Source organism: Lentilactobacillus kisonensis DSM 19906 = JCM 15041, assembly GCF_001434135.1.
In the GTDB taxonomy this organism is placed as follows: Bacteria; Bacillota; Bacilli; order Lactobacillales; family Lactobacillaceae; genus Lentilactobacillus; species Lentilactobacillus kisonensis.
In genome coordinates, this window is record NZ_AZEB01000017.1 from 1 (window position 1) to 57,671 (window position 57,671).

Consider the following 57,671-nt stretch of genomic DNA (forward strand, 5'->3'; position numbering starts at 1 on the left):
TTATTCTACCACTGAACTACGGAGCAAAAATGATTTCTATAATTACGACATATATATTTATATCATATTTACCAAATCGATGCAACTAAATTTTAATTAACCAATATGATTTTCTTTCAAAATAATCTCAACTTCCTTTTGCATCTCAGGGGTTTTCTTCCATTCTTCGAAATGATCCATATTCTCATCCGGCATCGTAAAATTCTCATTTATATACTGTTCGTATTTCGCAACGTGGGGTGAATGTGGGATATTCAACTGTAGTATCCGAACCTGCTTAATAAATCCCCTGTCTGCCGCTAATTCAGCCCGACCATTTTGTACCATATTACTAATTTCAGTATACTTAGAACCATCATTTCTTGTGATCTCTTCAATTAACGTTAAAACCTCATGACTTTTCAATCCAATCTCCTCCTCCAACTCATTACAATATTATACATAAAAAAACTGACAGTTTAAAGACCGCCAGTTTTTAAGAGAGAAAGAGAATTGATTAGAAGGTATTTATTTAGTACCCGTACATAATATACTCAATTTTGGAAGCGCTGTCAACAACGTTCAAAAAATAAGTGCGGCTTTTTTTAATCTAAAAAGCAACACCCATACAACGAGTAGAAAACAACATCATACCTTATTTAACCCCTGGCAAATGAAGTACATGGGAGGGATGCATGATAACCGAAGGCTCGCTTAAAACGTGCCCAACTGAGTATCCAGAAACGTTTACCAGACAGAAGAAGACAACGACAATGAGTACCGCCCAAGTGAGAATTTGATTCCATACAGACATTTTTTCACTAATGACAGATCCATAAAAAAGTTTATGAACTTTGGCGGGCACATTTTTATCACTCGGTGATTCCTTTTGCATTTGCTCAGTGACCTTTTTTTGGTAATTTTCAATATTAAAATTCTTCTGAACACTCTTTCGTTTACTTTCGAACGCATGCTTTTCTTTCTTACTCAGCTTTTTGAACCATTGCGTAAATTCACGGTATTTACCAGTTACTTCTTTAGTTTCACCAACCATCTTCAACTCGCCATAGTTGATCCAAGCAACTTTATCACAGAGCATCTGAATCTGCTTAAGGGAGTGACTAACGAAAATAATCGTCTTGCCCTCTTCCTTAAATTCGGTTATTTTATCGACACACTTTTGGTAGAACGTATCGTCCCCCACGGATAACGCTTCATCAATGATCAAAATATCAGGATTAATGTGAACCGCAATGGCAAAACCCAGCCGCGAGCGCATCCCACTAGAATAGCTCTTAACCGGTTGATCAACAAAATCACCAATATCCGCAAACGCGATAATATCAGGCATCATTTCATCAATTTGTTCGTTAGTCATTCCCTGCATTAATGACTTTAACCGAATATTTTCGCGACCAGTTAAATTGTTTCGAAGGCCCGCACTAATGGCAACAATTGAAGTTTCGCCCCGAACATCGACATAACCAGTTGTTTGGGGAATAATTCCAGAAATTATGTTAGATAACGTTGATTTTCCGGAACCATTAACCCCAATTAACCCAAGCGTCTCACCAGGTTGAATCGTTAAAGAGATACCCATTAGTGACCAAAAATGGGGCACAGCCTTTTTGGAAACTGAAAAAAATGATCTCAATTTTTCTGATTGGGTTTTAAATAAGTCATATTCCTTTGTGACATTTTGAACTTTTACTTTGTAATCTTCCACAATTATTCTCTCCTACTTTAAGAGATTCTATAGTACAAACAAAACTCATTATAACAAAAACTTGTCATAAAAAAAGAATTCGCAATGAATCTTTGCGAACCTTTAAACAACTATTTAACAATAATTTTCTCTAACAAAATATTATTAATCGGGACTTCGCCAGTATTATCAGCCTGCCGTTGGTTCCATGTCTTCTCAAAAATACTTTTTGGAATCAAAGATTTGTCGATCTTGGTGATTCGTGACTGTGTATCCGCGGCTACTTCAGCTGTTGCTTTAGAAGTGCCCAACTGTTTCTTTAAAGAAGCCTCAATTTTAGAATTGATGTCATTAGAACTGGCATTTGAATCTAATTTATTTAAATCATACTTAATGATAATTGCATTGAGTTTATTACCATAAGCCATATCAGTTGCGTAAGTAGAAGACAATGCCATGGCAGCGTCCGTAAATGAAAGAGCGTTCGTTGTCCACGTCCCAGAGTAATAAACTGGATCAGTAAGCGTCCCATGACGGAGAATATAAGCATTATCTCGAATGGACGCCATGATATTTGGGTATTTTTTAAATTGAGCTGCGGTCACAAAGTGCTTCCCCTTCGCGCTATACTCACCCGTGTCCATCGTGACTGATTGACCATTGTAACTACCCTTCACCCCAAAATAATTATTAGCTTGAATGGATAATTCTGAGCGGCCAAAGTCACTCTCCACAATCGCTTGCGCCATCATTACGGAAGGATAAAGATGATTTTCTTTACTAACTTTAGTGATTGGCACTTTAAATTGTTGAATGAAATTTGTTTCAACGCTCGCATGAACTAACGTTGTGCTGGCAAAAGAAAAACCGATAACCATGATCCCCAAGATTATCGCTTTTCCAATAACAGTTTGAATTCGTTTAAAGATTTGGAAAACCTCCCTAAAATCAGATATCAGAATGTTATTATACATCACTTTCTGATATTTACTACTCTGGGATTCAAATCATGATAAACATTTAGAAGAAACCCAATATTTGTTATTTGAACCAGGGGTTGTTATTCGATACCAAGTTGAATGGTCTTGAATCTTATAACCGATTTTATCAACCACTACCTTGGTGCCAATCTTTAAAGTCGTTTGCGCTAATTTATAATGCTTTTGCATATTACCCGTTTCCACCGCATGATCATACAAAAGAGTTGATGTTGCATTCTTTGCAATTACTTTTGTTACTTTCGCGTTTGCGATGGCAACGGATGCAGGATAAGATGTGACGTTCGTTCCTTTAATCCAGCCCTTGGTTTTACCATCCGAAACTCGGTACCAAAGAATTGGCCCCTTCTTGGATGACTGCAGAGCCGTCTTATCAACCGAATACCCGGTCTTCTTGGCCTTTAAAGTACTTATCTTAGCTACTGATTTAGAAAGGGTTGGCGAACTCACAACGTGGTTATATATAGCTCCTGATGATTTAACGTTAGGGGTCAACCTGCCCGTTGTGTTCCCATAATACGTGGACGCAAATTTAAGAGCTGGTGCGTAGACCCAGAACTTCTTCGCCTTCGCATTCTGATAAAATCTTAATCGATACCAGGAACCTGAAGTGCCCTTCTTGACGCCCCGCATATCTAAGTAAACATTAACCGGGTTATTGACCCCAAGGGAATTCCAAGTGTACTTTTTTTCGGATTGGCTAGCACCCTTAATATGATTGTAAACATAATACTTCCGATACTTATTAGATAATGATACCTGGTCCTGACCTGATGAAGAATAGTATTTAACACTTGCTAATGGTGCCTTCTGAGAAGCAGTTGTTGTGGTCGAACTCGACGATGAGGATGATGAACTTGATGCTGCTGAACTAGTAGCTGACGATGAACTGCTTGCTCCGCTGACAGTGCTCGAACTAGCCGCTGATCCAGTTTCATTAAATACCTGATCCAAACCGTAAGTTTGAATTAAATTAATGAGCGACGCCCCATAATTGGGTGCCGTTGCGTACTTACCGGTCAGTGCATTGGCAGCAGCAACATAACTAGAGGCGTTTTCTTTCCACGAACCAGAATAGTATTTCGAATTCCAACTCGTGCCGTTTCGTAACGTTGCCCCATTATCAGCAAATGAAGCATACGCGCTCGGATATTTCTTGAAATTAGCAGTGGTATTCTCCATTTGACCATTACTATCATACTCAACCGTTGGCATCGAGACTGACTGGCCGTTATAAGCGCCTTTGATACCAAAAAAGTTATTTGCTTGTGTCGTTAACTGGCTCTGTCCCCATGCACTTTCAAGGGCAGCTTGAGCCATCATGACTGATCCGTAAAGATTATACTTAGAAGATGCTTTTTTTACATCACTTTTATAATTATTTATAAAGTTACTTGCTGTCGAAGCCTGCGCATATGTACTTTGGGTCGGAAACATTGAGAGAAAGAGTCCCATCCCAGCTGTAAATAGAGCAGCAAGTCCACATTTAATTACCTTATTCAATAATTCCACCCCTTTGTTAATTCCCACATCACCATCATATTAGAAATCCACTGAAAAATGAAGTGGTTCACCGCAAATTTAAACAATTTAATCTTAATAATTTCTTAATACTTTCACCATCCATAATACTATATTATCTCGAACTTGAACACAAAAAATTAGCCTGAAAATTCCTTTTTAAAATTCAAATTGCCCAATTAACCCGTTTCCCTTAAGACAAGCCTTGACGTTCTGCTAATAAAAAAGCTCGAAACTTTCCATAAGGGAATTTTCGAACTTCATTTTTATATTCATCATTTAATATTTATTTTTTTACTAGTTACCGGCTAGCAGACTATTCAACTGTTACACTCTTTGCTAAGTTTCTTGGACGGTCAACATCTAGTCCCTTGTTTAAGCTGGTGTAATAGGCAATCAACTGTGCTGGAACAACGCTTAAAAGTGGGGTAATCATTTCATCAACGTCTGGAATAATGATGGTGTCACCCTCTTGAGCCAACCCATTGCGAACAATCGTAAAGGTTTTTGCACCTCTAGACATAGTCTCCTGTAAATTACTCCTAGTTAAATTAGCGGTCCGTTTTTGAGTAATAATGCCAACCACTGGTGTGCCGTCTTCAATCAGTGCAATTGTCCCATGCTTTAACTCCCCGGACGCAAACCCTTCCGCTTGAACATAAGAAATTTCCTTTAGTTTAAGGGCTGATTCCAAAGAAACGGTTTGATCAATTCCCCGCCCAATGTAGAACGCCTTGCTGGTTGGAACAAAGTACTTCTTAGCCAGATCCTCAATCATTTCTTTTTCGTCGATAATTGCCTGCATCCCAGTTGCGACAAGTCCGAGCTGTTGACGAATATCAAATTCTTCAGCGATCACTTGTTGTTTAGCCTCACCAAGTGCCTTTGCTAAAATTGCTTCCACGCCGATTTGGGCTGTATAGGCTTTCGTTGATGCCACTGAGATTTCAGGACCAGCATGAAGTAACATCGTGTAAGTTGCTTCACGGAAAAGCGTGGAATTTTCAACGTTTGTAATCGTGAGGCTCTTATAATCATGGGCGTTAACGTTAACAAGAACTTCTCGACTGTCAGCTGTTTCACCACTCTGCGATAGGAAAATGAAGAATGGGTTGTCAGATAATAATGGATTCTCATAAGCAAATTCAGAAGCAACATGAACCTCAGTTGGTACGTGAGTCAGCTTTTCAAACAACTTTTTACCAACCAAACCAGCATGATAACTAGTACCAGCACCGACAATATAAATGCGGTCAGCCTGTTTCATCGTGTTAATTAACGCTTGATTGACATTTGGCCGGCCAGATTCTTGTGTATACAAAGAAGCTAACTTTCGCATCACATTAGGTTGCTCATCAATTTCCTTTAACATGTAGTAAGGATAAGTCCCCTTGTCAGTTTCTTGGGCATCCATTGAAACGTGAAAACTGTCCCGTTCAACCGGATTACCAGCGGCATCTTCGATCTTAACGGAGTTTGGCTTAATCGTAACCACCTCGCCGTCATGTAGTTCCAAGAAATCATGAGTAACGTTTAACATTGCCAAGGCATCGGAGCAGACAACGTTGCAGCCATCTCCTAACCCAATTAGCAACGGACTTTTATTTTTTGCAACATACAACGTCTCTGGGTCTAAACTATCAATTAATAGGAATGCATAAGAAGAGCCCTCAAGTAAACTCAATGTTTTTAAAAAGGCTTCTTTAGTTGATAATCCTTCAGCTTGAACAAACCGGTCAATTAATTGAACGACAACTTCCGTATCAGTTTGCGATTCAAAGGTGACGTTGCTCAAATACTTAGCTTTAAGTTCCTTATAGTTTTCGATAACACCGTTATGAACCAAGTAAAAGCGATGGTCTTCCGAGTATTGGGGATGTGCATTGGCAACACTAACAACCCCATGAGTAGCCCAACGAGTATGGCCAATTCCAACCGACCCGTGAACTTCAGGGCCAACTGCAGCTTCAAGATTAGAGATCCGACCCTTCTTCTTAACAAGGTAATCGTTACCCTTTAGATCATTGACATAAATGCCAGCAGAATCATAGCCACGATACTCAAGTTTTTCAAGCCCTTCCAGCAAAATTGAAACTGCGTTGTCGTTTCCAGTAACTCCAACAATTCCACACATAATATATTCTCCTCAACAATTAGTAATTGGTATATACTAAAATATTATTTAATTTAATTTGTTAACAGGTATAATCTACACAACTTATAGCAAAATGTCAACAAAATACTCGAAGTGGTATAGGAAATTTAAAGATATCCTAACGCCTTAACGTAACGGCTGATCGAATATAACAAAAAAAGGAATTGCAGCCCAAAATGCACTGGCCAATTCCTTTCATAAATTATTCAATTCCAATTTCTTGCTGCACAACGTCAGCAATTCGTTTTGTGTACTCGTCAACCAAATCTTGAGTTGGTGCCTCAGTCATTACCCGCAATAACGGTTCAGTACCACTAGGGCGTACTAAGACCCGGCCATCACCATGCATTTCTTCTTCAACTTGCTTGATTGCTTCTTGAATCTTAGGATTTTCCATCCCCGTTTTCTTATCGTGAACTTTAACATTGATTAATCGTTGTGGGTATTTCTTAACTTCACTAGCCAATTCTGACAACTTTTTACCAGTTGCCTTCATAACTGATAACAACTGCAAACTGGTTAACATACCATCGCCAGTGGTGTTGAAATCAAGGAAAATAATGTGTCCTGATTGCTCACCACCCAAGTTATAGCCATCCTGGTTCATTTTTTCAACCACATAACGGTCACCTACCTGAGTTTTGACGCTGGTCATCCCTTCACGGGCCATTGCTTTATACATTCCCATATTACTCATAACAGTCGTCACAATGGTGTTCTTCTTAAGGCGGCCACGCTTAGCCATATACTTGCCACAAATGTACATGATGGCATCCCCATCGACTAGCTTACCGTTCTCGTCAACAGCGATACAGCGATCACCGTCACCGTCAAATGCAATCCCAGCTTGAACTCCTTGATCTAACACGAACTTTTGCAATTGTTCAGGATGCGTTGACCCAACATGATCATTAATGTTAAGCCCATCTGGATTAGTTGCTAACGTTTCAAACTCAATTCCTAAATCTGCATACAAGGTGGTTACTAATTTACTAGTTGAACCATTTGCAGCATCAACACAGACTTTAAGTCCTGATAAGTCTTCTGAAATTGTCTGTTCTAGAAAATGAATGTATTTTTGGCTGCCTTCAAGGTAGTCGCCAGCAACCCCTAATCCTTCAGCAGCTGGTCGAGGTAAAACATCTTCTGGACGCTCTAAAATACCTTCAATTTCTTCTTCAAGTTCATCTGAAAGTTTATAGCCGTCTGCACCAAAAAATTTGATCCCATTATATTCAACGGGATTATGAGAAGCCGTAATCATAACACCCGCATCAGCTTCCTGATTACGAACTAAGTAAGCAACTCCGGGAGTCGTCACAATTCCAAGATTCAATACTTCAATTCCAACAGACAGTAAGCCAGCAATCAGTGCCTCTTCCAACATTTGCCCCGAAATCCGCGTATCGCGGGCAACTAATACTTGGGGCTGTTTTCGCTCAGAATGGTGCGTTAAAACGTAACCACCTGCACGCCCACAACGAAAGGCCAACTCTGGGGTGAGTTCTTTATTTGCAATTCCACGGACACCATCTGTACCAAAATACTTCATTAACTTTTCCTCATTTCAAATTATGATATTAATTATTTCTGGTAATTTTGACATTGATGTAATCGGGATCAAAGCCTTTAACATCGTTGAGCTTACTATCAAGTTCAATTCGCTTAGTCTTAGTCTTCTTAACATCACTTGTATCAACTTCAACCTCGACAGAAGTTAGTTTCTTAAGTTGTGCCTTTGTGCCAAACACCCGAACCCGCTTAGTAGACGATGTTAGTGTAAAGCTTTCGTTGTCATCAGTAATTCCCTTGGCTTCTAACTTGACAGGAAGCTCCTTACTATTTCCGGGTGTAATTGGTAACGTAACGTTTGCCGTTGCCGGCGTAATAACAACATTTACCGTATTTTGCTTACTATCCAAGGCCTCAACAATTGCTTGGCTATTGATTGAAGACTTGGCATTTTGGGGAACGTTGAGTTGAGCGACAACGGACCGAATTCGGTTAATTTGGTCTGAAGCCCCAGTAATCTTAACGCTCTTAACGTCAGCCGTTGCATTACCAGCTTGGTAGCCAGAAGCAACGTTTCCCTTAGAGTACTTTACTTGAAGCGGATAACTAACGGTCTTTCTTGGTTGAATATCAACCTTTATTTTAGCTGGTTCGAAACGATATCTCAAATCATTATTAAGCCCTTCTTGCTGAATCCTAACGGTATGACTACCCACGCCAAGCTTTGAGAGATCCGCATATACTTTGAAATTTTGTGTATTGGCGGTCGTCGTAACCAATGCAGATGGTCCGTTCAAATGAATCTTGACCTTTTCTGGATAGCCGGTTACAAAATATTTATTACTGTTAACTGTTAAGGACAATGGCACCGAGAGAGTTTTAGCCTTATTCGACGTCAGTTGGGTTGCATTACTGCTATCGTTTACCTGCGTGGAAGATCCCATTTGGGTACTGCCGACATACATAAATAATAAGATAGCAAAAAAAAGTGACAACAATCGATAGGCCCAGTTATTAAGTAGGAATTTTTTCACAGTTATCGACCCCCTTTAAAGTGGTTTTCAATGAAAGCCGAAATTGTGTTAATTAAGGTTCTATGAGTTTGTTGGGATTCGTCGGTCAGTAATTGATCCCGGAAATATTTAAGATAATCATCTTGGGTCATCCCCCGGAGAAGCTCATTATTTTGAGTAATTGACACCTCACCAGTTTCCTCTGAGATAACCACTGTCATTGCGTCTGTCAATTCAGAAATTCCGACCGCTGCCCGATGTCGAGTTCCAAGTTCTTTAGGGATTAAATTACTTTGAGAAAGCGGAAGATAGGCCGCCGCAACGGCAACCCGGTTATTTTTGATGATAACCGCCCCATCATGCAATGGTGTATTTGGGATAAAAATATTAATCAACAATTCGCCACTTACTTCGGCGTCGATATCAATTCCCGTTTCGATATACTCTTCAAGGCCCGTATTCATTTGAATGGTAATCAGCGCACCAATTCGCCGTTTTGACATATATTGAATGGCCTTATCCAACGATGAAATCATCTTTTTGGCAGCTTCATTTTCCTGCCGCCCCCGTACAAACAGCGATCCGCGCCCAAGATGTTCCAATCCGCGACGAATCTCTGGTTGGAAGATAACCACAATCGCAATTACCCCCCAATTGATCACTTGGTCCATAATCCAAGAAACCGTTGAAAGACCAATCCAAACACTCACAATCTTAATTAGAAGGATAAATACGATTCCCCGAAGGAGCTGAACTGCCTTAGTCCCCCGAACCATTAAGATTAAATTATAAATTAGGAACCAAACCACTAAAATATCAATTAAATTTGTAAAATTATGTAATGTAAAAATTCCAGACCAGTTCATTGCGCGCTCCTTAATTAATTTGTCAGCAATATTATAGCATTCTAACTGCGTGAACATCTAATCATACCAAATTCCGAAGGATCTTTAAATAAATTATAAAAAATCAATTGATTGCGATTTATTTATAGCATTTGGCTGGTAAAAATAGTTTAATAATATTGAGGGGAGGTTTGGCTAATGAGTAATCTAAATAAATGGATTGTTCGGGGCTGTTTTGTTATCTGGCTGGCAATCTTATTCATTTATTTAAAGGAACCTCCATTTAATTTTTTGGTCCTCAATACGTTTTTGGCATACATACCAATCGAATTGAGTTTTCACATCGATACTGGACATCCCAGAAACGGACTAATATTTTGGGTATTAATTTTAATTTGGCTATTATTTTACCCCAATACGCCATATTTATTAACTGATTTATTTCACCTGTCCTTGTTAAATCCATACGGGACAAATGGTCTGTTGCGGTTAAATGACATCATGTGGTTAAAGTTTTCGCTCCTATTGATATCTACCCTATTCTCCACCATTCTTGGCATGTGGGGTCTTGATAAGGTTTCGAAAGCAATTACTGCTCGGTTAAGGGTTCATCAGTTATGGTTTAAACATCTGGTCATTATCTTTTTGACAATCCTAACTTCAATTGGGATTTTTATTGGTCGGTTTCTTAGAATCCATACCATTTACCTTTTTCTCACGCCAGAGATGTTCATTAGGCCACTTATCAACATGTGGAGCCACCCGGCAATTATCTTTATCGGTCTGTTGACGGTCGTTCAGTTAGTATTTTTCTATACATTAAAATTGATTGGCAGTTCCCAATTTATGAATGAAATGCCGTCCAAAAAATAATGAATTCGAAAACGATGCAACGAAGGAGCAGGAAAAGTATTCGCTGTCTCCCCTTGCTTTCTACTTCTGAATGCAACATTGCAGAAATGTGGCAATAACGTCGTTTCCGATCGTATAAGTAAAGGATCCAAATACCCACTTGGGATTTTGGATCCTTTACTTATATGATCAGAAACTAACCACGCTTTTCCACTCAGTTTGTCACCTATTCATTGTTCTGGTAATCCATGATTAACACAGTCTCTGAGTAATTAATATATTGTCTAAGGCGGGCCGCCATTGTCCAATCAATGTTTCCCTGTTCCAACAAGATTTGAACACCCTCCCGTTCTGCAGCTAACGCCTTGATCCGTAAATGTTGATATTGCATGGTATGATCCTTAATTTGTTGCTTAGAATTCTCCTTTGCTAGTTCGATCTGATTTCGATAATGGACGATCAGATGATAAACCGATTGGCCATCAAAACGATTGTTGTCAATATCATCACGAGCAAAGTACTTCGACAATTCTTTGATGGCACCCTTAGCTTGTTCACGTTGAACTAAGGCAAGCTCATCAGAAACGTCTTGCCGCTGGTGGCGTTGGATTAACAGTAACGATAATCGATTACGCAACCGTAGAAATTGCTGGGTCGCACCATGACCCAATTTGATTTTTCTACCAACGGAATGAATCATTTGGTTTTCAACCCTCTGGAGCCGAGAATTTGCAATGAGAAACGTTTCCTTTGAAATTTGTTTTGCTTCATATAATGATTGAATAGCAGCCCGTTCACCCCGTAACGCCACCCGTCTTAAAGCCAGTTCGTCTGAGATGATCGAATCCATTTCCTGCTTATTTTGTAATTTTAGCTCAAGCCGCCGAATTAAAAATTGGTAGTCTAATATGAGATCATAGGCTTCCTTTTGATTACTAGGCCGGCGTTCCTCTTCAATTCGCTGAACAGCTAATTTCATAATATACAAACGAGCTTCATCTTCAGAGATATAGTGTTCGCTACCCTCATCCTCAGCATCTTCAATTTCATCCGGATCATTTGTTGAATTTGCTCGAGTTAATAATGGGGCCTTATCTTCAGAAATCAGTGGCAACATGATTGTTGCAACCACTAAACTAATAATGATCACGCCCGCTGCAACAAATAGCGCTAATGACCGTGACGGAAAGCCACTGCCATCCTTAACGACCATTGGAATTGAAAGGACCCCGGCCATGGTAACAGCACCACGAACTCCGGATAATCCGGCTAACAGTGCGGCTTTTAAAGTTGGCATCTCCTTTGTCTTTATCGCGTCATTTTTACGAGACCGAATCGTACTGGCAAGCTGATAAGCGTATATCCATACAACTCGGATAACCAGAAGAATTAACCAAGCAACAAACGAAATTCCCAAAGCGACAAACGTATTAATTTTATCATTTTGAATCACGTTAGTTGTGGCGATTGGTAGCTCAATTCCTAGGATTAAGAAAACAATTCCATTAAGGGTATAAATAATAATATCCCAAGTTCGCTCACTCACTAATTTAAGTTCGGGCTGACTACGATCTGGAGCGGTCCCATAAAAATGAAAGACAATTCCAGCCGCCACAACGGCAATGACACCAGAGGCATACAATATTTCTTCGGTTAAGAGGTAAACAACAAATGGGGTTGTTACCTGAAGAACCGTACTAAAAATCACATCATTAATCCCTTGTCGATATAACCAATTTTCAATCATCAAAATCACAGCAATGATGACAACTCCGCTTATAAATCCCATAATACTTATGTAGACAAAGTCGATTGCGGCAGCCTTTAGCGAGAACACACCAGTAACCGTTGCGGCAACCGCATACTTAAATGCAATCAAGCCGCTTGCATCATTAATTAAACTTTCACCGCTAACAATATGCAAAATGCCTTCTGGTAACTTTGCTCGTTTTGAAATCGATTGAACAGCAACTGGATCGGTTGGTGATAAGATTGCGGCAAGCGCAAAACTAACCGATAGTGGCATAGTCGGAATAATAACGTGAAATAGCAGCCCACCAACAATCGTTGTCAAAAAAACCAATGCAATTGCATTAGCCAAAATTGGCCCCCGTAGCTTCCAAAGTTCTCGTTTCGGAAAACGGCGACCATCGTTAAACAGTAATGGTGCAATAAATAGTAACAAGAACCAGTCAGTTTCCAACGGAATTGTTATTCGGGTAAATAAAGCAACTCCTAAGCCAATCACAACTTGAATCAGACTAACCGGAACCGCCGGGACAAAATGATCCACGACATTTGAAAAAACGACCAACGCCATTAATAAGATAACGGCTTCGAGGATATGCACAAATTACCAACTCCTATTTTGTCTTTGGGGCTTCACCAATGATTCGAACTTCAGTTTCTAAATGAACGGTAAATTTATCGAAAACCGTTTGCTGAACATGTTTAATGACGTTAAGATAATCCGTTGCGGTTGCGTGATCAACGTTGACAATAAAGCCTGCGTGTTTAGTGGATACTTGGGCACCACCAATTTGAAACCCTTGGAGGCCAGAATCATGAATTAATTTCCCGGCAAAATAGCCCTTGGGTCGTTTAAAGACACTCCCACAAGAAGGCAGTTCAAGTGGCTGCTTAGAAGCCCGTAGCTGATTAAGTCGGTTCATTTCCTTTTGAATCTTATCAGCAATTCCCGTCCGTAATGAGAAAGTTGCCGACAGCACAATTTGATTATTATCCTGGACACTACAGTGACGGTAACCAAAATCTAATTGGGTCCGGTCGAGATGAATGATTCGATTATCTGGCGTCAAAACTTCTGCCCCGACAACCACATCGTCAATATCGCCACCATAAGCGCCCGCATTCATAAAGATTGCGCCACCGACACTACCGGGGATTCCAGCCGCAAATTCAATCCCTGTCAGTGAATGGCTCTGAGCAGCCTTCGTAACGTCAATCAAAGCAGCCCCTGCTTCTGCGATAATAATATTCTCGTGGGCCGTTATTTTGTTAATCTTGGTTAAAATGATTGTTAGACCGCGGATACCACCATCCCGAACAATCAGGTTACTAGCATTACCCACAACCGTTACTGGCATATTGTGATCATTTGCGTATTGAAGCAATTCTTGGCACTGGTTAATTGAAGTCGGCAGAGCCAAGGCATCTGCTGGCCCGCCAGTTAAAGTGTGGGTAAAATTAGCCAATGGTTCTTTTAATAAAATTTTTATATCAGGATACTCCTGTTTTAAACTTTCATAAATAGTCATTAATTTTTCCTCTGTTTTCAAAACGTATAACTTAATTTTACCACGATTAAGATTATCATTGTTACGCAAAGAACTTCCACAGCCGTTTGTTTGTAATTTAATGCAGATATTTGTACAATATCATTATTAATGAGGTGAAAAAAATGAACTTTGTCGCAATGGACTTTGAAACCGCAAACGCAAAACGTGCTAGTGCCTGTTCATTAGCATTGGTAATTGTCCGCAATAATCAAATCGCTCATGAATTTTATTCGCTAATTAACCCAGAAACCGATTTTAGCTGGCGAAATATCAATGTTCATGGCATTCACAGATCTGACGTTGCATTATCGCCAACCTTTCCAGAGCTTTGGGACCACATTGCCCCACTTTTTGATGCTAATAAACTCGTTGTTGCTCATAACGCATCGTTTGATAATAGCGTTTTAAAGAAGACGCTAGAACGTTACGAAATCCAACCACCGCACTACTTGACGCTGGATACACTCAGGACATCCAAACGATTTTACCCAAACTTTGTTAATCACAAATTAAACACACTTTGTGATAATTTGAACATCGAGTTACACCATCACCACAATGCCTTAGATGATAGCGTTGCTTGTGCAAATATTTTGTTAACGGAGCAACATCAGTTCGGCAGCAGTGCCCTTAGACAATTTGTGAAGGCGATTTAATTCAAAAAGAGACTGGGGGAATAGGCGTTTAGATCCCAGAATTTAACGAAGGCGGGCCGTTATTCCAGGTTTTGGGAATAACGGCCCGCCTTCGTTAAATGGCAGGGATCTGCCGTTTCTCGCAGATTTAGTCAATATAAGCATGGTGATCAAAGTTGCCATTACAAATGAAAAGATGACTCCCAGCCTCTTTATTTACCAGAAACATCCAGAGTCATTTTGAAAACCTGCCGATCATGCTCTAAGAATTGCATCACGTTTTCAAAACCGATCTTTTTGTAAATATGAACGGCTGGCTCGTTGGTTGCGACAACGGTTAACTCGAGCGTAGTTAACAAACTGTAAGTGATTGCCCAATCAACAGCAAGCTCAACCAGGTTGCTCCCCAAAGTAACCCCTTGGAAAGCCTTTAAAACGGCCACTCCCAGTTCGCCTGTCTCATCATTGATTCGATCAACGGTCACAATTCCTAGTAGTTGGTCATCATTTACGGCCAGTGCCATTAGGTTACTGCAAGATTGATTAATCAGCTTAATTTGCTGGGCTTCCATTTCAACCGTAATTTCGCTCAAATCAGAATCCACTAAGAAAGTATCCGATTCTTGTTGTAACGTGTTCAACAGTTGTAAGACCTTTTCAGCATCTTCGGGTTCTGCCAATCGGAAAGTTACTTCATCACTCATTGGCATCCCCTATAACTTCGCTTATCATCTTAGCAAAACGCTCCCCTTGAGCTTCAAATGTGAGGGTTCGAACGTTATCGCCCTGAGAATCATCACGGCGAAAGATTATCCGCAGATACTTTGAAGGCAGCTCATCAGCCACAAACTTCGACCATTCAACCACGTTTACACCGTCACCGTTAAAATATTCTTCTAAGCCGAGATCGTCGCCGCCACCTTCTTCAAGCCGATAAACATCCATATGATATAGTGGGATCCGCCCATCTTGGTATTCTCGAATAATTGTAAAGGTCGGGCTTTTGATTGGTCGAGAAATTCCCAGTTCCTTGGCTAATCCCTTGGTAAAAGTTGTTTTGCCAGCACCAAGATCACCATCAAGCAGAATTAAATCTCGGGGCTGCAAAAATTGAGCTAGCTTTTCGCCAAGTTGGATTGTTTGATCAGCAGACGTCACGGTTACAGTATTTTTCAATCGATCACCTCATAAAAATCAAAGTGGGAGGGACATATTTTATAACAATACAGTCCCTTATCCCACCGTAAATACGACGATCATCTTATTATGCTAATGCTTGAACAGCAGTAATGATCGCTACTTTATAAACTTCATTTTCGTTACTTCCACGTGATAAATCAGAAACTGGTTTGTTTAATCCCTGCAATAAGGGACCCATTGCTTCAAAACCGCCCAACCGTTCTGCAATCTTGTAACTAATATTGCCAGAATTTAAATCTGGGAAAATAAAGACGTTTGCTTGTCCGGCAACCTTAGAATCAGGCGCTTTTTTAGCAGCAACTGATGGTACAAAAGCAGCATCAAATTGAAGCTCACCATCTATTGGAACATTTGGAGCTGCTTGTTGAGCAAGCTTAGTTGCTTCTTGCACCTTTTCAACCATTTCCCCTTTCGCGGATCCTTTTGTTGAAAAACTAAGCATTGCGACCTTAGGATCAATATCAAAGGCCCTTGCAAAGTCAGCACTAACAACGGCAATTTCTGCCAATTGTTCTGCATTAGGGTCAATGTTGATTCCGGAATCTGCAAACAAGAATCGTTGGTCACCTTTTTGTAGAATGAAGGAACCACTAATCAAATTAACACCCGGCTTGGTCTTAATAATCTGAAGGGCAGGACGAACTGTATCACTCGTTGCATGAATAGCACCAGATACCATGCCATCAACTTTATCCATATAAACAAGCGTTGTTCCAAAGTAGTTTGGATCTTTTAGCCATTCATGAGCCTTGGCTTCGTCAGTCTTACCTTTTCGGCGTTCAACAATTGCCTTTGCCATCTCATCGATCTGCTCTTTAGGAAGATGTTGATAATCAATGATCTCAACCCCATCTAAGGTGATATCGGCATTTGCTGCAGCTGCCTTGATGCCGGCTTCAGTTCCCAGAACAACTGGTTTTAAAACATTTTCTTTCGCCAGCCGACTAACAGCACCGAGAATCCGTTCATCGGTTCCTTCCGGGAAAACAATCTTAATACTGTGACCAGTGAGCTTTTGTTTGAGACTTTCAAATAATTCCATCAGTCTGTCCTCCAATTACCAAGTAATATTATTTAACAATCCGTTACTTTTCGATACTCATATTATGAAGTCTGGGTAGCTTTTTCTGGAAGCTGCCAATTAATTGGCGATTCTCCCATTGCCAGCAAAGCTTCATTAGTCTTTGAAAACGGTTTGGACCCAAAAAAACCACGATTTGCCGACAATGGGCTTGGGTGAGCCGATTGCAGTACAATATTAGTATCCGTATCAATCAGCGCAATCTTATCGCGGGCAGCTCGTCCCCAAAGAATAAATACAACTGGTTTTTCGCGAGCCGATAATTTTTTAATGGCAGCGTCAGTTAACTGCTCCCATCCCTTTCCTTTGTGTGAAAAAGCTTGGCCGTTTCTCACGGTCAGCACCGAGTTGAGCAATAAGACACCTTGCTTTGCCCAGCTAACCAGTGAGCCGTGTTGAACCGGCTTAATACCGAGATCAGATTGTAGCTCTTTATAAATATTCTGCAATGACGGCGGAATCCTCACCCCAGGCATTACCGAAAAGCTCAATCCTTGAGCTTGATGGGGTTCATGGTATGGATCCTGTCCCAAGATCACCACTTTGACCTTACTGAATGGCGTCAACTGAAAGGCTTCAAAAATATGATTCATGTCAGGATGGATATATTGCGTTTTGTATTCAGAAATTAAAAATTGCCGTAATTGCTGATAGTATGCTTTTTCAAATTCCGGTTCTAAAACATCCCACCAGTCATTGTCAATAAACCGCTTCATTTACAACACCTCATCTTCGATTTTACCATATTCATTTTCAAATAACATCAGCGTAAATAGTGAACGGAACAAAGCGCTTAGAAACCGGAACATAAGTCGCCTTTGATAGAAATTTCTGATTTGGGGAAATTTTTGTTGGAGGTGCTTATGCGGAAGTTTCTGCTTTGCATAGCTGTCCTAAAATAGTGAGAACGTGTTAAAATGAATTTATTAAACGAAAAGGAAATGCATTTATGAGCCGAATAATTCAGTTAAATTTATCCGAGCTGGATCACACGCGGTCTAGCCGAATAATCGATGAATATAAGGACACAAAATATTTAATTGTTGGCAAATGGGGCTTAATTTCTGACGCTTTTTCTGTTTATTCAGTCAGTGGTGATATCCTGGCAAAAGTCCGCCAACAATCTATGGGAATAAATCCCAAATTCGACGTCTTTTTCCTGCGCCAATTTGTGGGCAGTTCAGTGATTAACGTTTCGATGCATTATACAACCATCTTCATAAATGGTATTGATTGGTTAATTATTGGTAACCAGGAAAAACAGTCTTACGTTATTTGGCATAAAAGAGAAAAGATTGCCACTATCAAGTCATACGGCCAATCGGATCAAATAATTCGGTTAATCAAAGTCGATAATATCAAACATGAACCCTTAGTAGTGGCAATTGCTGCCATTTTAAACCACCCATCACTCGTTCACACCGCTAGGCTTAAGCTGCGAGAATTGGGTAAGTTGACTCCTAAACCAGATCCCAATTGGGAAAATTCGCGGTTGTTACATTTCCATTGCCGAAACATCTTTAACTCCAAGGCCAAATAACCATAAATTTCACCAACTAATTATCTTCTTATTTTAACAAACTAGTTCAGGATGAGTCATTTTTTCACTTGTACATCGTAACTTTGATTACTTTCTACGTATACATTAAATAACGACTGATCCCATAATTAATAAAAGTCCCAACCACTCCAAAAACTAGGAATGATTGGGACTTTTATTAATTATGGGATCAAAACCATCTCAATTTAGTTCTCAATTTAGTTAGTAGTGTTTCATAACTCTTTCGATTTGACGCTTCTGATCCCTTCGTTTGATCGTTTCACGCTTATCAAACTCACGTTTACCCTTAGCAACTCCGATTAATACCTTAGCGAAGCCACTCTTTAAATAAACCTTCAGCGGCACAATGGTAACCCCTTTATCTTGAGTTGCCAGCGCTAATTTCTTAATCTGCTTTTTATGGAGTAATAATTTTCGGTTACGGAGCGGATCATGATTAAACTGATTCCCTTGAGCATATTCACTAATATGCACATTCATCATCCAGGCTTCATTATTTCTAATTTGAACAAATCCATCTTTGAGGTTAATGCGTCGCTCCCGAATTGATTTGATCTCAGTTCCGGTTAAAACAACACCAGCTTCATAGGTTTCAAGAATTGAATAATCGTGACGAGCCTTTTTATTTTGAGCCATCAGATTATCGTTATTCTGCTTTGGCTTTCTTTTGGCCATACGATCACCCTACTTTAACAATTATCGTTTATTTCGATTATGGTTACCACCGCGGGAATTCTGATTACCACGACGATTTCCATTTGAATGAGATCTAGCGCTTCCCTGGCCATGACGATCGTTGCCACCATGATGGTTGTTGTTGTGAGAATATGAACGTTTTGGCAACATGTTGCTTTGCGGCGTCTTCTCAGGATCAACAACATCAAAGTCAACCGCGCTCTGCTTAACATCCACGTTTACAACTTTAACGCGAATTGGTTGCCCCATTTTGTAGGTTCTGCGCGTATTGCGGCCAACTAATGACATAAACTGTTCAACGTATTGATAATAATCATCGTTCATCCGACTAATATGAACGAGACCTTCAACCGTATTTGGTAATTCAACGAATAGTCCAAACTTCATCACAGAGCTAACGACCCCATCGAATTCTTCGCCAATATGATCGTTCATGTACTCGGCTTTCTTCATTGAATCGGTATCACGTTCGGCATCAACGGCCCGTCGTTCGTATTCAGAAGTTGTCGTGGCAATTTCGTCTAAGACATTGCCATACTTCTTCTTGGTTTCATCATTAATACCATTTTCCTCATAATAATGAATGAGTCGATGAACCATCGTATCTGGATAACGTCTGATTGGTGACGTAAAGTGGGTATAGTATGGTGCAGCTAAGCCAAAATGACCAAGAGACTGGTCGGCATATCGAGCCTGCTTCAAGCTCCGCAATAACATAACGGAAACCATCATTTCCTCTGGCTTGCCAGCAACCTTCTTCAAAACATTCTGTAGCGTCTTTGGCGTTACGTGTTCTGGATCACCCTTAACGTTAATTCCAAATGCTGTCAGCGTCTGGAAGAACGTCCGAATTCGATCAGCATCTGGTGTTTCATGAACCCGGTAAATAAACGGGACATGCTTATCAGAATAATGCTTGGCGACCGTTTCATTGGCAGCCAACATAAACGATTCAATCATTCGTTCAGCCAGGCCCCGAATTCGCAGCTTAATATCGATTGGGTGCCCCTTCTCGTCAACGATGATTTCCGCTTCGTTATCATCAAAATCAATTGCTCCGCGGGCCTTACGGTGCTTATAAAGAATCTTATGGAGTTGACCCATCACTTCAAACATTGGAACGAGCTTCTCATAATGAGCCATTGTTTTTTCATCGTGAGATTCCAAAATCTTGTTAACGGCCGTATAAGTCATTCGAGCCGTTGAGCGCATCAAACTAGGATGAATCCGATGGTTAATCACATTCCCAGACTGATCAATTTCCATTTCACAACTCATACATAGACGGAGTTCTCCTTCGTTTAATGAACAAATTCCGTTGGACAATCTCCGTGGCAGCATCGGAATAACCCGATCAGTTAGATAAACTGAGGTTCCTCTTCTAAAAGCTTCCTTATCAAGCAAGCTATCGGGCTTGACGTAGTGGCTAACATCAGCAATGTGAACGCCTAAATGGAAATTACCATTGGGTAACTTCCAAGCCGTTACGGCGTCATCTAAATCTTTAGAGGATTCGCCATCAATTGTCACAAGATCTTGGTCAGTAATATCTTCTCGACCAACCTTCTCGGCTTCAGTAACGTGGTCTGGAATTGCATCAGCTGCTTGAAGCACATCCTCAGGAAACTCAGCTGGGATATTATGCGCATACACAATCTGAAGAATATCAATTCCGGGATCATCAACCGATCCGATCACTTCGTCAGCAATCCCGACCATATAATCAGGATGTTTAGCACTTGGATATTCGACAATCTGGGCAGTAATCACTTCCCCTGGGGTCGGCTTAAGACCAACATCGTTAATATAAAATTTATATTTTGCGATTTTTTTATCATTTAAAGTTAACTGACCAAAGTATCCCTTGTCATCATCCGTCTTAGTAAATGGGCCGACAACCCGAGTGTATTTACGATCAGTTATCGCGGTTACTTTACCCTCAGGACCACGATCAGACCCTGGCTGAGCAGGCCGGACAATGGTCATGTCAACAGTATCACCATTTAAGGCATTCATTGTGTTGTCTGGAGCAATGTAGGCATCGGGTGCTTCATCATCATATGCAACGAACCCAAACCCCTTATCATTAGCATGAAAAATGCCACTAAGCTTTTGTTTATCAGGGTTTAACTTAAATTTGCCATCGTCAGTAACAACTGCAACATTCTCTCGCTCCAAAGCCGCAAGTTCTTGAACAATTAACTTAAAAGCGGCTGACCCATGTGAGCGAATGACATCAGCAATTTTTTCTACAGTAAAGACGTTTTCCGGATACGTCCGTAAAACATTTTCTATTTCATTTTTCAAATCATTATCTTGCAATCTATATTCCTCGTATTATTCATAAAGTTTTGTTAAAAAGCTATTCAAGTCACTTTCAAGCTGCTTGTGAGCTTTATTCACGGTAATCATATGACTAGCAGCCGGGTACTCGTGAAAACTAACTGATGAGTTAACCAGCTGATCCCGAAGCAACCCAGCACTTCTTGGATTCACAATTTCATCTGCCAATCCTTGGCCAATGAAATACGGCCGCTTAATTTTAGGTAAATCATCAGCAACTTCTGCTGTAAAGGCAGCAATCTTTGCCAGCAATCCATCAATGTTGGCGTCAAGCCAAGCTAACTTTGAATTCATGATCACCTCATTAGTATGATACCTGATAAAGTTAGCTTTTGCCATCTGCATAAAGGTTTCGTGGACACTAAATTGCCGTTTACGAACAATGGGTGAGCCAAGCGAACCACCACCAATTAGCTCAGGATATTCTTCCAATGCTTTAGCCGCAAAAATACCGCCAAGCGAAATTCCAAACACGCTAATTGATTTAAATCCTTTGTCTTTTAAAAAGGTAATGGCCCGTTGCGTATCCAGCCACCATTTTTGCGGGGATCCTTGCAAAAGGATATCGCTAAAATCAGGCGTCATATGTCCCGTAAATAATGGTGCATATACGGTATAGTCATCATGTTCAAGGTGTCTGGCGAGCATTCGAACATCTACCGGCCCACTAGCAAACGCATGAAGCAAGATCACCGCTTTAGGCCCATGTTCGAAGAAAAAAGATTTAATTGGTGTTTGCTGCATTGTGATCACCCCTTCAACCTCACATCTTCAATTATAATAAAAATCCTCCTGCATTTAAACAGGAGGATTGAATACTAATGCGATGATATCCAAACTAATGCCAGTGCTAGGATAAAGAAAATCACGCCTAAAACAACTGTCGTTTTTTGCATAAATGCTTCGAAACCCCGTGGCTTCTGCTTAGCAAACAAGTCATCGGCTCCACCCGTCAAGGCAGACATCGCATCGTTCGTTTTTGATGGTTGCATTAATACTGCGATCGTGATTAAGACACAATCAATCAGTAATAATGTTAACAAGAAATTGTACACTTTAGAGCCTCCTACCGTTAAATCGGCTTAATACTACTCATACTAAGTTAACACATTATTTAAATTTGTGCCACCTTTAATATCAAGTTTCCGTTGTTAACTGTACTAATTGGTGGGTAATGGCAACTCGATTATTCGTTGCCACATTTATATATAACGTATCTCCCCATCGAATGAGGGTATTCCCTGCAGGCACAATTTCTATCCCGTTTCTTTGAATCTTGGTAAGTAGTGATCCTCTAGGCCAGTTAATTTTACTTACCATTTTGCCATCCATCGATGACCCAGCATACACGGTTTCTATAATTTGAACGGTTTTATCAAGATTCAATTGCGTTTTTATCTTCAACAACTGTTGCAGCATTGAATAATAAACCGGCTTGCCATCCAATAGATCAATGACGGCATATGCAACTAACGAGGCGACTGCTAATCCCAGTAAATGAGTTAGGGTCCCAACCATTTCAGTAATTAATAGAATAGCCGTGAACGGTGCTTTACTAATGGCCGCAAAGTACCCTGCCATTCCCATAATGATAAAGCTAGAAAAGTACAACGGATTCATCAGGTGCAAACTAATCGCGATATTTCCCACAATGGCTCCGATCAACCCACCCAGGCAAAGGATTGGCAGAAAAATACCGCCTGGCAAGCCACTACCATAAGAAATCATTGAAAAAATAAATCGGATTAAGAAATAGAAAACTAAAATTGAGGTGGCATATCCAGCTGCATTCAGGTGAAGAATAATATTGCTGCCACCGCCCAAAAGCCGCGGAAAAAACATCCCCAATGGAATAACCAGTAATAGCGGTATAATCCCATTTAGGTACCACGGCAGATGAGTGTGCTGATACCATTTGCTCATACTTAGAATAATAATCTGATAAAATCTGCCAACGACTCCTAAGACAGCCCCTAAAATCACAACCCAAACAAAATACTTAAGCGGCAAAGGGGTACTTTGCATATATAGGACGGGCTTCAATCCAAAGACATAGGTGGCAACCATATCAGAGGTTATTGCAGACGTTAACGAAACAACCCAAATATTGGTAGAAAAATTATGATAAATTTCTTCAAGAACAAACAACGTGCTGGCAATCGGTGCATTGAAAGCGGCACTTAGCCCTGCGGCTGCGCCACTTGAAATAAGGACCTGGCGATCAAAACCAACTTGATTAAATAAACGGGCAACTCCCTGCCCTAATGTTGACCCTAACTGAATAGATGGCCCTTCACGGCCGAGATAAAGGCCACTACCAATGGCTAAAATGCCGCCAATAAATTTTCGCCATAAAACTGACCACCAATTGTAATCAATCTCTCCTAACAACTGACCTTCAACCTGAGGGATCCCAGAGCCCTTGATGTCTGGCTGTTGTTTTAACAGTTTACCCACAAAGAGACCAATCATTAAATTAATCAAGATACAAATCACCGGGAAATAGGGATGCCGAGAAACACCACTATACAAGAACTGCATAAACACCATCATGTGTTGAATCATCCAGCGAAACATTGATACGACTGACCCTGCCAGCACACCGATGATTATCCCGTTAAAGATTGTCTTAATCTGTGATATTTTATAGCTTCCGTAAATTTGCACGATACCCATCCTCTGATATGATCTGCTATTAATCATATCATAATCATGGGCGGTGTTTAATAACCTTTAAGCTGATTAGTCCCAGTAACATTAAGATGCCGATAAGCGGACCTGCTTTGAAGGTAGTGTCACCCGTCTGAGGGAGGTGTTTTCGACTATCCTGTTTATCCGCTAAACGTGAATGACTAGCTAGTTTGGAATCAGAAACGTGTTTCGACCTAATCGCTTCTGATTGTTTTGGCTGTGCTTTCGCTTGGCTGACCCGTGAACTTTTATCTTCAAAATTATCCCTTCGATAATGAAATTGGACATCTTCAGGGAACATGCTCACCAATTTTATTGTTCGTGATTTGTCAAGACAGTGATAGCCCTTGATCGTCCGTGGCGCAATCGTTACCATCGAACCAAATTCAGCGTTTATTTGCTTAGATGAAATTTGGTGCCCGGCATTATCAAGGTGGATAACCTTGAAAGAAGCCCTTTCCGGTACATAATGATGTGTAATCATATGACGCTTATCATCATAGGTGCTACGTTGCCATTTATAGCCATAGTAATCCACATTGTTGGCTAATAAATTGGGTAATTCAGTCGTACTCACAGTGGTTGATCGAGAGAATAGCTGATTACCATGGTTATCGACACCGGATAAGTAAACTGTTTCATTCAATATGTCTGCTGGCTGCTTACCAATTACACCATTTGGCAGCTGGGATAAATCAGATGATTTAGGTTGTGACTTGCTCTGGTCAGTAGAAGTTAGCACGCTGCCTTTGTTGCCAAATGGTTGTTCAATAGGCAAATGCCCCTCTACTGTTTTATTAACTGCGCCGGTCTTTGCTGAAAGATTCTTGCCATTAGATTCATTTTTAGGGTGATTATTTCCTGGCGTCTCATGCTTGTCAACAGCTTGATCAATTTGCCCTAATTTGAGATCTGGTGACTGATTATTATTTGAGTGATTAGCACTTTGCGTACCAGTGGCTTCAGTCGATTTAACAACAGTCTGTTGCGACCCCGCCGCACTATTCTCTTTATTGGGATTCCCAACTTCATTTGAAGTTTTTGTTTCCTGAGGCGTCGGCTGTTCAACCGCTACTGGTGTATATTTTAATATAACTTGATGATCCGATTTGTGAATTGTGGTCTTAAGTCTTCTTTTTGATATTGACGTTAGCTCATAACCTGGAATCACAATTTCACTATCGTTAGAAAGGTCAAGTGGTTGGTAAAGCTGCTCATTTTGGATAATGTAATTTCCCTTAATTGCCTGGCCATTTTCAGTCGTAAACTTAACGGTCACCGTGGCTAACCCATCGCTTTTGAAATTTGGGGGATATGGCTTCGCTGCGACGATGTGTGGTGGAAATTCTGCAGCACTCGCGACAATTCCATATTGATACTGTATCATCGGTACCGCCATCCCAAACATCATAAATGATAAAACAAACCAATTCTTCAAAATAAAGACCTCCATTTCTGTATTCATAAATTAAATACGGAAAAAGGAGGTCTTTTTATTCAAATTGTCTGTCAGTCAGACAGATAAAATTACTTGTTTAAAATATCTTCACGAGCTTGTTCTGACAAGTTGTAGAATGAGTGAACACCCTTGTAGTCAGCAACGTCACCAAGTTGATCTTCAATTCTCATCAATTGATTGTACTTAGCAATTCGTTCGCCACGGCTCATTGAACCAGTCTTAATTTGACCAGCATTTAACGCAACAACTAAGTCAGCAATAGTTGTATCTTCAGTTTCACCAGAACGGTGTGAAATGATTGCAGTGTAACCTGCTTCTTTGGCCATTTCAACAGCTTCAACAGTTTCAGTCAAAGTTCCGATTTGGTTAAGCTTAATTAAGATCGCGTTGGCAACGCCCATCTTGATGCCTTTTCTGAGGTAATCAGTGTTAGTAACAAACAAGTCATCACCAACGATTTGAACCTTCTTACCAAGGCGCTTAGTAGCCATTTGCCAATCTTCCCATTCGTTTTCATCAAGTGGGTCTTCGATTGAAATAACTGGGTATTTGTCAACAATGCCTTCAAGCAAGGTTACAAATTCATCAGCGGTATATGACTTACCGTCACCCTTTAATTCATATTTCTTTGTTTCAGTGTTATAGAATTCTGATGCGGCACAGTCAAAGGCAATCGCAATGTCCTTGCCTGGTTTGTAGCCAGCACGTTGAATCGCTTCAACAAGGATTTCGAATGGTTCTTCGTTATTCTTAAGATCAGGAGCAAAACCACCTTCATCACCAACGGCCGTTGAGTAACCACGCTCGTTTAATAGGTTCTTCAAGTTATGGAATGTTTCTGAACTCCAACGAACAGCTTCCTTGATGCTAGGAGCACCAACTGGCATGATCATGAATTCTTGGAAATCAACCTTGTTATTGGCGTGCTTACCACCATTGATAACGTTCAACATTGGTGTCGGCAATAAGTGAGCGTTAAAGCCGCCTAAGTAATTATACAAAGGAACTTCCAATTCATCAGCAGCAGCCCGAGCAGCAGCTAATGAAACACCCAAGATAGCGTTAGCGCCAAGTTTACCTTTATTAGGGGTACCATCTAATTCGATCATGGCTTTATCAATAGCTAATTGGTCAGTAACATCGTAGCCAACAATTTCTTTAGCAATGATGTTATTTACGTTATCAACGGCTTTTGTAACGCCCTTTCCCATGAAACGGTCCTTGTCGCCATCACGGAGTTCAACAGCCTCATGTTCACCAGTTGAAGCACCTGAAGGAACGATTCCACGGCCCATTGCACCTGCTTCAGTATATAATTCAACTTCAACAGTTGGGTTACCGCGAGAGTCTAAAACCTCACGAGCATAAATATCAGAAATAATTGACATATTTTTTTCTCTCCTTAGCGAAAGTTGTGACCTTCTGTACAAGGTTCACTTCAATTCTATTAGTTTAAAGCCCAAGTTTCAACAAAAATTATGACATTGATCACGATTTTTGTAAAAAATTTGCAAGTTTCAAAAATGAATCAGCTTTAAGGCTAGCGCCACCCGCAAGTACACCATCAATATCCCGCTGAGCCAAAATATCATCCGCATTCTCGTCGTTCACACTACCACCATATAAAACCCGAACTTGATTGGCAACTTCATCTGAATAAAGATCAGCAACGGTTTGCCTAATTAAGTAACACCCTTCTTCAGCCTCATCAGTGGTTGCGGTTTTACCACTACCAATCGCCCAACTCGGTTCATAGGCAATAATAATAGTTTTAGCTTGCTCTGAAGTAATTGATTTTAAGGCATTCGTAACCTGACTGACCACCCAAGAGATTCGGTTGGTTGATTCTCTACGACTCATCGTTTCATCGCAGCAAATGATCGGTGTCAAATTATTCCGAAAAGCAGCATGGACTTTCTTGTTAATAATGTCATCTGTCTCATTGAAATATTTTCGCCGCTCAGAATGACCAATAATCACGTGGGTAACGCCCATCTCATGAAGCGCCTTGGGACTCGTCTCACCCGTATAAGCTCCTTCATCTTCGTAAAAACAGTTTTCAGCAGCAATCACTAGCGATGAGCCTGCGCTTTCTTTTAGCATACTCTCCAAAAAAAGTGGTGAGGCCGCAATACAAGTTTCAGTCACCTTGGGATCAGGCAACTTCCCCTTAATATCTTGAAGAAACTGAACCGCTTCATCTACCGATAAATTCATTTTCCAGTTACCGGCAATAAACGGAATTCTCATAAAAATCATTCCTTTATATTTTCGTCTTAATGCCATTGTAACCAAAACTAATTTCAAAAGCTACATTTTTACTATACCAATTAAAAAAGGGCCCGTTAAAAAGCGGGTCCTTACAAGGTTACTTATTATCAATGGCAGCAATACCAGGAAGGGTTTTACCTTCAAGATATTGAAGTGAAGCACCACCACCGGTTGAAATATGAGTTAACTTTTCAGAAACTCCTAATTGTTTAACGGCAGCAGTTGAATCACCACCACCAACAATGGTCGTTGCGTCAGAGAGTGTCCCTAAGAACTTACCAACGTTTAAAGTTCCCTGTGCATAATTAGGCATTTCAAAGACACCCATTGGGCCATTCCAAACAACCGTCTTGGCATCCTTTAAGACATCTTCAAATTCTTGAACTGACTTAGGACCAATATCCAAAGCCATCCAACCATCATCGATGTCGCCTTCAACAACCTTGTGTTCAGCATCATTGCTGTAACTTTTAGCAACGATATTATCTGAAGGCAAAACGATCTTGTCGCCACCCTTTTCAAGGATACTCTTAGCAACATCAACCTTGTCTTTTTCAACAAGTGAATCGCCAATCTTAATCCCCTTGGCAGCATAGAACGTGTAAGTCATCCCACCGCCGATAATAATTTTGTCAGCTTTTTCAAGTAAGTTGTCAATGACACCAATTTTATCAGAAACCTTGGCACCACCTAAGATGGCAACGAAAGGCCGCTTTGGATTGTTAACAGCTTCGCCCAAGAATTGGATTTCTTTTTCCATCAAGAAGCCAGCGGCAACTGGCTTCCCTGCTTGATGCATCGCTTCAGCAATTCCAACGTTAGAAGCGTGTGAACGATGGGCCGTTCCAAACGCATCATTGATGAATTCATCAGCTAATGATGCCCAGTATTCCCCTAATTTAGGATCGTTACCGGATTCGCGCTTAACATATTCACCATTAACGACATCTTCATAACGTGTGTTTTCAAACAATAGAACACTACCATCGTCCATCTTGGCAATGGCATCTTCTAATTGTTGACCTTCTGTAACCGGAACAAAGATGACCGGCTTGTTCAATAGGTTAGATAACCGTTCTGCGACTGGACGAAGAGAAAGTCCCTTCTTGTCGTCTTCTTTCTTAACTCGGCCCAAATGCGAGCAAAGAATGGCCTTACCCTTGTGGTCCAAGACATACTTAATAGTTGGTAATGCTGCTTGAATTCGGTTGTCATCACCAATAACGCCATCCTTAATTGGGACGTTAAAGTCAACCCGCATCAATACTTTCTTTCTTTCAAGATCCAAATCAGAAACTGTTAATTTTGCCAATTTAGAAACCTCCTACACACAGAAAATCTGTGGTTTTAGAATAAATACTTTAGATAACAAAAGACGGAGAAGAACCCCTCCTCCGCCAATTGCAAAACTTATTATTAAAGTGAAGCAAACTTCAACAAGGTACGAACCATGTTGCAAGTGAAGCCCCATTCGTTATCATACCAAGCAACGGTCTTAACAAGTTGGTTGTCACCAGCAGTTGTTACTTCGGTTTGAGTTGGGTCAAATACTGAACCATGATCGTCGTCAATGATATCTGATGAAACAATTTCATCAGCATTGTAACCAAATGCAGGGTTGTCAGTTGTGTGCTTCTTCATTGCTTCGTTAACTTCATCAGCAGTAACTTTCTTATCAAGAACAGTTACCAATTCAGTTAATGAACCATCGATAACGGCAACACGTTGTGCATGTCCCATAACTTTACCGTCAAGATCAGGAATAACTAAACCAATTGCTTTAGCAGCACCAGATGAATGAGGAATCGTATTAGCACTAGCAGTACGGTTATTACGACGCTTCTTAGTCTTAGGGCCATCAAGAATTTGTTGTGATGCAGTGAATGCATGAACAGTAGTCATTGTACCAACTTTAACACCGAATTCTTTGTTCATAAAGTAAAGCATAGGTGCTAAACAGTTAGTGGTACATGAACCAGCTGAAACGATAACATCGTTTGCATTAAGGACATCCAAGTTAACACCTGGAACAACGGTCTTAATAGGACCAGCAGGAGCTGAAATCAAGACACGCTTTGCGCCAGCTTTGATATGAGCTTGTGATTTTTCTTCTGAAGTGTAAAAACCAGTACATTCAAGAACGTAATCAACGCCATCATTAGGAACCCACTTGAGGTTAGCTGCATCTTTTTCAGCATATACAGGGATTTCTTTACCGTCAACGACGATACCCTTATCAGTTGCTGAAACTTCACCGGGGAAACGACCATGAGTTGTATCATACTTCAATAAGTATGCCAACATTGATGGTGTCGTTAAATCATTAATAGCAACAACTTCAATTTCGCTGCTGTGTAATTCATGAATCCGTTTGAATGCCAAACGACCAATTCGGCCAAAACCATTAATACCAATCTTTACAGTCATACTAAGTTTTCCTCCTTTAGGAAATCAAGAAAATATTGTTAGATAGTACGAACACAATCGTACCACTAAATGAAAACAAAGTCAGCACCCTTGTGAAATAGAATTCAAAGCAGTGCATCGAGTAACCAGAATTTATTACCCAAATTTGAGTATAGCAGACCATGTAATAAATGCAATGGATTGTGGATTAGTAAACGTTTCCAGAAATAATTTTTTATTGTTCTTGAAAAATGTGCGATTTTTTTGTATATTAGTATAGTAAGTTGCGCTCGTAGTGTAATGGATCGCACGTAAGATTCCGGTTCTTGAAATGAGGGTTCGATTCCCCCCGAGCGCATTTAATAATTTCACAAATCATTTTAAAGCCTATTGTTGTGGGCTTTTTTATTTTTTCAAATTTGATAAAAGCCTATATTTTTCATGCCTTTCATGTAACTTTTCTGTAAGTCACTCATTTTAAGCCGTCATTTTTTCTTCATGTAGCGAATTGGAAAGTTATTACCCTGCTCGTCTAATTCCGTTCTCTTATAAACCTCAAAGCCCATGTGCTCATAGAATCCTTGAGCAAGTGGGTTTTGTTCGTTCACACTGAGTTTGTTAACCGAATACTTGTTAATTCCGTATGTCAATAATTGCTTTCCTAATCCCTTACCCCTGCATTCATTCGATATAAATAACATCTCAAGTGTTTGATCAGTAATCCCCATGAACCCAACGGGATAATTATTCTCATTCGCTATCAAAACTAAATGTTGAACATGCTGAATTGCTGTTGGAATGTAAGTCTTAATATTTTGGATCTCGTCATCAGTTAAAAATAAATGCGTCCCCTTAACGGAACTCTCCCAAACCGCTAATAAGCTTCGGATTAATTTAGGACTAATTTCATTTACTTCTACTATTTTCATATTATTTTCTCGCTTTCATATATTAACGCTATCTTTCATAAGATTAACTATTTAAGATGATTAATCCAATTGATATCCTTTGGGGTGCCAGACCAATCCTGTCTACGAATGACCAGTATTCTCTGTTGGCAAATAAAAAGCTCGGTAATTTAATACCAAGCCAAAAACAAAGAAGAACACTGGCGTACATCTATATATTATTGGATTGGGTATCATCCAGCGATACCGTTTTATGAACCCAAGAGTGCATAATAACAAGTTGACTCGAAGACCGTTAGCGATTTTAACTGCTTTAAACATTATTCACAATTTGAACTTTGCCACTCACAAAAGCTAATCATCTTTGTCGTGAAAGTCAACCCCTTGTTCATCATAATACGTCAGAATTTCCTCTCGCTTATTTTCAAACTGTGGGGGTAACCCCAGACCATTGCCTAATTTCAATATCGGTTCATCAAGACTAAATCCTGGCGAGGTCGTTGCAATCTCAATTCGATTATCACCTGGATCCCTCACATAAATACTTTTGAACCAACCACGGTCAGCGTACTCCTCAGTATTCAAGTTAAGCTTTTTAGCTCGTTCCCAGTATTGAAGCAGTTTTTCTTTACTAGGCGCAGCCAAAGCGAAATGGTCAATGCTTCCCCGTCCAAATCGTGTTCGTTGCGTTGGGTCCTTTGATTGAAACAGCTCAATTGACTGGCCGTTATCCAGAGAAACGGTGTTTTGATTACTTGGAATTCCAAGCCAATCGTGAAAAAAGCGGGCAGTTGCTTCTGGATCAGGTACATGAAGTTCCGTTCCCAATAACCGGGTGATTTGATTTGCTGCTGGAACATCATTATCAGCAACAATTCTCGTATCCGTTAACAATTCATTGGTTGTAACAAGTTTAATTTTAACTTGATCTGGATCATCAAATTCAATGCCGTTATCGATGTTATTGGTCTCATATCCTAAATTAGTCAGTCGTTGCTTCCAGAAATCCAAGCTTCCCAGCGGAATCGCTAATTTAATTGAATTGAAATAATGGTTTCCATCAGTTCGATGACCAAGCAACGGCAATACAAAGAAAGTAACAACCGTACCAGGAGTTCCTAGATAATCGCCATAAAACAAGTGCCGAATTTTGATATTTTCCTGGTTTACCGTATTTTTGATTAATCGCATCCCCAGAACTCGGGTATAAAAATGAACGTTTTGCTTGGCATTTCTGGTTAATAACGATATATGATGTGTTTGCATATCAAAGCCTCCCTGGTAAAGTGAGCGGAGCCAGACGCTTAGAAACCGGAGAGTGAGACTCCTCTGAAGGAAATTTTCGGTTCTGGAATTTTTCTCAAAGGTGCTTACACGCAGGCTTCGGTCTGGCATAGCTATCCTAAAACAAGCGAGCGAAACAAATCAGTTAGGGATCTGTGTGGCTATCCTCATAAAATGAACGGAGATGGGTACTTATACGGAAGCTTCCGCCTGGCGTAACTGTCCTAAATTCCCTCTTTAAAAGTATACCATCAATGAATCCGTTTTCATTAATAAAAGCATTTGCGGAATTGAGAATCTAACTAATATTGCCACTAAGTTATCACTGAAAATGAGCAAAACATTTGACCTTTTTTGACCAATACACTAAACTGTTATCATGAAGTTGGCAAAAGCCATCTTTCATAAAACCTATCAAGGAGGCATTCTCAATGAATTTAGTGCCAACTGTTATTGAACAATCCGCTAATGGCGAAAGAGCTTATGACATTTATTCACGTCTGTTAAAAGACCGCATCATCATGTTATCTGGCCCAATCGAAGATGATATGGCGAATGCGATTATTGCTCAATTGTTATTCCTGGATGCGCAAGACTCTGAAAAAGATATTTACCTTTACATCAACTCACCTGGTGGCGTTATTACCTCAGGGATGGCAATTTACGATACAATGAACTTTGTCAAGGCTGATGTTCAAACCATCGTAATGGGCATGGCTGCTTCGATGGCTTCTGTTTTAGCATCTTCTGGTGCTAAGGGCAAACGATTTGCATTACCACACGCCCAGGTCTTGATTCACCAACCATCTGGTGGTGCTCAAGGACAACAAACCGAAATTGAAATTGCTGCTGAAGAAATTCTCAAAGCTCGTAAGATGATTAATAACCTCTTAGCTGAGAATTCTGGTCAACCAATTGAGAAGATCAACAAGGATACTGAACGTGATAATTATCTCACTGCTCAAGAAGCCGTTGATTATGGATTGTTGGATGGCATCATGACTAACAGTTCCGAGAAACAGTAACCAAAGATCATTTTAAATTAGCCGATCATTAACCTAATCTTTTTTAGATTTAGAAAGTAATTGGTTTAATTTTAGAATTTAACAAAAATAGCAATCATTCTTATTTTAGGGTGATTGCTATTTTTTGTTAATCTGAATCCTAACCACTCGGATGATACATATGAATCAATTGCTTAACCACGGTGATCGGACTAAAATAACCATGAGAGCTGATAGTGATTAACAAAACATTGTCAACTAGATGAAAGTAAAACAATGATTTCAGAAATAATTATCGAATCGAGGCATTTAATTATGAAATCTCAAGAAACAATTGATCCAGTTACCTCTGAAACAATCCCTACTAAAATGAAAGCCTGGGAAATTATCAAACCCGGATCAATCAATTCAGAAACCTCCCCACTTCGATTTACCACCAAACCGGTACCAACTCCTAATCGCGGCGAAGTCCTCGTAAAAGTAATCACCTGTGGGGTTTGCCATACTGACTTACACGTTACCGAGGGTGATTTACCAGTTCACAAAGAAGACCTGACCCCCGGTCACGAGATTGTTGGTCGTGTGGTTAAAAACGGGCCAGAAACAAGCCGGTTTAAATTAGGTGACCGAATCGGCATCCCTTGGCTACGCTGGACTTGTGGTGTTTGTGAATATTGTCGGGCTGGCCGAGAAAATCTGTGTCCCAACTCACGCTATACCGGTTGGGATCACGATGGTGGTTACGCAGAATACACAACCGTTCCGGAAGGATTTGCTTATCGAATTCCCGCCCGTTTTGATTCAGCAACGGCTGCACCACTTCTCTGTGCGGGTATCATTGGCTATCGGGCGTTCGAACGAGCCAACGTTCCCGCCGGTGGCCGCTTAGGACTTTATGGTTTCGGTGGCTCCGCTCATCTCACCGCTCAAATTGCGATGAAGCAAGGTATTGAAGTCCATGTTCTCACTCGTGGTAAGGATGCCCGAAAATTTGCTTTACAACTTGGCGCGGCATCTGCTAGGGGTGCCTATGATTTGCCACCCGTTAAATTGGATTCAGCCATCAACTATACGCCGGTTGGAGACATTGTTCCCAAGGCCCTCGAAGCACTTAAGCCTGGTGGGACTTTGGCAATGGCGGGGATCCACTCGACGGATATCCCACAGTTATCCTATCCAGAACATATTTTCCACGAAAAGAATCTTACCAGTGTTGAAAGTAACACTCGACGAGATGGTGAAGCCTTCTTAACGTTAGCGGATCGCCTGGATATTATTCATCCAGAGATTACTGAGTATCCACTTGCTAAAGCTGATGACGCCCTTCGTTACTTGTCACACGGTGACATTAAAGGTGCCTGTGTGCTTAGAGTAAGTGAGGGTTAATAAAGTTTCAATTTAACACAACAAATAGCACAATCATTCTGTTCGACTTAAACCTAGAATGATTGTGCTATTTTTCTTTGTGATGACTTAAAACGATGATTACTAATTACCAAATACCTATGCAATTGTCTCATCTATACCCTGACCCAGTTTGCCAGCATATTCATTTATCTTTCTTAAACGGTGATTAACACCTGATTTTGAAATTGGTCCACCTTCAACCAGGTCACCTAATTCCTTTAAGCTTACTTCAGGATGTTTTAAGCGTGCCCGAGCAATCTGCCCCAATTTAGGCGGGAGTTTATTCAACCCAATGACGTTATCAATTAACTTAATGTTTTCAATCTGTTTACTGGCCGCGTTTGCAACCTTGTCAAGATTGGCATTCTCACAATTGACTAACCGATTGACAGAATTACGCATGTCGCGAACAATTCGAATGTCTTCAAACTTAAGCATCGAACTTGTCGCCCCGATTAATTGCAAAAAGTCAGCAATCTTTTCAGCCTCTTTTAAATAGGTAATGTAGCCACTCCGTCGCTTAGTTGTCCGAGCTTTTAAATGATACTTATTCATCATTTCGGCAATCATTTCATTGTGATTTTCGTAAAGTGAATAAACTTCTAAGTGGTATCGAGACGTTTCTGGATTATTCACTGAACCACTGGCCAAAAAGGCCCCTCGAAGATAGGACCGAATCTGGGCATCTTCTGTCAGCATTTTATTTGGGACACGCTCAACAATTTGGGCCCCATCGAAAATACCGAGATCATCTAGCAATAAACTCGCCTTATTTTCAACCCGTAAGATATACAAATTATTCTTCTTGAGCTTCATTTTTCGCCGGACGCTTAGTTCACCAGTAATGCCATAAAATTTTGAGAGTAATTTGTACATCCGTCTTGCAATAGCCGGATTTTCAGAGGAAACGTTCAAAACAAAATGATGATTAGAAATTGTAAGGGAACCATTAATTCGAATCAGTGCCATTAACTCAGCCTTAGCATTATCACGATGCACAGTTAATGATGTAAGTTCTTTTTTGACTTCACTTGCATATGACATTGGATACCCTCCCTTCCATTAATTATTCTTGTGGTCATCTAACGAACGGCCAATCAAGTAAATAAGTTCATCCGCCACTTCTTGTCCATTATGAAACGCACCACGGTCCTTAAGTTCCAAAAAGTCCGCGGAAATAACCCGGCAGCCCATTGCCCGCAGGCCATCAAAATCATGCTTCACGGGCTGGGAAACCTCGTTCCACTTTTTATGATCGATATACTCAGCTGGTACTTCTTTAACGTTAACTAAGACCGTGTTAATAAAGTTCATCCCTAAATGTTGGTTAAGAACCCGGACGTGATCAGCCTCGGTAAAGTTTTCAGTTTCCCCTTTTTGGGTCATAATATTACAAATATAAACAATATCAGCTTTGGTGCGTCTCAGGGCCTCACCGACGTTTTCAATCATCAAATTAGGCAAAATACTTGTAAACAAGCTCCCAGGCCCTAAAACAATCTGATCAGCATTCATAATTGCATCAATTACTTGGTGAACCGCTTCGGGCTTGTGAGAATCATTATTAGCTTCAACCCACACCCGCTTAATTAATTTACCAGCAGCGGTAATTTCAGATTCACCACTCAAATGAGAGCCGTCACTAAATTCAGCGTTTAGTTCCAACGGTTCATTAGCGGCTGGATAAATATGGCCATCTACCTGCATAATTTTACTGAGAATCTGAACCGAATCAAAGATACCACCCTTCATTTCGGATAACGCAGCAATAATCAAATTTCCAATCGCATGGCCTGCAAAAAATTTATCAGTACTATTAAATCGGTATTGAAATAAATCCAACTCTAATTTGGGTAAGTCTGATAACGCCACCATCACGTTTCGAATATCACCAGGCGGGACAACGTTAATGTAGTTTCTTAAAATTCCAGATGACCCGCCATCATCGGCAACCGTCACAATCGCCGTGATGTCAACGTGGCGGTTCTTCAAGTTTTTGAGGATAACCGGCAATCCAGTTCCCCCACCGATGACAACCACTCTAGGCTGGTGGCTATGAAGTGCGTCTATCATGAGTTTTCCCCTTTCGTCGTATGTCGATCAATGTCTCGATGTGTGATATTAACCGGATAAGCCTTCTTAAGATCATTCCCAAGCTTTTCAGCAATCGCAACCGAACGATGTTGACCACCAGTACAGCCAATCGCAATCGTTAAGCTTGCCTTGCCTTCTTTAGAATAGGCTGGCAGCGTAAAGTTGAGCATGTCTAATAGCTTTGTATAGAATTCCTGGGCCCCTCTTGAATTCATCACATAAGCTTCAACTGGTTTATCCAACCCCGTTTTAAACCGCATACTGGCTTCATAATAGGGGTTTGGCAAAAAACGGACATCCATGACAATATCAGCGTCCAACGGTAGCCCATATTTAAAGCCAAACGACATCACTTCGACATGAAATGTGTGGGTTGCATCGATCGACTCAAAGTTATGAAACACTTCCTCACGGAGCCGTCGGGGTGCCATATTGGTTGTATCAACAACCAAGTCCGCTGCGTTCTTCACGTTAGCCAATAATTCACGCTCTTTTTTAATACCGTCAATGACTCGACCATTGCGGGCCAGCGGATGAGCACGACGAGTTTCTTTGTAGCGGGAGACTAACTTTCCATCTGAGGCATCCAAAAAAATAATGTCGACATTATTATCGTTATTGTGTTTTAAATCGCGAAACATATCAATGATCTCATCATAGAAAGCTTGTGAGCGTAAATCCATGACAAGCGCAATTTTATTAATGTCGCGTTCCATTTTAATTAATTCTTTAAACTTAGGTAATAAGGTTGGTGGCATGTTATCAACGCAAAAATAGCCTAAATCCTCAAAGCTTTGCATAGCGACCGTTTTGCCCGCACCACTCATTCCCGTAATAATCACGAATTGGTTGTTGACAGCCATAGTAAGTTCCTTTCGTGTAACAAACTCATTAGAGTATAACATACCGGGCGTATCATTTTAAGTGAAAGATTGAATTATGCCAAAGAAGCAATCCTGTCGAAATGAAGGATTGCTTTTTAGCGAAACTTTATTTAGTTATAACCCGTTTCTTTGAGTTCGAATCAGCTTCCTTAGTCAGCTTCTTATCCCGTTCCAAGACTGGTTTCAAATACTGACCCGTATAACTTTCCTTAACTTCAGCAACCTTTTCCGGCGTTCCGGTAGCGACAATGCTGCCACCGCCGTCACCACCCTCAGGTCCTAAATCAATCAGGTAATCAGCACTCTTGACCACATCAAGATTATGCTCAATGATCAAAACTGTGTTGCCTTGATCAACTAATTTTTGTAAGACACCTAATAGTTTACGAATATCCTCAGAATGTAACCCCGTGGTTGGTTCATCAAGAATATAGAAGTTGCGGCCATTAGCCTTTTTATGTAACTCAGAGGCTAATTTCATTCGCTGGGCTTCTCCACCAGAAAGTGTCGTTGCCGATTGGCCAAGAGAGACATAGCCCAAGCCAACTTCCTTGATAGTTTGCAACTTACGGCTAATCTTTGGAATCGCACTAAAGAAATCCACGGCTTCATCAACGGTCATATCTAAAACATCGGCAATATTTTTACCCTTGTATTCAACCTCTAACGTTTCAGCATTATATCGTTTCCCGTGGCAAACTTCACAGGGCACGTAAACATCGGGTAGAAAATTCATTTCAATCTTCAAAATTCCATCGCCGTGACATGTCTCACAACGGCCACCCTTAACGTTGAAACTGAATCGGCCCTTCTTGAAACCACGCAATTTAGCATCATTGGTATTCGCAAATAGCCCACGAATATCATCAAAAACCCCCGTATAAGTTGCCGGGTTACTTCTAGGGGTTCTTCCAATCGGGGTTTGATCAATATCAACGATCTTTTCAATATTCTTGTAACCCGAAATTGATTTGTACTTTCCAGGTTTTTCTGAATTATGATTGATTTTTTGTGCCAACGCGCGCTTTAAAATATCATTAACCAACGTTGATTTTCCTGAACCAGAAACACCGGTCACCACAACAAATTTACCCAGAGGAAAATCAACCGTAATATTTTTGAGGTTATTTTCGGCAGCGCCAGTGACCCGGATCTTTTTTCCGCTGCCTTTACGCCGCTTTAATGGCACGGGGATAAACCGTTTACCAGCTAAATACTGCCCCGTAATGGATTTAGGGGCCTTCTCAATATCAGCTGGCGTTCCAACCGCCATAACCTGACCACCGCTTTGACCAGCACCAGGGCCTATATCAACAATATAGTCCGCAGCCCTCATTGTGTCTTCATCGTGTTCAACCACGATAAGCGTATTACCGAGATCACGCATTTTTTTAAGCGAAGCAATCAAGCGGTCATTGTCTCGTTGATGTAACCCAATTGAGGGTTCATCCAAAATATACAAAACACCCGTTAAATTCGAACCAATTTGGGTGGCCAACCTAATTCGTTGAGCTTCCCCACCAGAAAGAGTTCGGGCAGACCGTGACAAAGTTAAGTAGTCCAACCCAACGTTTCTCAAAAACGTTAACCGGTCCGTAATTTCCTTAATAATTGGCTTAGCAATCATCGTATCTTGCGGCCCAAAGGATAGAGAACGGAAGAAAGCCAACTCAGCCGATACATCTAGTACAGAAATTTCCGCAATGTTACGTTTATCAACTTTAACCGCTAGTGCTTTCCGATTAAGCCGATACCCGTGACAGGTCTGGCAGGTTAATTCAGTCATGTATTGATTCAAATTATTCCGAGTAAAGTCACTACTAGTGTTGTGATAACGACGGTTAACATTGTTAATAACACCTTCAAATGGGCCATCAACATCGCGAATGCCACCAAAGTCACTTTGAAGAACAAAATGAAACGATTTGGTTTTTGATCCATAAAGGACAAAGTTACGATCCTTTTTAGGCAATTTTTTAAACGGCGTATCCATATCAATTCCCTGGGCTTCACAAGCTTGGGCCAGCATATTCGGGTACCACTTGGAACCAGCTGGATTCCACGGAGCCAATGCCCCTTCGTTGAGCGTCTTACTTTTATCAGGGACAACTAAATCTTCATCAACTTCCAGCTTCATGCCAAGGCCGTCACAATCAGGACAAGCACCGATTGGCGAATTAAAGGAAAAAAGCCGTGGTTCCAATTCCCCGACTGTGAACCCACAAACGGGGCAAGCGTAATGTTCTGAAAATAACATCGCATCACGGGCACCCATAAAATCAGCGACCGCATAACCGCCGCTTAATCGTAAGGATGCTTCAAGGGAATCAGAAAGACGGTTATTGATGCCGTCCTTTACAATAATTCGATCAACTACAATGTTGATATCATGCTTCTTATTCTTATCAAGTTCTGGTGTATCGTCGATATCATACGTTTCGCCATCAACTTGAACCCGAACAAACCCTTCTCGCTTTACCTTATCAAAAATCTTCTTGTGCTGACCCTTCTTGGCACGGACAATTGGTGAGAGAATCTGCAATTTGGTCCGCTCTGGCAATTTCATTATTTGAGCAATCATTTGATCAACTGATTGACTAGAGATTACTGTCCCATCATTTGGACAAATGGGTGTCCCAACCCGCGCCCAAAGAAGGCGAAAATAATCGTTGATTTCAGTGACAGTTCCTACAGTTGATCGTGGGTTTTTTGAGGTTGTTTTTTGGTCAATTGAAATAGCCGGACTCAACCCATCAATCGAGTCAACGTCTGGCTTATCCATTTGCCCTAAAAATTGACGGGCATAAGACGACAAGCTCTCAACGTAACGCCGTTGTCCCTCCGCATAGAGCGTATCAAACGCTAAGGAACTTTTACCAGAGCCAGATAGTCCTGTCATGACAACTAATTTATCCTTTGGAATCGTCACGTTAACGTTTTTCAAGTTGTGGGCCCGAGCACCACGAATTATAATTTTATCCATTGCCAATACGCATTTACTCCTTTAGCTCATTTCACCTTTTAATTCAATTATTGTATCACGCAAAGTCGCCGCCTGTTCAAAATCAAGCTTTTTAGCAGCGTCCCGCATTTCTTCAGTTAACCTTGCAAGCATATTCTTCTGATCTTTCTTATCCATCTGCTCAAAATCGCTCTCAACAAAGTCATCCTTTTCGCCGGAATCCCCTGTATCCTTAGTGATTGAGATTAGGTTGCGAATTGGCTTTTTGATGGTGGTTGGCGTAATTCCGTGTTCCTGATTATATTTAATCTGAATGGCCCGCCGATTAGCAGTTTCATCAATTGCTGCCTGCATTGACTCAGTCACTTCATCGGCATACATAATCACGGCACCATGTTCATTTCGCGACGCCCGACCAATGGTCTGAATTAACGAACGCTCGTTACGAAGGAAGCCTTCCTTATCAGCATCCAAGATTGCAACCAAGGATACTTCAGGCACATCAATGCCCTCTCGTAGCAGATTAATACCAACTAACACATCAAACTTACCCAAGCGCAGGTCACGGATAATCTGAGTTCGCTCAAGGGTCTTGATATCTGAATGTAAATATTTAACTCGAATTCCCAAGTCTTTTAGGTAATCCGTTAGATCTTCAGCCATTTTTTTGGTCAAGGTCGTGACAAAGACCCGCTCATTTTTATCAACTCGTTTATTAATTTCACCAACTAGATCATCCATCTGCCCCATAATCGGCCGAACATCAATTGTCGGATCTAGTAAACCAGTCGGTCGAATGACCTGGGTAACGACATTATCGGTTTGATCCATTTCATAAGGGCCGGGAGTTGCTGACATATAAATTACTTGATGAACATGCTTTTCAAATTCTGAAAGGGTCAATGGGCGGTTATCTAGCGCACTGGGTAGTCGGAAACCATAATCAACCAACTGCTTCTTGCGGGCCTGATCACCATTATACATCCCCCGGATTTGTGGCATTGTTTGGTGAGATTCATCAACAACTAATAAGAAGTCATCTGGAAAGAAATCGAGTAACGTGAACGGCGGTTGACCAGGCTTTCTACGATCCATAAACCTAGAATAGTTCTCAATCCCGCTGGTATACCCCATCTCACGCATCATTTCAATATCATAAGTTGTTCGTTGCTTGAGGCGCTGAGCTTCAAGTAACTTGCCTTCTTTTTCAAATTTAGCGACCTGCTTATCCATCTCGTCTTGAATTTCCGGCAATGCCAACTTCATAACATCATCGCTTGTTAAGAAATGGGTTGCCGGGAAAATGGCGATATGTTCCCGATCACCAATCACCTCACCCGTCAAGGTATCAACTTCTCGGATTCGATCAATTTCATCACCAAAGAACTCAATTCGAAAGGCGTGTTCATCCCAAGATGCCGGGAAGACTTCGACCACGTCGCCATGAACTCGGAAACGCCCCCGTTGAAAGTCAATATCATTACGATCATATTGAATGTCAACAAGTTGCCTGAGAAAATGATCCCGTTCAATATTTTGACCCACACGCAATGAAACCACGTGATTTCGGTATTCGGTTGGATCACCTAATCCGAAGATTGATGATACAGAGGCCACTACGATAACGTCATTGCGTTCCAAAAGTGAGCTGGTAGCGGAATGACGCAATTGATCAATTTCGTCGTTGATTGAGGAGTCCTTTTCAATGTATGTGTCACTTGAAGGAACATAGGCTTCCGGCTGGTAATAATCATAATAACTGACAAAGTATTCAACCGCATTATTAGGGAAAAACTCCTTAAATTCACCATACAATTGGCCAGCTAACGTTTTATTGTGCGATAACACTAAAGTGGGTTTGTTAACCTGCGAAATGACATTTGAAATCGTAAAGGTCTTTCCAGTTCCGGTAGCGCCCTTTAATATTTGCGCTTTTTCACCCGCGTCAACGCCAGCAACTAGTTTTTTTATGGCATTTGGCTGATCTCCAGTTGGCTTATACTTGGAAACCAAATCAAATTTACGATCATTTTCTCTTTCGATCAATATTAAATTCCCCCTAACAAAAAGAAGTGAGCGAAGCAAAGCAATAGCAGTTGGAGCATACATCTTCTCGGTTAAAAATCTCTGGTTTTGGAATTTTGAATCGAAAGGCTTATGCATCGACTTCTGCTTTGCGTAATTGTTCTAAAAGAAGTAGGTGGCGCAGAGCGATTAACAATCGGAGTGTAAGTCTCCTCCAATAGAAATTCCTGCGTTTGGAATTTTTGCTGGGGGGGTGCTCACATGCAGATTATTGCTCTGCACAACTGTCCTAACATCAACTTGACACACAACAAAAGGGCTACAAGCAAAACCATGCTTTATTAGCCCCACTATCAACGCTATTTTACCATACGAACATACTTTCGCCAATAATTAGTTACCCGAAACGGGTTCCTTTTTTAAAACTTTTCGAGTTAAATTACGTAGCTTTTCTTGAGTCGTAAAGTTCTCCGCTAACATCTCAGGAATAATTTTGGTGATCACGTAATGAACGCAAGCCATTTCCCGATAGTTAAGAATTGTGGATAAACTTTCCTTATACATTTCTGGGTAAACCGCTTCTGGATTTCCCTTCTGAATTTCGCCAAACGACTCATACAGTAAATCCACCTTATCGGCAACTGCCAGGATCTGACCTTCAATCGAAGCGTCTTTTCCCTCAGATAAGCGTCGTCGATAAGCTGCCTGAAATTCACTTGGAATTTCATTTTCAACAAAGTTTTCAGTTAACTTGTCGTCAACGTCCGCTAACATCGTTCTCAAAACAGGCGTTGCATACTTTACTGGGGTCTTGATGTCACCAATAAACCGTTCGGTGTAATCATGGTTAAGGGCCTTTTCATAAAGCCGCCGCCAGTCAATTGTTTTGCCAGCATTTTCTTCAACGTCACCCAAAAACTGTGCAATTTCGGCCACTTTAAACGAGTGAGCCGCGACAGAATGCTGCTCAAATTTAAAATACCCAGGTGCTCGGTTAATCAATTCCAATTCATCCAAACTTTCTAAATATTGGTGCATCCCCATATTCGACAGCTCCCTTGATAATCCGTTGACTTTTCTACATATATTAAAGAGGTTGGAAATGATCCAACCTCTTTAGCTTTACTATTCATATTAACCCATAAACACGTAAAAGCGAATGATTTGTTCTAAGATTCCGACACGCTGGATTTACTCTGAGCATTGTGCGCTTCAATGTACTTGAATGCTTGTTGGCCAGCAATACCACCCTCGCCAACAGCAGTTGCAACTTGGCGTAACTCTTTTTGACGGACGTCCCCAATTGCGTAAATACCTGGAATAGCCGTTTCCATTTGGTCATCGGTCTTGATCCAGCCATCTGCATCAGTAATTTTCAAGTTCTGGAATGGCTCGGTCATTGGCAAGAGACCAACATAAATAAATGCACCCGAAGTTTCGATTGTTGAATCTTCATCCGTCTGATTATTATGAGTTTTAACACCCGTTACTTTGGTGCCATCACCAACAACCTCAGTGACGTTTGTATTCCAAACAAAATCAATTTTATCGTTAGCAAACGCCCGGTCTTGAATAACCTGTTGCGCGCGTAGTTGATCACGACGGTGGATAACCGTAACGTGATCAACAATCCCTGCAAGGTAAGAAGCTTCCTCAATCGCAGAATCACCACCGCCAACAACGACGACGTGCTTGTTTTTAAAGAAGGCCCCATCACAAACGGCGCAATACGACACACCCTTGCCACCGTATTCTTTTTCACCGGGGACACCAAGCTTTTTATATTCAGATCCCGTTGCGATAATCACTACTTTAGCTTCTAATTCCTCACTATCAGTCTTGATCAATTTGGTAATGCCACGGTCCTCAATTGACTGAACAGCACCATAAACATACTCAGCACCAAAATTAATGGAACTATCGTACATATTCTGTGCGAGGTCCGGTCCCATGATTGATTTAAAACCAGGATAATTTTCAATTGAAGCAGTGTTATTCATTTGACCGCCATAAATTCCCCGATCAATCATTGCAACCGATAAATTGGCCCGTGATGCATAGAGTGCTGCTGTCATTCCGCCAGGCCCAGCACCGATAATAACAACATCATAATTTTTTGCCATTTAAATCCTCCTTGTATGAAGAACGTCATATTCACAAAGTTAAATCTACTATGAATAAGTAAGCCTGTCCAGTAATTAGTTCTTGCTGGGTTTGTCCTCATCAGCCAGCTCTTTACCTAAATCTTTAAGGTAAGCCCTTAACCCATCAGCGATCTCTGGGTGTCGTAACCCAAAAATAATATTCGTTTTTAACCAGCTTAATTTATTGCCAGTGTCAAAGCGGCTCCCCATAAACTCATGGGCAAAGACCCGTTGTGTTTGGTTCAATTCATCGATTGCAGAGGTCAATTGGATCTCACCGGAAGCGTCCGGCTTAGAATGTTCAAGAATACCAAAAATTTCTGGCGTTAACAGATAACGCCCGATGATTGCCAAATCACTTGGGGCCTTCTCTGGGGTTGGCTTTTCAACGAATTTTTTAACGTTGAATAATCCGGGCCGAACTTCTTCGGAGGGATCAATAACCCCATACTTAGAAATATCTTTATGAGCAACCCGCTTAACAGCCAAAGTAGAAGCACCGGTTTCTTGGAAGCTATTCATTAACTGCTTGGTTAAGGGAACTTTATCTTCCATCACATCATCACCCAACATCACAACAAAAGGTTCATTGCTGATGAAGCTTCGAGCAGTATAAATAGCATCTCCTAACCCACGAGGATGAGATTGCCGAATAAAGTAAATATTCATGTCATTCGTTTTGCGGATCGTCTCTAAGATTGCATCCTTATGACGCTCCTCCAAATTCATTTCCAATTCAGGATTGGAGTCAAAATGATCTTCAATTGAGCGTTTGCCCTTGCCAATCACAATCACAATATCCTTAATGCCGGATTTCTTTGCTTCTTCCACGATAAACTGGATGGTAGGCGTATCCACAATTGGTAACATTTCCTTAGGTAAAGCCTTTGTTTCTGGTAAAAATCGTGTTCCAAGCCCTGCTGCCGGAATGACCGCCTTCGTTACTTTTCTTTGCATTCTATGTCCCTTACTTTCCTTTGACTATTCGATTTCAGAACGGCCTTCACGAGTCATGAGCTGATTAATCGTCTCTTTAATATCAGCGCCGTCATATAAAACGTGATAAATAGCAGTGGTGATTGGCATTTCAACACCCCGTTGCTTCGATAATTCGTAAGCAGCACGAGTAGTCGCAATTCCTTCGATCACCATTCCCATATTTTTAACAACTTCTTCTAGTGATTTACCTTCACCTAATTCATTTCCAGCCCGCCAGTTCCGAGAATTCCGGCTAGTAGCCGTTACAATGATATCACCAACGCCAGACAACCCGATAAAGGTGAGCGGATTAGCACCAAATGACGTCCCTAAACGAGAAATCTCTGCTAATCCTCGAGTCATGAGTGCTGCTTTCGCATTATCTTTGTAACCCAGGCCATAAAGCGCGCCGGCTCCCAAAGCAATAATGTTCTTAAGGGCAGCCCCAATCTCAACCCCAATGATGTCATCACTGGTATAAATTCGGAAATAATGATTCATAAATAATCCTTGAATTTCTTTAGCCGCTTTTTGATTGTTGCTGGCAACGGTTACCAAGGTAATATCCTTAGTAATCACGTCTTCGGCTTGGCTTGGGCCTGAAATAACCGAAATTGATTTTCGATTTTGAGGATCAATTTCTTGCGAGAGAACCTGCGAAAGCCGTAAGTAAGTCTTTTCCTCAATTCCCTTCGAGGCATGAATTATATTCACAACTTGGTGCCGTTTTGCCAAAATCTCAGCAACCTGTTTAGCAACTGATCGGGTAACCTGAGTTGGGACGACAAACAATATGTAATCAACGCCATCAATGGCTTCGGCTAGATCATTATAAGCAGTGATGGAATTAGAAAACGTAAAGTTCTTGATATACTTAGAATTTGTATGTTTTTCGTTAAACTCCTTAACCTGGCTAGCATTATACGACCATAATTTTACATCGGACCCATTTTCGTCCAGTAAGCTTGCAAGAACACTACCCCATGATCCGGCTCCAAGTACTGCAACTTTTTTAGACATTATATTTCTCCTTCGTTGGTGTTGTTTTATTTCTAAGATTAGTCCCATCTAAATACCAAGGATTATCCTGATTCCGTCGCCGGTACCAGATTAAGCCAACGGCACCAAAAAACAGAATAACTGAGAGGATCTGCGATACCCTTAGGTTGAGTAACATCAAACTATCAGTCCGCATGCCCTCAATAAAAAATCTTCCAAATGAATACCACATGACATACGACAAGAATACTTCTCCTTGTTTAAAGAGCTGGGGATTATGCCGTAAAGTTATCAAAACACAGAAGCCAAGCAAACTCCATATTGATTCATACAAAAACGTTGGCTGACGGTACGCACCGCCGATGTTCATCTGCGAAATAATAAAGGCTGGCAAATGAAGGCCTTGTAAATAATGAAGGGTGGTCACTTTTCCAAATGCTTCTTGGTTCATAAAATTACCCCAACGACCAATGGACTGCGCCAAGATAACTGTAGGCGCTGCAACATCAAGCATTAGCCAAACTGGAATAAAGCGCTTACGACAGAACCAGATAACCACAATCATGGCCCCAATTAATGAACCATAAATGGCAATGCCACCATCCCAAATTTTGATAATCTCACCTGGGTTGTCCCGATAATACCCCCATTGGAAGATAACGTAGTACAACCGCGCACAAATTAACGCGGCTGGTAACGCCCATAAAATCATATCATAAATATCATCGGGATTAATTCCCCGCTTTTTGCCCTCACTAACAGCAAGGTATACTGCTAAAATAACCCCACTGGCAATAATAATTCCGTACCAGTGAACTTCGATTGGCCCCAAATTAAAAGCAATCGGATTGAGCGCCAAAGTATTAAAGTTTAACAAACCATCTATCTCCCACTACCATCACTCTTATGGTCATCTTTACCGATTAAGTCCTTGTTCGTTTGCTCAACGGCTTTTTCTTCTTGTTTTTTAGTGACATCCGTCTTACTGTTTTCTTTAATCAAATTATTCAAATTACGATCAAAGGTTTCAGTGGCATCATACCCCATGCTTTGTGCTCTGAAGTTCATTGCCGCAGCTTCAATAATAATCGCTAAGTTCCGACCAGTTCTAACAGGAATCGTAATTTTGGGAACGTCAACATCAAAAATGTGAACATTTTGAGTCCCATTTCCAAGACGATCGAATTTTGCTTCCTTAGTGTAGTTAGCCAAATGAATGATCAATGATACCGTTGTTTGGCTTCTAACTGCCCCAGTTCCAAATAGGGTCATAACGTCAATAATCCCAATTCCCCGAATTTCAAGTAAATGACGGAGAATAGCAGGAGCCGTCCCAACTAACGTTTGCTCATTTTGCTGATAAACTTCAACCCGGTCATCGGCAATTAACCGGTGTCCCCGTTTAACCAACTCTAAAGCTGTTTCACTTTTACCAATCCCGCTATCACCAGTAATCATAATTCCAAGACCATACACATCAACTAAAACACCATGAATAGACTTTCTTTCGGCCAGTTTATCTTCTAAATAATTGGTCATATTACTTAAAACACGAGACGTCGTTAGCTTTGAACCTAATACCGGAATATGTTCTTCCTTAGCAGCCTCAAGTAGTTCTTCTGGTGGATCCAACTGAGTCGAAACAACAAAGGCAGGTGTTTGCGGCTGACACATCTTTTTCATAACGTCCAACAGATCTTCATGGGTCATCCCTTTTGAGTAGGATATCTCGGTGATACCAAGCAATTGGATCCGCTTAGCAGGATAGTAATTGAAAAATCCAGTTAGTTCCAAACCAGGCCGCGATATATCGCTGGTTGAAATGGTTCGTTGATCTAAATATTCCTTACCGTAATAAACATCCAGCCTGGCATTTTCTACCAAATCGGCAACACTCACACTATCGGCCAAATTTATCACTCCTCTTAATAATCACTATAATTTTAGCACGTCAGCCCCGTTTAGTCTTTACGGAAATACTGAGCAATGATTGTACTCACTAATGACATCAAGACTGCCACTAACATTGCTATCCAGAACGACGAAAAGCGAAACCCAGCCCCAACAATTGCAGAGGTAAGTTCAAGCATTAAGCCATTAATGACAATTGAAAACAATCCCAATGTTAAAAAGTTAATCGGCAAGGATAAAATTGTCACAATCGGTTTGACCACCCAATTTAAGACTGCCAGGACAACAGCGGCTATGACGGCCATTTCCACACTGGCAACGTAAAAGTTGGCGGGAAAGAAGCCACTTAACGCCATAAATAACAATGTATCAACTAAAACGGTTGTTAGAAATCTCACTGTCAGCCTCTTTTCTGATGGTCATCGACGTTCTTTTCTTCAACATCATGGATAACCTTTCGAGATTGATTGCCGGAACCACCATTAGGCGTTCCTGATTTAAATTGATTAAAAAACGAATTACCAGAATTATCACTTGGAATGATGGCCATCATCACAATATACGCTAAAATTGCCAATACATTGATCCCAGGCGTGAATGCTAAGACAATGTACAACACCCTAACTAACGTTGAATTCCAATTAAAATACGTTGAAATGCCACCAAGGACACCAGAAATCACTTTATCTGTGGATGAACGGTACAATTTTTTACCATTATTCATCGGCTTACCTCCACTCAAGTTTTCTTAACTTAAGACTATCTAAAAAAAACACCGCAATCAAGTCTGCAGTGTAAAAAAACAACCATTCTTAATTTAATTCAATAATTTTTCCGGTTGCTAGATAAACCGTCCACTCGCAAATGTTCGTACTATAATCACTAATCCGGCCTAGATCCTTAGCAACGTTCAAATAAATAATGGCCGAACTGACAATGTCTGGGTGCTTTGCCATTGCTTGATAACTTGGGGCAGCAATGTCGTTATACAACTCATCAATCTTTTTATCATATAACCGTGCGGTCTGTTTTGCTTTCTTTTCATCAGCCTCACCGTATGAATCCATCGACTCGTTATATTGTTGACTAACCGCCTTCGCCATTGTCGCAATAATTAATTCAACCGCAGCAATCCGTTCCTCACCTTTAATACTAATTGCTGATCGTGCAATGTTTCGTGCATGATCGCCAGCCCGCTCCAAATCAGTAACAGCCTTTAAAATGCCCACAACTTCCCTTAAATTGCCGGTAACTGGCTGGTAGAGGGCAATCATTTCAAAAGAACGCTTCTCAATATGAATTTGCAGATGATTGATTTCATGATCATTCGTAATCACCGTCTCAGCCGCTTGCGTGTCATGGTCAATGAAAGCCTGACCAGCATTGGCAACTGCTTGGCTTACAAGTGCCCCCAACTTCATAAAATCCGCTTTCAAAGTAATAATTTCTTCATCAAAAACTTTCCCCATATGCTTCTCTCCTATCCAAATCGGCCGCTAACGTAATCCTCGGTTTGCTTATCATCAGGGTTAACGAACATCTTCGTAGTATCGTCATACTCCACAACTCGCCCTTCCATAAAGAAGGCAGTCCTATCTGAAATTCGAGATGCTTGCTGCAGGTTGTGAGTCACAATAATAATTGTATAGTCTTTTTTCAATTCTAACAGTGTATTTTCAATTTTAGCACTTGAAATTGGATCCAGCGCACTTGTCGGCTCATCCATCAAAATAACGGCGGGTGAAACTGCCAATACCCTCGCAATACAAATCCGCTGCTGCTGACCGCCGGAAAACGATAAGGCGTTATCATACAAATTATCCTTAACTTCGTCCCAGACAGCCGCCTGTTTTAAGCTCCGTTCAACGATTGCATCTAATTTTTGCTTGTCTTTGATCCCGGCAATTCGAAGGCCGTAAGTAATGTTATCGTATACCGAAAATGGAAATGGATTTGGTTGTTGAAAAACCATCCCAATTGATTTTCTTAATTCTACCAAATTTACTTGTGGTGCGTAAATTTCCTGATCGTGAAACTTGACGGTCCCCGTAATTTTAACGTTATCAATCATATCATTCATTCGGTTCAGGCAACGTAAAAAAGTTGATTTTCCACAACCAGACGGTCCAATTAGGGCTGTGATCTTGTGTTCATCAAACGCCAAATTAATGCCATGAAGTGCTTGAAAACTACCATAGAATAAATCTAAGTTATTTGCTGAAATAATGGGTTGTGCCATTTTAAGGCCTCCTAGTAAAGTGAGCGGAGCAAAGTGGTTAGAGATCGGAGGGTAAGTCTCCTCTGGAAGAAATTCCCGGTTTTGGAATTTTTTTCAGAGGTGCTTACGCGCAGATCTCTGCTTTGCGCAGCTGTCCTAAAAATAAGTGAGCGGATCCAGGCGGTTAGGGATCGGAGGGTAAGTCTCCTCTACCGAGAATCCCTGGTTTTGGGATTTTCGGTTGAGGTGCTCACGCGCAGATCCCTGCCTGGAGGAGCTGTCCTAAAAATAAGTGAGTAAAGCAGTTAGAAATCCACTCAGCCATCCTAACCAAAGTTCCCCGATACATAATCATCAGTCAATTTAATTTTAGGGCGGGTAAAGATTTTGCGGGTCTTATTATACTCAATGGCTTCACCAAGATTAAAGAAAACGGTATAGTCGCTTAACCGAGCTGCTTGTTGCATGTTGTGGGTCACAATGATAATCGTGTAATCTTTTTTTAACTCCCGTAATGTCTGCTCAAGCTGCTGAGTCGAAACGGGGTCAAGGGCACTAGCGGGCTCATCCAGCAGTAAAACATCGGGTTCAACAGCGAGTGCCCGGGCAATGCAAACCCGTTGCGCCTGACCTCCTGATAAAGACAATGCACTTTTGTGAAGGTTATCTTTCACCTGATCCCAAACGGCAGCCTGCTTCAACGTTTTTTCAACCACTTCATCTAAAGTTTGCTTATCATGAACACCCCGACGTTCTAAGGCAAAGGTAATATTGCCATAAATTGACTTAGCAAATGGATTGGGTCGTTGGAAAACCATTCCAATTCGGCGGCGAACCTCATAAACATCAATCTTAGGCCGGTTAATATCGACTCCTTGATATAAAATTTGTCCTTTAACGGTTGCCACATCATCGTTCATCCGGTTAAGTGACCGTAAATAAGTGGATTTTCCTGATCCTGAAGGGCCAATTAACGCCGTAATCGTATTTTTCTTGAATTGAATATCCGCGTTGTGCATTGCCATGGTCTTTCCATAGTAAACGGCCAAATTTTTGGTTTGCATTGTAATTTCGTTTTCCTCAGGATTAAAGTGATAAATAAATCGCTCAGAGTCATTGTTTGGATTTAGCATGGTTTATCTCCCCCTTAATTAACTGACGTCATTTTTTCAAATACTTTTCGCCCAATATAGCGAGCTGATAAGTTGAAAATTAGGATTGCTAGTACCAAAACGGCAGCTGAACCAGAGGAAACTTGAGTAAGATCCGGCATAATTCCTTCAGAATTGATTTTCCAAATGTGAACCGCTAGCGTTTCAGCTGGCCGCAATGGACTTAACGGACTATCAATATTGAATGGATTCCAGTCGCCAAAGTTTAATGCTGGTGCACTTTGGCCAGCGGTATAAATCAACGCTGCAGCTTCCCCAAATACCCGGCCAGAACACAGAATTACGCCGCTAATGATACCAGGCAGAGCTGCCGGGACAACGATATGAATAATTGTTTCGTATTTGGACAACCCAAGTCCTAGTCCTCCTTGGCGCTGGTCATCGGAAACACTCGCGAGGGACTCCTCAATATTTCTGGTGAGTAACGGCAAGTTGAAGATGGTCAGTGTCAAAGCACCAGAGATAATTGAGAAGCCATAATTAAACTGCACGACAAACAATAAGAAACCAAATAAACCGACCACTACAGAAGGTAGCGAACTCAAGATTTCAATTGTGGTTCGAATCATCGATGTGAACCAATTATCTTTTGCATACTCACTCAAATAAATTGACGCCCCTAGCGCGATAGGTAGGGAAATAAGCATGGCTAAAATCAACAGATAAATTGAATTGAACAGTTGAACACCGATCCCGCCACCGGCCGTGAACGCTTTAGCTGGGGACGTCAAGAATTTCCAGCTCACATTTGGCAACCCAGTGATAAAAATATAGCCAATTAGAAACGCTAAGATTAGCACAACGAAACCGGCAATTAGTCTTAAAATCAGAATCGCAATTTGACTTTGCTTTTGAGTTCGATTCATTTCTTAAACGCTCCTCTCCGGCCGATAAAGTGAACCAGCAGGTTGAACAACAAAGACATAATGAGCAACACAAGTGCCAACGACCACAACGCATCATTTTGTAGCGACCCCATGACGGTATTGCCCATTCCAGCAGTTAACACAGACGTTAAGGTTGAGGCTGGTGACACAAGGCTATGAGGCATTAAAGCGGCGTTACCAATCACCATCTGGACGGCAAGCGCCTCGCCAAAAGCCCGGGCCATCCCAAAAACAACTGCCGTTAAAATTCCCGGCGTCGCGGCCCGCAAGACAACTTTCCAAATAGTTTGCCATTTAGTTGCACCAAGGGCCAAGGAGGCTTGCCGATAGTACTTAGGAACGGCCTTTAGCGAATCAACCGTCATTGATACAATCGTTGGCAGAATCATGACGAATAGGACAAAAGTTCCTGAAAGAATGCCGAAACCACTGCCGCCAAACGCATGACGAACAAAGGGAACCACAACTGAGAGGCCAATAAAACCATATACAACCGATGGGATCCCGACTAATAATTCCGTAACTGGCTGTAAGATCTTTGCCCCGCGCTTCGGTGAAATTTCAGTCATATACACGGCCGTTCCAATCGCAAATGGCGTTGAGACAACTGCCGCTAAGATGGTTACCAAAAACGAACCAACAATCATTGGCAGCGCACCCACAGCTTGTTGACCGCCGGGCGTTTTGGTCCCAGGGTTCCAAATAACGCCAGTAAAGAAATCTTTAAAACTAATATGATCGTTAAAAAATGTCGATAGTCCCTTAGTTGCAATAAAGATGATGATTCCCAAAACGACTGCCATGATCAGTAAAAGCGCGGAGAGACTGAGTAAATGCCCAAAGCGTTCATAGCGGGCTGTTTTTGACTTTTTCATTAACTGCTTGGCTAATTTTTGATTTTGCATTATGATTCCCCCGATCCTTTAGAAACTTTTCCCTGCCAAGTTCGTTGATAATGCATATCCTTAACGGAGATATAACCAAGCTTATTGAACAGAGTTGTTTGAATATGATCGTTTTTCAAATAATGTAAAAATTTGGCCGTTAATCCTCTCGGTGTCCCCTTAGTATAAATATGTTCATATGACCAAATCCGCCATCGATTATGGGTAACGTTTTGTTCGGTCGGTTTAACCCCATTAATGCTAACCGGTTGAACTGATTGATTAACGTAGCCGAACGAAACGTAACTAATTGCTCCGGGAGTCGTGGCAACGATTTGGCGGACGGTCCCTGAAGAGTCTTGTTCTTGAGCAACGGCACTCTCATGACCATTTAACCCGTACTTTTCAAAAGTTACCCGAGTACCACTTCCTTGAGAACGATTAATGAGCGTTACTGGAATATCTGGACCACCAAGTTGATGCCAATTTGTAATTTTACCTGTGAAGATGGCGATAAGTTCACTAGATGATAGATTCTTGAGATGAACATCATTGTTTACAATTGGTGTCACCCCAACCACAGCGATCTTGTGGTCAACCAGTCCCTTGGGGTTGATACCTGCTTTTTCTTCAGCAAACAAATCTGAGTTTCCCATCTGGACAGCTCCAGATTCTATTTGACTGAGACCAGTCCCGGATCCACCACCCTGAACATTGATAAAAATGCCAGAATGATCGGCGGAATATTCCTCACTTGCCGCTTCAACTAATGGCTGTAGCGCAGTAGAACCAACTGCCGTTATCGACTGTTGGTTCGTTGCGGTTTTGCTGCGAGCACCATAAGCGCCGATACCGGCAATGATGATAACAATCGCAAGCAACCATTTGATTAAAGTTCGTTGTCGCATTCTAATACCTCCATAAGTGAGCGAAGCAAAGCGCTTAGGGATCGGAGTGTAAGTCTCCTATATCGGAAATCCCCGATTTTGGGATTTTTGGTATAGGTGCTTACGCGCAGATTCCTGCTTTGCGCAGCTGTCCTAAATAAAGTGAGCGGAGCAAAGCGATTAGAACTCGGAACATAAGTCTCCACCAGCAGGAATTCCCGGTTCTGGAATTTTTGCTGGTGGTGCTTATGTGCAGAGTTTTGCTTTGCGCAGCTGTCCTAATATCTCCAACTATGATTGTATTAAACCAATGTAAATATTTGACCAGCTGAATGTAAAGATTGTGTAAATAAAACACGGGGGTTACCTTTATTTTAGAGTTAAAAAAATCAGCCAAAAATTGGCCGAATCTTAAAAAGAAGTATTTTTATACCATGCGTTGTTAGCTGTGAACATCATCATTCACAATCGGAAATTCAACTATAAATGTTGATCCGACCCCCCGCTGACTTTTAACTTGAATGGTCCCACCTGCAGCATCCATGAGCTCTTTAACAATCGACAACCCCAGCCCAGTACCGCTCACTTTCTGCTTGGTTCGGGAATCGTCCGCACGATAAAACCGCTCAAATAATCGAGAAACATCTTTTTGAGCAATTCCAATTCCAGTATCAGCAACCTGAAGCTGCCAATAACTATCATTAGCTGAGTAGCCGATATTAATTTCACCACTTGGCCGGTTGTATTTAATCGCATTGCTAACCAGATTACCCAAAACCCGGGTCAACGTGTTCGCATCAGCAGTTACTTGGGCAGTGGCCGCCACGTGGTTATTAATCGTAATACGTTGAGCAGCTGCCGTTGATTTGTAGGACTTTAACTGTGATTCAACAAAAGTCTTCAAATTAATAACCTGGTAATGATCGTTTTGCCCATTTTGAATGTGAGAAATGGTCAAAACATCTTGGACCAATGACGCCAGTTGTTCACTTTGCTGGTCAATAATCTTCAAGAACTCAACCAAGCTTTTTTTATCGTTCATTGCCCCATCAAGTAGCGTCTTAGTAAAACCAGAAATTGCGGTAATGGGCGTTTTGAGTTCATGGCTGGCATTTCGTAAAAAGTCAATCTGCATTTGTTTGACGTTAATCAGATCAGAAATATCATAAATAATTACTAATATATGAAAATCGTCAGCCAACTGGTTAAATAACACACTCGTATCCCAAGTAATAGCTGTATCACCAACATTCCGCACTTCTGCTTGCTTAGACTTATGACTATCAAACACATCGTCAATCAACGATAACAACTGATAATTTCTAATATCTTGAGTATACGGATGCACCTGAGTCAAAATATTTTTGGCCAGCATTGTCGCCATTTTATGGTTAGAAAAAATGACATCATGAGAAGAGTCAATCACCATAATACCAACGGGTAAGCTCGATAAGATGGTAATCAACTCGGTGTTACTATTCTCAATGCTTTTACTTTCGTCTTGTTGCCGAGATTGGAGTTCATTTAACTGATCGGCAAGTTCCTTGTACGGATTAGTAGGCTCAACAAATAATGGCGCAGCGGGGCGATGGCTCACAATGTTAGCAGTCATCGTCGCCAATTGTTTAAGAATCTTTGAATGCTCACGGTAGCGAATCCAGAGCTGTCCTGTAATGACAACAATGACCCCAACAACAATCAAGCTGAGTTCAGTTAGTCCCCGATTATTTCTTGAAAACGCATAAAAAAGCATGACCAAGACGGCAATGCTCATTAATAAGATTGTTAAAATTTGCCTGGAAATTTTATTCAGCATCATCATCCCCAGTTGAGAACTCATAGCCAAAGCCCCGAATCGTCTTCAAGTATTTTGGTGACTTGGAATCCGGTTCAATTTTCTCCCTTAAATGGGCAATCTGAATATCAACCATTCGACTTTGACCACTATAATCGAATCCCCAGACCCCCTGAAGCAATTGATCACGACTCAACACTTGATTTTCATGGCTCACCAAGTACTGCATTAGTTCAAACTCTTTCGGCGTTAACTTAAGGTTCTTCTGGTCAGCACTCACACGATATTTTTTATGATCAATAGTGAACGGCCCGGCAACTTCAACATCACTACTTGTTTTTGATGGTGAGCTTTCTTTGGATGAAACATTCTTCTCATATCGCCTCAAGACAGCGTTAATTCGCGCGATGACTTCTCTGGGACTAAATGGTTTAGGAATATAATCGTCAGCACCCATTTCAAGGCCAAAAACCTTATCAAATTCAGTATCCTTGGCCGTCAGCAAAATTACCGGTGTATCATTGCGATCCATTCTAAGCTGTTTTAGCACCTGCTCACCGCTCATCTCTGGTAACATCAAATCAAGCAGCACAATATCAAACATCCCATTTTCCGCCATTGATAACGCATCAACCCCGTTAGTGGCACTTTCAACTTCAAAGTTAGCTTGCTTTAAGTTGTACTCAAGTAAGGTAACAATTGCCGGCTCATCATCAACCACCAAAACTTTTTTCACAATAATCCTCCTACTTCATAGCTTGCGAGTATGTTTTTACGCCAATTTCATGTGGTGAATTTTTAAAAATTGCTGATTCGGTAATCTTAAGCTGATCATTGCGATCACGGACTTTAAACCGACAGTACGTAGAATTAGTTGATAGTGCCCGGTAAAATTCGTCCTCATTAGCTACCGCGATGTTATTAACAGTCAAAATGACATCGCCAATGTCGAGGTCCATCTTGGCTGCTGGGGTTTCTGGTTGAATGCCGATCACCCGAATGCCAT

53 protein-coding genes and 1 tRNA gene (1 of these 54 running past the window's edge) are annotated in these 57,671 nt (G+C 41.0%); 6 read left to right on the plus strand and 48 right to left on the minus strand.

Annotated elements, in window-relative coordinates:
- Positions 1–96 precede the first annotated feature (96 nt).
- The 8 genes from FC98_RS09055 to cdaA form a co-directional block, all read right to left on the minus strand.
- Positions 97–411 (minus strand): hypothetical protein, encoded by a 315-nt coding sequence (locus FC98_RS09055; RefSeq protein ID WP_172633935.1) that lies wholly within the window; start codon positions 409–411, stop codon positions 97–99.
- 223 nt (positions 412–634) lie between these two features.
- Positions 635–1,708 carry an ABC transporter ATP-binding protein gene (locus FC98_RS09060; RefSeq protein WP_056949469.1) on the minus strand — a complete coding sequence of 358 codons (1,074 nt, stop codon included), beginning with the start codon at positions 1,706–1,708 and terminating at the stop codon, positions 635–637.
- A 107-nt stretch (positions 1,709–1,815) separates the two neighbouring features.
- Positions 1,816–2,658, minus strand: a complete 843-nt coding sequence (locus FC98_RS09065; RefSeq protein ID WP_008858456.1) for a glucosaminidase domain-containing protein — start codon at positions 2,656–2,658, stop codon at positions 1,816–1,818.
- Between the two features lie 33 nt (positions 2,659–2,691).
- On the minus strand, positions 2,692–4,194 hold the full coding sequence (locus FC98_RS09070) for a glycoside hydrolase family 73 protein (RefSeq protein WP_235803611.1): 1,503 nt from the start codon (positions 4,192–4,194) through the stop codon (positions 2,692–2,694).
- Positions 4,195–4,519: 325 nt separating this feature from the next.
- Positions 4,520–6,337, minus strand: coding sequence for a glutamine--fructose-6-phosphate transaminase (isomerizing) (glmS, locus tag FC98_RS09075; RefSeq protein ID WP_008858458.1), 1,818 nt, complete (start codon positions 6,335–6,337; stop codon positions 4,520–4,522).
- 223 nt (positions 6,338–6,560) lie between these two features.
- A complete protein-coding gene (gene glmM / locus FC98_RS09080; protein WP_008858459.1) occupies positions 6,561–7,910 on the minus strand; it encodes a phosphoglucosamine mutase in 1,350 nt (449 codons plus the stop codon).
- Positions 7,911–7,938: 28 nt separating this feature from the next.
- On the minus strand, positions 7,939–8,904 hold the full coding sequence (locus FC98_RS09085) for a CdaR family protein (RefSeq protein WP_054655872.1): 966 nt from the start codon (positions 8,902–8,904) through the stop codon (positions 7,939–7,941).
- A 2-nt stretch (positions 8,905–8,906) separates the two neighbouring features.
- Positions 8,907–9,749: a diadenylate cyclase CdaA gene (gene cdaA, locus FC98_RS09090; RefSeq protein WP_040472064.1), complete on the minus strand. Its 843-nt coding sequence runs from the start codon at positions 9,747–9,749 to the stop codon at positions 8,907–8,909.
- A 177-nt stretch (positions 9,750–9,926) separates the two neighbouring features.
- On the opposite strand from cdaA, the gene FC98_RS09095 reads away from it, so the two are divergent.
- Positions 9,927–10,601: a DUF1361 domain-containing protein gene (locus FC98_RS09095; RefSeq protein ID WP_056949470.1), complete on the plus strand. Its 675-nt coding sequence runs from the start codon at positions 9,927–9,929 to the stop codon at positions 10,599–10,601.
- Between the two features lie 205 nt (positions 10,602–10,806).
- Here the strand turns inward: FC98_RS09095 and FC98_RS09100 are convergent, their stop codons facing one another.
- Complete coding sequence (locus FC98_RS09100) at positions 10,807–12,930, minus strand: Na+/H+ antiporter (RefSeq protein ID WP_056949471.1); 2,124 nt, start codon at positions 12,928–12,930, stop codon at positions 10,807–10,809.
- Positions 12,931–12,943: 13 nt separating this feature from the next.
- Positions 12,944–13,858: a UDP-N-acetylmuramate dehydrogenase gene (murB, locus tag FC98_RS09105; protein ID WP_040472079.1), complete on the minus strand. Its 915-nt coding sequence runs from the start codon at positions 13,856–13,858 to the stop codon at positions 12,944–12,946.
- A 125-nt stretch (positions 13,859–13,983) separates the two neighbouring features.
- On the opposite strand from murB, the gene FC98_RS09110 reads away from it, so the two are divergent.
- Positions 13,984–14,535 (plus strand): 3'-5' exonuclease, encoded by a 552-nt coding sequence (locus FC98_RS09110; RefSeq protein ID WP_268872053.1) that lies wholly within the window; start codon positions 13,984–13,986, stop codon positions 14,533–14,535.
- A gap of 191 nt (positions 14,536–14,726) precedes the next feature.
- On the opposite strand, the gene FC98_RS09115 is transcribed toward FC98_RS09110, so the two are convergent.
- From FC98_RS09115 to FC98_RS09130, 4 genes are all read right to left on the minus strand, one after another.
- Positions 14,727–15,218: a GNAT family N-acetyltransferase gene (locus tag FC98_RS09115; RefSeq protein WP_008855326.1), complete on the minus strand. Its 492-nt coding sequence runs from the start codon at positions 15,216–15,218 to the stop codon at positions 14,727–14,729.
- Positions 15,211–15,690 (minus strand): tRNA (adenosine(37)-N6)-threonylcarbamoyltransferase complex ATPase subunit type 1 TsaE, encoded by a 480-nt coding sequence (gene tsaE, locus FC98_RS09120; protein ID WP_040470602.1) that lies wholly within the window; start codon positions 15,688–15,690, stop codon positions 15,211–15,213. Before tsaE ends, FC98_RS09115 begins: the two co-directional genes overlap by 8 nt.
- Before the next feature lie 88 nt (positions 15,691–15,778).
- Entirely contained in the window at positions 15,779–16,756 is a 978-nt protein-coding gene (pta, locus tag FC98_RS09125) for a phosphate acetyltransferase (protein WP_008855324.1), read from the minus strand.
- Between the two features lie 62 nt (positions 16,757–16,818).
- On the minus strand, positions 16,819–17,511 hold the full coding sequence (locus FC98_RS09130) for a uracil-DNA glycosylase (protein WP_008855323.1): 693 nt from the start codon (positions 17,509–17,511) through the stop codon (positions 16,819–16,821).
- 233 nt (positions 17,512–17,744) lie between these two features.
- Between FC98_RS09130 and FC98_RS09135 the strand changes: the two genes are divergently transcribed.
- Positions 17,745–18,335, plus strand: a complete 591-nt coding sequence (locus FC98_RS09135) for an LURP-one-related/scramblase family protein (protein WP_008855322.1) — start codon at positions 17,745–17,747, stop codon at positions 18,333–18,335.
- A gap of 222 nt (positions 18,336–18,557) precedes the next feature.
- On the opposite strand, the gene smpB is transcribed toward FC98_RS09135, so the two are convergent.
- From smpB to gap, 10 genes are all read right to left on the minus strand, one after another.
- The gene (gene smpB / locus FC98_RS09140) at positions 18,558–19,031 is read right to left on the minus strand and encodes an SsrA-binding protein SmpB (RefSeq protein WP_008855321.1); all 474 of its coding nucleotides are present in this window, start codon (positions 19,029–19,031) and stop codon (positions 18,558–18,560) included.
- Between the two features lie 21 nt (positions 19,032–19,052).
- The gene (gene rnr, locus FC98_RS09145; RefSeq protein ID WP_056949472.1) at positions 19,053–21,374 is read right to left on the minus strand and encodes a ribonuclease R; all 2,322 of its coding nucleotides are present in this window, start codon (positions 21,372–21,374) and stop codon (positions 19,053–19,055) included.
- Positions 21,375–21,389: 15 nt separating this feature from the next.
- A complete protein-coding gene (locus FC98_RS09150) occupies positions 21,390–22,139 on the minus strand; it encodes an alpha/beta hydrolase (protein WP_008855319.1) in 750 nt (249 codons plus the stop codon).
- A 74-nt stretch (positions 22,140–22,213) separates the two neighbouring features.
- Positions 22,214–22,450 carry a preprotein translocase subunit SecG gene (gene secG / locus FC98_RS09155; RefSeq protein ID WP_040470599.1) on the minus strand — a complete coding sequence of 79 codons (237 nt, stop codon included), beginning with the start codon at positions 22,448–22,450 and terminating at the stop codon, positions 22,214–22,216.
- An 82-nt stretch (positions 22,451–22,532) separates the two neighbouring features.
- On the minus strand, positions 22,533–24,071 hold the full coding sequence (locus FC98_RS09160; protein ID WP_056949473.1) for a ClC family H(+)/Cl(-) exchange transporter: 1,539 nt from the start codon (positions 24,069–24,071) through the stop codon (positions 22,533–22,535).
- A gap of 34 nt (positions 24,072–24,105) precedes the next feature.
- Entirely contained in the window at positions 24,106–25,524 is a 1,419-nt protein-coding gene (locus tag FC98_RS09165) for a MucBP domain-containing protein (RefSeq protein WP_056949474.1), read from the minus strand.
- 89 nt (positions 25,525–25,613) lie between these two features.
- Positions 25,614–26,933, minus strand: coding sequence for a phosphopyruvate hydratase (gene eno, locus FC98_RS09170; RefSeq protein WP_008855314.1), 1,320 nt, complete (start codon positions 26,931–26,933; stop codon positions 25,614–25,616).
- A gap of 100 nt (positions 26,934–27,033) precedes the next feature.
- Positions 27,034–27,795, minus strand: coding sequence for a triose-phosphate isomerase (gene tpiA, locus FC98_RS09175; RefSeq protein ID WP_040470595.1), 762 nt, complete (start codon positions 27,793–27,795; stop codon positions 27,034–27,036).
- 118 nt (positions 27,796–27,913) lie between these two features.
- Positions 27,914–29,128 (minus strand): phosphoglycerate kinase, encoded by a 1,215-nt coding sequence (locus tag FC98_RS09180; RefSeq protein WP_008855312.1) that lies wholly within the window; start codon positions 29,126–29,128, stop codon positions 27,914–27,916.
- A 104-nt stretch (positions 29,129–29,232) separates the two neighbouring features.
- A complete protein-coding gene (gene gap, locus FC98_RS09185) occupies positions 29,233–30,243 on the minus strand; it encodes a type I glyceraldehyde-3-phosphate dehydrogenase (RefSeq protein ID WP_008855311.1) in 1,011 nt (336 codons plus the stop codon).
- A 265-nt stretch (positions 30,244–30,508) separates the two neighbouring features.
- On the opposite strand from gap, the gene FC98_RS09190 reads away from it, so the two are divergent.
- Positions 30,509–30,580, plus strand: a tRNA-Arg gene (locus tag FC98_RS09190).
- 127 nt (positions 30,581–30,707) lie between these two features.
- Here FC98_RS09190 and FC98_RS09195 read toward each other — a convergent pair.
- Positions 30,708–31,151 carry a GNAT family N-acetyltransferase gene (locus FC98_RS09195; protein ID WP_008855310.1) on the minus strand — a complete coding sequence of 148 codons (444 nt, stop codon included), beginning with the start codon at positions 31,149–31,151 and terminating at the stop codon, positions 30,708–30,710.
- 333 nt (positions 31,152–31,484) lie between these two features.
- Positions 31,485–32,396, minus strand: a complete 912-nt coding sequence (locus FC98_RS09200; protein ID WP_040470592.1) for a VOC family protein — start codon at positions 32,394–32,396, stop codon at positions 31,485–31,487.
- A 449-nt stretch (positions 32,397–32,845) separates the two neighbouring features.
- On the opposite strand from FC98_RS09200, the gene clpP reads away from it, so the two are divergent.
- Together clpP and FC98_RS09210 are read left to right on the plus strand one after the other, a co-directional pair.
- Positions 32,846–33,439, plus strand: coding sequence for an ATP-dependent Clp endopeptidase proteolytic subunit ClpP (clpP, locus tag FC98_RS09205; protein WP_008855307.1), 594 nt, complete (start codon positions 32,846–32,848; stop codon positions 33,437–33,439).
- A 294-nt stretch (positions 33,440–33,733) separates the two neighbouring features.
- The gene (locus FC98_RS09210) at positions 33,734–34,804 is read left to right on the plus strand and encodes a zinc-dependent alcohol dehydrogenase family protein (RefSeq protein WP_056949475.1); all 1,071 of its coding nucleotides are present in this window, start codon (positions 33,734–33,736) and stop codon (positions 34,802–34,804) included.
- Positions 34,805–34,921: 117 nt separating this feature from the next.
- Here FC98_RS09210 and whiA read toward each other — a convergent pair whose 3' ends face one another.
- The 22 genes from whiA to FC98_RS09320 form a co-directional block, all read right to left on the minus strand.
- Positions 34,922–35,869, minus strand: coding sequence for a DNA-binding protein WhiA (gene whiA, locus FC98_RS09215; protein WP_056949476.1), 948 nt, complete (start codon positions 35,867–35,869; stop codon positions 34,922–34,924).
- 18 nt (positions 35,870–35,887) lie between these two features.
- Complete coding sequence (locus FC98_RS09220) at positions 35,888–36,898, minus strand: gluconeogenesis factor YvcK family protein (RefSeq protein ID WP_008856239.1); 1,011 nt, start codon at positions 36,896–36,898, stop codon at positions 35,888–35,890.
- A complete protein-coding gene (gene rapZ, locus FC98_RS09225) occupies positions 36,895–37,782 on the minus strand; it encodes an RNase adapter RapZ (protein ID WP_040471225.1) in 888 nt (295 codons plus the stop codon). The genes FC98_RS09220 and rapZ overlap by 4 nt, the downstream gene beginning before the upstream one ends.
- 127 nt (positions 37,783–37,909) lie before the next feature.
- Entirely contained in the window at positions 37,910–40,792 is a 2,883-nt protein-coding gene (gene uvrA / locus FC98_RS09230) for an excinuclease ABC subunit UvrA (protein WP_156637274.1), read from the minus strand.
- Between the two features lie 15 nt (positions 40,793–40,807).
- Positions 40,808–42,811 carry an excinuclease ABC subunit UvrB gene (uvrB, locus tag FC98_RS09235; RefSeq protein ID WP_054655493.1) on the minus strand — a complete coding sequence of 668 codons (2,004 nt, stop codon included), beginning with the start codon at positions 42,809–42,811 and terminating at the stop codon, positions 40,808–40,810.
- A gap of 372 nt (positions 42,812–43,183) precedes the next feature.
- Complete coding sequence (locus tag FC98_RS09240) at positions 43,184–43,834, minus strand: YfbR-like 5'-deoxynucleotidase (protein ID WP_008856243.1); 651 nt, start codon at positions 43,832–43,834, stop codon at positions 43,184–43,186.
- Positions 43,835–43,959: 125 nt separating this feature from the next.
- Entirely contained in the window at positions 43,960–44,913 is a 954-nt protein-coding gene (gene trxB, locus FC98_RS09245) for a thioredoxin-disulfide reductase (protein WP_008856244.1), read from the minus strand.
- A 75-nt stretch (positions 44,914–44,988) separates the two neighbouring features.
- Positions 44,989–45,891 (minus strand): UTP--glucose-1-phosphate uridylyltransferase GalU, encoded by a 903-nt coding sequence (galU, locus tag FC98_RS09250; protein WP_008856245.1) that lies wholly within the window; start codon positions 45,889–45,891, stop codon positions 44,989–44,991.
- A gap of 24 nt (positions 45,892–45,915) precedes the next feature.
- Entirely contained in the window at positions 45,916–46,932 is a 1,017-nt protein-coding gene (locus tag FC98_RS09255) for an NAD(P)H-dependent glycerol-3-phosphate dehydrogenase (protein WP_008856246.1), read from the minus strand.
- Positions 46,925–47,788, minus strand: coding sequence for a prolipoprotein diacylglyceryl transferase (gene lgt, locus FC98_RS09260; RefSeq protein ID WP_056949477.1), 864 nt, complete (start codon positions 47,786–47,788; stop codon positions 46,925–46,927). Before lgt ends, FC98_RS09255 begins: the two co-directional genes overlap by 8 nt.
- A gap of 5 nt (positions 47,789–47,793) precedes the next feature.
- Positions 47,794–48,822, minus strand: a complete 1,029-nt coding sequence (gene hprK / locus FC98_RS09265; protein ID WP_191982003.1) for an HPr(Ser) kinase/phosphatase — start codon at positions 48,820–48,822, stop codon at positions 47,794–47,796.
- Between the two features lie 50 nt (positions 48,823–48,872).
- Entirely contained in the window at positions 48,873–49,220 is a 348-nt protein-coding gene (locus tag FC98_RS09270) for a phage holin family protein (protein ID WP_008856249.1), read from the minus strand.
- A gap of 2 nt (positions 49,221–49,222) precedes the next feature.
- Positions 49,223–49,546 (minus strand): PspC domain-containing protein, encoded by a 324-nt coding sequence (locus tag FC98_RS09275; protein WP_008856250.1) that lies wholly within the window; start codon positions 49,544–49,546, stop codon positions 49,223–49,225.
- Between the two features lie 88 nt (positions 49,547–49,634).
- Positions 49,635–50,291 carry a phosphate signaling complex protein PhoU gene (gene phoU, locus FC98_RS09280; protein WP_008856251.1) on the minus strand — a complete coding sequence of 219 codons (657 nt, stop codon included), beginning with the start codon at positions 50,289–50,291 and terminating at the stop codon, positions 49,635–49,637.
- 11 nt (positions 50,292–50,302) lie between these two features.
- Positions 50,303–51,061, minus strand: a complete 759-nt coding sequence (gene pstB, locus FC98_RS09285) for a phosphate ABC transporter ATP-binding protein PstB (protein ID WP_056949478.1) — start codon at positions 51,059–51,061, stop codon at positions 50,303–50,305.
- Between the two features lie 305 nt (positions 51,062–51,366).
- The gene (gene pstB, locus FC98_RS09290; RefSeq protein ID WP_056949479.1) at positions 51,367–52,173 is read right to left on the minus strand and encodes a phosphate ABC transporter ATP-binding protein PstB; all 807 of its coding nucleotides are present in this window, start codon (positions 52,171–52,173) and stop codon (positions 51,367–51,369) included.
- Positions 52,174–52,187: 14 nt separating this feature from the next.
- The gene (gene pstA, locus FC98_RS09295) at positions 52,188–53,078 is read right to left on the minus strand and encodes a phosphate ABC transporter permease PstA (protein WP_008856255.1); all 891 of its coding nucleotides are present in this window, start codon (positions 53,076–53,078) and stop codon (positions 52,188–52,190) included.
- Positions 53,075–54,004: a phosphate ABC transporter permease subunit PstC gene (gene pstC / locus FC98_RS09300; protein WP_008856256.1), complete on the minus strand. Its 930-nt coding sequence runs from the start codon at positions 54,002–54,004 to the stop codon at positions 53,075–53,077. The genes pstA and pstC overlap by 4 nt, the downstream gene beginning before the upstream one ends.
- Positions 54,004–54,891 (minus strand): phosphate ABC transporter substrate-binding protein PstS family protein, encoded by an 888-nt coding sequence (locus FC98_RS09305; RefSeq protein ID WP_054655505.1) that lies wholly within the window; start codon positions 54,889–54,891, stop codon positions 54,004–54,006. Before FC98_RS09305 ends, pstC begins: the two co-directional genes overlap by 1 nt.
- Before the next feature lie 421 nt (positions 54,892–55,312).
- Complete coding sequence (locus FC98_RS09310) at positions 55,313–56,710, minus strand: sensor histidine kinase (RefSeq protein WP_235803612.1); 1,398 nt, start codon at positions 56,708–56,710, stop codon at positions 55,313–55,315.
- The gene (locus FC98_RS09315) at positions 56,676–57,401 is read right to left on the minus strand and encodes a response regulator transcription factor (protein WP_056949480.1); all 726 of its coding nucleotides are present in this window, start codon (positions 57,399–57,401) and stop codon (positions 56,676–56,678) included. Before FC98_RS09315 ends, FC98_RS09310 begins: the two co-directional genes overlap by 35 nt.
- Before the next feature lie 10 nt (positions 57,402–57,411).
- On the minus strand, positions 57,412–57,671 hold the end of the coding sequence (locus tag FC98_RS09320) for a PDZ domain-containing protein (protein ID WP_054655507.1). 901 nt of this gene lie beyond the right edge of the window; only the last 260 of its 1,161 coding nucleotides appear in the window; its start codon lies beyond the right edge, outside the window; the stop codon is at positions 57,412–57,414.

Coding starts and splice junctions, on each gene's coding strand:
- tpiA (WP_040470595.1), bottom strand. CDS start 27,795: ATGAGAATTCCGTTTATTGCCGGTAACTGGAAAATGAATTTATCGGTA.
- FC98_RS09130 (WP_008855323.1), bottom strand. CDS start 17,511: ATGAAGCGGTTTATTGACAATGACTGGTGGGATGTTTTAGAACCGGAA.
- FC98_RS09210 (WP_056949475.1), top strand. CDS start 33,734: ATGAAATCTCAAGAAACAATTGATCCAGTTACCTCTGAAACAATCCCT.
- FC98_RS09195 (WP_008855310.1), bottom strand. CDS start 31,151: ATGAAAATAGTAGAAGTAAATGAAATTAGTCCTAAATTAATCCGAAGC.
- FC98_RS09095 (WP_056949470.1), top strand. CDS start 9,927: ATGAGTAATCTAAATAAATGGATTGTTCGGGGCTGTTTTGTTATCTGG.
- pta (WP_008855324.1), bottom strand. CDS start 16,756: ATGGAATTATTTGAAAGTCTCAAACAAAAGCTCACTGGTCACAGTATT.
- FC98_RS09220 (WP_008856239.1), bottom strand. CDS start 36,898: ATGATAGACGCACTTCATAGCCACCAGCCTAGAGTGGTTGTCATCGGT.
- phoU (WP_008856251.1), bottom strand. CDS start 50,291: ATGGGGAAAGTTTTTGATGAAGAAATTATTACTTTGAAAGCGGATTTT.
- FC98_RS09305 (WP_054655505.1), bottom strand. CDS start 54,891: ATGCGACAACGAACTTTAATCAAATGGTTGCTTGCGATTGTTATCATC.
- glmS (WP_008858458.1), bottom strand. CDS start 6,337: ATGTGTGGAATTGTTGGAGTTACTGGAAACGACAACGCAGTTTCAATT.
- FC98_RS09135 (WP_008855322.1), top strand. CDS start 17,745: ATGAGCCGAATAATTCAGTTAAATTTATCCGAGCTGGATCACACGCGG.
- gap (WP_008855311.1), bottom strand. CDS start 30,243: ATGACTGTAAAGATTGGTATTAATGGTTTTGGCCGAATTGGTCGTTTG.
- FC98_RS09275 (WP_008856250.1), bottom strand. CDS start 49,546: ATGAATAATGGTAAAAAATTGTACCGTTCATCCACAGATAAAGTGATT.
- FC98_RS09255 (WP_008856246.1), bottom strand. CDS start 46,932: ATGTCTAAAAAAGTTGCAGTACTTGGAGCCGGATCATGGGGTAGTGTT.
- FC98_RS09115 (WP_008855326.1), bottom strand. CDS start 15,218: ATGAGTGATGAAGTAACTTTCCGATTGGCAGAACCCGAAGATGCTGAA.
- eno (WP_008855314.1), bottom strand. CDS start 26,933: ATGTCAATTATTTCTGATATTTATGCTCGTGAGGTTTTAGACTCTCGC.
- FC98_RS09240 (WP_008856243.1), bottom strand. CDS start 43,834: ATGGGGATGCACCAATATTTAGAAAGTTTGGATGAATTGGAATTGATT.
- smpB (WP_008855321.1), bottom strand. CDS start 19,031: ATGGCCAAAAGAAAGCCAAAGCAGAATAACGATAATCTGATGGCTCAA.
- FC98_RS09200 (WP_040470592.1), bottom strand. CDS start 32,396: ATGCAAACACATCATATATCGTTATTAACCAGAAATGCCAAGCAAAAC.
- murB (WP_040472079.1), bottom strand. CDS start 13,858: ATGACTATTTATGAAAGTTTAAAACAGGAGTATCCTGATATAAAAATT.
- FC98_RS09310 (WP_235803612.1), bottom strand. CDS start 56,710: ATGAGTTCTCAACTGGGGATGATGATGCTGAATAAAATTTCCAGGCAA.
- cdaA (WP_040472064.1), bottom strand. CDS start 9,749: ATGAACTGGTCTGGAATTTTTACATTACATAATTTTACAAATTTAATT.
- trxB (WP_008856244.1), bottom strand. CDS start 44,913: ATGGCAAAAAATTATGATGTTGTTATTATCGGTGCTGGGCCTGGCGGA.
- glmM (WP_008858459.1), bottom strand. CDS start 7,910: ATGAAGTATTTTGGTACAGATGGTGTCCGTGGAATTGCAAATAAAGAA.
- FC98_RS09160 (WP_056949473.1), bottom strand. CDS start 24,071: ATGGGTATCGTGCAAATTTACGGAAGCTATAAAATATCACAGATTAAG.
- FC98_RS09065 (WP_008858456.1), bottom strand. CDS start 2,658: ATGTATAATAACATTCTGATATCTGATTTTAGGGAGGTTTTCCAAATC.
- galU (WP_008856245.1), bottom strand. CDS start 45,891: ATGCAAAGAAAAGTAACGAAGGCGGTCATTCCGGCAGCAGGGCTTGGA.
- whiA (WP_056949476.1), bottom strand. CDS start 35,869: ATGTCATATGCAAGTGAAGTCAAAAAAGAACTTACATCATTAACTGTG.
- clpP (WP_008855307.1), top strand. CDS start 32,846: ATGAATTTAGTGCCAACTGTTATTGAACAATCCGCTAATGGCGAAAGA.
- pstB (WP_056949479.1), bottom strand. CDS start 52,173: ATGCTAAATCCAAACAATGACTCTGAGCGATTTATTTATCACTTTAAT.
- rapZ (WP_040471225.1), bottom strand. CDS start 37,782: ATGGCTGTCAACAACCAATTCGTGATTATTACGGGAATGAGTGGTGCG.
- pstB (WP_056949478.1), bottom strand. CDS start 51,061: ATGGCACAACCCATTATTTCAGCAAATAACTTAGATTTATTCTATGGT.
- FC98_RS09150 (WP_008855319.1), bottom strand. CDS start 22,139: ATGCAGCAAACACCAATTAAATCTTTTTTCTTCGAACATGGGCCTAAA.
- pstA (WP_008856255.1), bottom strand. CDS start 53,078: ATGAATCGAACTCAAAAGCAAAGTCAAATTGCGATTCTGATTTTAAGA.
- pstC (WP_008856256.1), bottom strand. CDS start 54,004: ATGCAAAATCAAAAATTAGCCAAGCAGTTAATGAAAAAGTCAAAAACA.